This is a genomic window from Streptomyces sp. NPDC048516, assembly GCF_043199875.1.
Classification (GTDB): Bacteria; Actinomycetota; Actinomycetes; order Streptomycetales; family Streptomycetaceae; genus Streptomyces.
Window position 1 is genome coordinate 1 of record NZ_JBICWS010000021.1, and the last position, 57,076, is coordinate 57,076.

The window sequence follows — 57,076 nt, forward strand, 5'->3', positions numbered from 1 at the left end:
AAGGTGTCCGCAAGCTCCTTGAGCTCGTCATCCGGACCCCCCAGCTCGATCCGCCGGTGCAGATCCGAACCCGCCACCCGCTGAGCCGTCCGCGTAATACGACCCAACGGCGACAACACCCGCCCCGCCATCGCATAACCGAAAGCGAAAGCCACCACCGTCAAACCCAGCAACGCCAGCACGGAGCTGTTGAGGAAGGTGTGCAGGGCCTGTTCGCGTTGGTTGCGGAGGCAGCGGCCGATCGCCGAGTTGATCTCGTCGAGCGAGGCGACCGACGGCAGGTCGGGACAGCTGATGTTGCCCAGCCTGACGTTGCTGCCGAACACCCTGAACTCCGGGGTGCCCTCCTTGAGGGTCCGGGCCGCCAGAAAGTAGATGATGACGAGCAGCACGACCCCCGCCATCAGGAACATGCCACCGTAGAGCAGGGCGAGCCGTATCCGGATGGTCGGCCGCAACCACGGTGCCGGACGGTGGTCCGGCGGCCGGGGAGCCCGGGTGGGCCGCGGAGGTACGGCCACCGGCGCGGACGGCGGGGACGACGAAGAGGACGGGGAGGACGAGGAGGACGGGGAGGACGAGGACGGCGGGGTGGAGACGGTCACGGTCATCAGCCCCGAAGACCCGGTGACGCGGGCACGGCGATCGAAACCGGGACGGGGGTTAGGCGCACTGCTGGTCCTTCCTCAGATCCCGTGAGGCACACGACAGTTGCCCCACAGCACCCATCCTGCCCAAAGGACCCATAAACCGGCAGTAAGCAACGGATCGCTTCCCGGGGGCGGCGCTTCCCGGGCCGGCGCTCCCGGCGCAGCCCTCCCCCTGCCCGCCCCTGCCTGGCCGCCCCCGTCGGGCGGCCCCCGCCTGGCGGCCCGCCCCCACCTGGCCGTCCGGCCATCCGGAGCCGGGCCTCAGCCCCGCGCCGGCTCGGGCGCCGGCACGTGTCTCAGCCCTGCGCCGCCTCGGGGGCCAGCACGTCCAGCTCGGCCCGGGTGGGATAGGACGGCTGGGCGCCCGGCTTGGTGACGGCCGCGGCACCCACCCGAACGGCGAAGCGCGCCGCCTCGGGCAGCGATTCGCCACGGGCCAGGCGGGTGGCGAGGGCACCCGTGAAGGCGTCGCCGGCCCCGGTGGTGTCCACGGCCTTGACCCGTACGCCCGGGACCTCCGTGGCCCCCGAGGCGTCCAGGACCAGCGCGCCGTCGCCGCCGAGGGTGACCACCACGGAGCGGGCGCCCCGCTCGCGCAGCGCCTGCGCCCACGCGGCGGGCGTGCCGTCGGCGAGCCCGGAGAGCTGCCGCGCCTCGTGCTCGTTGACCACCAACGGGTCGGCCGTCGCGAGGAGTTCGGGGTCCAGCGCGGCCGCCTCGGGTGCCGGGGAGGGGTTGAGGACGACACGGGTGCCGGTCTGCTCGGCGGCCGCGGCGGCGGCGCGTACGGACTCCATGGGGATCTCCAGTTGGAGGGAGACCACCGTGGCGGCGGCGATGGTGTCCTTCGCCGCCGCCACGTCCTGCGGGGTGAGGGCGGCGTTGGCGCCGGGCGAGACCACGATGCTGTTGTCGCCGTCCGGGTCGACGAGGATCATGGCGGTGCCGGTGCGGGCCGCGTCGTCCACGATCACCGGGCTGACGTCGGTGCCCGCTTCACGCTGGGCGCCGAGCAGCAGTTCGCCGTAGGCATCGCCGCCGACCCGCGCCAGCAGCGCGGTGCGTCCCCCGATCCGGGCCGCCGCGGCCGCCTGGTTGGCGCCCTTGCCGCCGGCCGACTCGACCAGATCCGTGCCGGTCACGGTCTCGCCCGCGCCGGGCCGGCGCTCGACCCGTACCGTCAGATCCGCGTTGGCCGAGCCGACCACGAGGACGTCATACATGCGCCGCTCTCCCATTTTTCTCCTCCGTCGTGGCCCGGCGACCCGCCGGGCCGCACTCTCAGCCGTCGAACTTCGCGGCGTTCTTCGCCGTCACCAGCACCACCGGCACTCTGACCGACTGCGGCAGCTTCTCACCACGGGAGGCCTTGAGCGCCCAGTCCACGGCCTGCTTGCCGAGGAGTTCCGGCTGCTGGGCGACGGTGGCGGTCAGCGTGCCCTTGCGGACCGCCGTGACGCCGTCCGGTGTGCCGTCGAACGCCACCACCTTCACGTCCTTGCCCGAGCGGCCGCCCAGCGCCTTGGACGCGCCCAGCGCCATCTCGTCATTGGCGGCGAACACCCCGCCGATGTCGCGGTGCGCCTGCAGCATGTTGGTCATCACGTCCATGCCCTTGGTGCGGTCGAAGTCCGCGGGCTGACGGGCGACGACCTGGATGCCGGGGTATTTCTTGATGCCTTCCTCGAAGCCCTTGCCGCGCTCGCGGGCGGCGGAGGTGCCGGCCTGGCCCTCCAGGAAGGCCACCTTGCCCTTGCCGCCGAGCGATTCGGCCAGCGTCTTCGCGGCGAGCCGGCCGCCCGCGACATTGTCGGAGGCGATGGTCGAGCCGACCTTGCCGCCGTTGACACCGCGGTCGATGGAGATCACCGGCACCTTCGCCCGGTTGGCGACGCCGACGGCCGGGACGGCGGCGTCGGAGTCGACCGGGTTGATGATGGCCGCCTTGACGTTCTGGCTGGTGAACGTCTCCATCTGGTTGATCTGCTGGGTCGGGTCGTTCTGCGCGTCGGTGATGTTGAGGTGCAGATGGCGGGCGTCCGCCTCGGCCTGGGCGCCCTTCTTGATGCCGACGAAGAACGGGTTGTTCATCGTGGACAGCGCCAGCCCCAGGTCGGTGTTGCCGCCGCGGTCGCAGCCGGCCAGCCCCAGGGCGACGGTCGCGGCCAGCCCGGCCACCAGCGGCGTCCTGAGCCGGGCGCTCGCGCGTACGGTCGCGCGTGCTGTCGCGCGTGCGGCCTCGGGTGCGGCCTCGGGTGCGGTCTTCCGGCCGGTCCCCCGGGCGTTCCGCCGGCCGGTCCCCGGGGCGCTCCTCGGGGCGTTCATCGGGGCCTTCATCGCGCGCTCCGGCGGCGCAGCGTGTCCAGGAGCACCGCCAGCGCGATGACCAGACCGGTGGCCACCTGCTGCCAGAACGCCGAAACGCTCAGCAGGTTCAGGCCGTTGCGCAGGACGGCGAGGATCAGTGCGCCGATGAGGGTGCCGGAGGCCTTGCCTGAGCCGCCGGAAAGGCTGGCCCCGCCGATGACGACGGCGGCGATGGCGTCCAGCTCGTAGCCGGTGGCGGCCTGCGGCTGGGCGGAGGTGAGCCGGGCGGCGAGCACGATGCCGGCGACCGCGGCGAACAGCCCGGACAGCGCATAGATGACGAGCTTGCGGCGCTTGACGTGGATGCCGGAGAGCCGGGCCGCCTCCTCGTTGCCGCCGATCGCGAACATCGCCCGGCCGGTGTACGTACGGGCCAGGACCAGCGCGGCGATCAGCCCCATGGCGATCATGACGAGGACGGGCACCGGCAGCCAGCCGCCGAGGGTGTCGCCGAGCGCGCCGACCGAGCCCGGGAAGGGGATCGGCGAGCCGCCGGAGATGACCAGGGCCAGACCGCGGCCGATCGAGAGCATCGCCAGCGTGGCGATGAAGGCGGGCAGTCTGCCGTAGGCGACCAGCGCGCCGGAGACCAGACCGGCCCCCGCGCCGACCGCCAGACCGAGCGGTACGGCCATCCAGACGGGCAGGCCCTCGCCCGTGGCCGCCCAGGCGACGACGGTGGCGGAGAGCCCGGCGACCGAGCCGACGGACAGATCGATACCGGCCGAGACGATCACGAAGGTGACGCCGAAGGCGAGGATCGCGGTGACCGACGCCTGGACGCCGACATTGAGGAGGTTCTGGCCGTTGAGGAAGTCCCTGGACAGCACCGCCATCACCACGACCAGGGCGATCAGCCCGCCGAGCGGGCCGTTCCTGAGGACCGCCCGGGAGAACCACGCTCCCGCGCCGTCCCGGTCCGGTGCCCGGCCCACCGCCTCGGCGGCGGCTCCCTTCTTCAGCTCAGTGGACATCGGAGCCCTCCATCGCGCTCTCGTCGTGGTGCTTCGTGCTCGTGTTCGTGCTCGTGCCGTGCGGGGACTGGAGCGCCAGCTCCATCACGGCGTCCTGGGTGGCCTCTTCGGCCGACAGCTCTCCGGCCAGCCGGCCCTGCGACATCACCAGCACCCGGTCGCTCATGCCGAGCACCTCGGGCAGATCGCTGGAGATCATCAGCACCGCGCGGCCGGACGCCGTCAGTTCGTTGATGAGCTGGTAGATCTCGACCTTGGCCCCGACGTCGATACCGCGCGTCGGCTCGTCGAGGATCAGCAGCCTGGTGTCCGCCAGCAGCCACTTGCCGATGACGATCTTCTGCTGGTTGCCGCCCGAGAGGGTGCGGGCGCTCTGCCCCAGCCCGCTCATCCGGACCTTCAACTGCCCGGCGACGGTGGCCGCTTCGCGCCGCTGCGCGCCCCGGTCCACCAGCCCGCCGCGGGTGTCGCGGTCGAGGCGGGCGAGGGTGAGGTTGTCCTGGAGGGAGGCGTCCATGACCAGGCCCTGGCCCTTGCGGTCCTCCGGCACGAGGCCGAGCCCGGCGCGCATGGCGGCGCGGACATCGCCGCGGGCCAGCTCCTTGCCGTCGACCTCGACCGTCCCTGCGTCATAGCGGTCCACGCCGAAGACCGCCCGGGCCACCTCGGTGCGGCCCGCGCCGACCAGCCCGGCGAGGCCCACGACCTCACCGGCCCGCACCTCGAAGTCGATGCCCTCGAAGACCGGCCCGGCCACGGTGCCGTTGCGGGTCAGACCGCGGACGCGCAGCAGGGGCGCGCCCGGCTCCTCGGGACGCTGCCGCGGATACTGCTCGGCGATGTCCCGGCCCACCATGAGGCGGATCAGCTCGTCCTCGTCCGTCGAGGCCGGCACCTCCTCGACGGAGCGGCCGTCGCGCAGGACGGTGACCCGGTCGCCGAGTGCGCCGATCTCGTCCAGGTGGTGGGTGATGAAGATGATGCCGACGCCACAGTCGCGCAGCTCGCGGACGATCGCGAAGAGGGTTTCGACCTCCTCGGAGGTCAGGACCGCGGTCGGCTCGTCCATGATCAGGACGCGCGCTTCCAGGCTCAGCGCCTTGGCGATCTCGACCATCTGGAGACGGGCGATGCCCAGTTCGGCGACCGGGGTGTCCGGGGAGACGTCGAGCCGTACGCGCCGCAGCAGCTCGGCGGCCCGTGCCCGCATCGTCTTCCGGTCGACCAGGCCGAGCGCGGTGCGCGGCTGGCGGCCCAGGAAGATGTTCTCGGCGACGGTCAGCCCGGGAACGAGGTTGAACTCCTGGTAGATGGTGGCGATGCCGTGCCGTTCGGCGTCCTGCGCCGAGCGGATGGTGACCTCGTCGCCGTCCACGAGAATGCGGCCCTCGTCGGGGCGGTGGGCGCCGGAGAGCATCTTGATGAGGGTGCTCTTGCCCGCGCCGTTCTCGCCGAGCAGGACATGCACCTCACCGGTGCGCAGGGTCAGGTCCACGCCGTCCAGCGCGCGGACGCCCGGGAACGACTTCGTCACCCCCTGCACGCGCAGCAGTTCGCGGCCGCCCGGTTCGTCGTCGTTGACGCCGGTCATGCGCTGCCCCTCTCTTCCTCGGATGGTTCTGGTGACTGACGGGGTGGCCCGCCCGGACGGGGGTGCCGGGCCCGGAGCGGCGGGCCGGCCCGGGCGGGCCCGCTCAGGGGGCGGGCACTTCGCCGCAGGAGCGGCGGGTGACCAGCCGGGCGGGCAGCAGCACGGAGTCGGCGGGCCGCCCTTCGATGCGCTCCAGCAGGGTGTGGACGGCGGCCCGCCCGAGTCCGCGGGTGGGCTGGGCGATGGCGGTCAGCGGCGGATCGGTGTGGGTGAACCACGGCACATCGTCATAGACCACCAGCGCCACGTCGTCGGGGACCCGCAGCCCGCGGGCACGGAGTTCGTCCATCGCGCCCAGCGCCATCAGGTTGTCGGTGGCCAGCACCGCGTCCGGCGGTTCGGGGAGGTCGAGGAAGGCGCTCATCACCTGCCGGCCCCCGGTGTGCTGGAGGTCGGGGGTGGCGCCGACCCGCTCGTCGGGCAGTGCGATGCCGTGCCCGGCCAGCGCCGTACGGAAGAGGTCCAGGCGCTCATCGCCGGTGGGGGTGCCGGCCGGGGCGACGATGATCGCCGGCCGGCGGCGGCCGAGGGCGGCGAGGTGGGCGGCGAGCTCGGTGAGCGCGTCACGGCCGTCGGCGCGTACGCAGGGGGCGTCGATGCCGGGCACGGCGCGGTCCAGCAGCACCAGAGGGGTGCCGGAGGCGACGACCTCGCGGAGCATCGCCGAGCCGGTGCCGGCCGAGCTGACCAGCAGGCCGTCGATCCGCCGGTCGAGCAGGGTGCGGATGTAGTCGTCCTGCTGCGCGGGGCGCTCGCCGGCGTTGCCGATGACCAGGCTGTAGCCGAGGCTGCGGGCCTCGTCCTCGACGGCGTCGGCCAGCTCGGTGAAGAACGGGTTGGTGAGGTCGCTGATGATCAGACCGAGCGCGCCGGTTCGTGCGGTGCGCAGCGCGCGGGCGACGTTGTTGGGGCGGTAGCCCAGCTCCTGTACGGCGGCGAGCACCCGCTCGCGGGTCTCCGCGACCGGGCTGTGGCCGTTGAGGACCCGGGAGACCGTGGCGACGGAGACCCCTGCCCGTTCTGCCACATCCTTGATGTTCGCCATGGCGCCGTTGCCGTTCTGTCCGTGCGAGCACTTCCCGTGCGGGGAGCGGCTTCGCATGATCGATGTGTAATCGATTTCGCGAGGGATTCGCGGGGGCTACGAAATCGATTACACGGGGCGTGCGTCAAGATGGCGTGAATGTTGGCTGCGTCACATCACGGCGCGGAAGGGGGGCCTGTCGAGCCCGGGCACTCCCCCGTTGGCCGCCCCGCCTCGACGACGGGCACCGGCCGTGTCCGGACCCACGGGGCCCTCCGGCAACTACCGGGCGAACTGCCCCACACACGCGACGATCGCCACCAGCAGGCCCAGCACCCCGATGACCACCTGCCATCTGTCAGACGGCGCCCACCGGTCGCTCTCCTGCTCCGTGTCCTGATCGTCCATCGCTCCTCCTCGCTCCTCCGGACAGGCCCCGGAGACCAGGGCCCCCACCGGCCGGCCGCCGGCGGAGCTGTGGGGAGGAACGTGGTGAAGCCCCGCCAGAATAGCGCGAGTTGACGCCGCATCGGCGGAAAACGGCAGACGCACCAGGGGCCGCACCCCGTTCACGGGATACGGCCCCTGGCCTCACATCTCCTGCCGCACGTTTCCGGCGCCCACGGCCCCCGGTGCCCACGGCCCCCGGTGCTCGCGGGCCCCAGCGCTCACGGCGCCCGGCGTCGGGCGTCAGTCGACGGGCGCCGGGCGCCGGGCGCCGGGCACCCGGCGTCGGGGGCGCCGGGGGCGTCGGGGGCGTCGGGGGCGTCGGGGGCGTCGGGGGCGTCGGGCGTCAGACGACGGTGAGCCTGACTTCGATGTTGCCGCGGGTGGCGTGGGAGTACGGGCACACCTGGTGCGCCTTCTCCACGAGGTCGCGGGCGGTGGCCGCGTCGACGTTCGGGATCGCGGCGGAGATCTCGACCGTGAGACCGAAACCGCCGTCCGGGGTCTTGCCGATGCCGACCTTGGCGGTCACCCGGGAGTCGGAGACATCGGCGTTCTCCCGGCGGGCGACGACGCTGAGCGCGCCCTGGAAGCAGGCGCTGTAGCCGGCCGCGAACAGCTGCTCGGGGTTGGTGCCGGCGCCGCTGCCGCCCTGCTCCTTGGGCGGGTTGACGATCACGTCGAGCTTGCCGTCATCGCTGGCGACGCGGCCGTCACGGCCGTTCTCAGCGGTGGCGACGGCGGTGTAGACGACATCGACGGACTGGATGGACATACCAAATCCTCCTGTGGTTCGCCGCGACTCGTGCCCACGGATCGCGACGGCGTGCCGCCGAGCCTAACGGGCGGGGCAAGGGGTCGGAGGGAGGCGGGCGAGGTGGTGAGATGGATGCCCCTCGGGCTTTCCCCGCCCCCCTGCTCCCCCACCCCTCCTCCGGCGCCAGGGCGTCGTCGAACTGTCGTCAGCTGTCGCCAGCCGTCGTCTGTCGACGTCTGTCGTCAGCTGTCGAGGCTCACGATCATCTTTCCGGTGTTCTCGCCGCGCATCAGGCCCAGGAACGCCTCGACGCCGTTCTCGATGCCGGCCACCTTGGTCTCGCTGAACTTGAGCTCGCCGGAACGGATCCAGGCGGAGACCTCCTCGACGAACTGCGGCTGCAGCGCGGCGTGGTCGCTGACCAGCAGGCCCTGCAGGCGCAGCCGCTTGCCGATCACCATCGCGAGGTTGCGCGGGGCGGGGCTCGGCTCCGTGGCGTTGTACATCGAGATCATGCCGCAGATGGCGGCGCGCCCGTGAACGTTGAAGGAGCTGATCGCCGCCTCGAGGTGGTCACCGCCGACGTTGTCGAAGTAGACGTCGATGCCGTCCGGCGCGGCCTCCTTGAGCTGCTTGGCGACATCGCCGTTCTTGTAGTTGAAGGCGGCGTCGAAGCCGTACTCCTCGACCAGGAGCTTGACCTTGTCGTCCGACCCGGCCGAGCCGATGACCCGGGAGGCGCCCTTGAGCTTGGCGATCTGGCCGACCTCGCTGCCCACCGCACCGGCCGCGCCGGACACGAAGACGGCGTCGCCCTCCTTGAAGGACGCGACCTCCAGCAGGCCCGCGTAGGCGGTCAGGCCCGGCATGCCCAGCACGCCGAGGTAGGCGGTGAGCGGAGCCAGCGACGGGTCCACCTTGGCGGCGCGCTTGGCGTCCAGCACCGCGTACTCACGCCAGCCGAGACCGTGCAGCACATGGTCGCCGACGGCGAGGGAGTCATCGCGCGAGGCGATGACCTCGCCGACCGCGCCGCCGTCCATCGGCTGGTCGAGCTGGAAGGGCGGGACGTAGGACTTCACATCGTTCATCCGGCCGCGCATGTACGGGTCGACGGAGAAGTGCTGCGTACGGACGAGGATCTGACCCTCGCCGAGCTCGGGCACCGCGGCCTCGCGCAGCGCGAAGTCCTCCGGCGTGGGCCAGCCGTGGGGGCGGGCGACGAGATGCCATTCGCGGCCGGTCGTGGGCAGTGCGGACATAAGCGCGATCCTCCAAAAGCTTCAGGTACTGAAACAACCATGCTCCTCGATATTTCATGTTGTCAAGTAAATGGGTATCCTCGTGTGTATGACCCCCCGCGCAGACCCCCTGACCGTCGAGGTCGTCGACCTCATCGGCACCGTCGTCGCCCGCTACTACGAGGAGTACGAGCTCGCCGCGGCCGAGCACTCCCTCACCGGCGCCCAGGCCAGGGTGCTCAGCCTGCTCAGCCTCGAACCGCTGCCCATGCGCAAGGTCGCCGAGCGCCTGAAGTGCGAGCCGTCGAACGTCACCGGCATCGTGGACCGCCTGGAGTCCCGCGGCCTGGTCGAACGCCGCCCCGATCCGTCCGACCGCCGCGTCAAGCTCGCCGCCCCCACCGACGAGGGCGCGCGCACGAGCGAGGCGCTGCGCACCTCGCTCCACTTCGCCCGCGAACCCCTCGGCCGTCTGACGGTCGCCGAGCGGACGCTGCTGAAGGAACTGCTCCAGCGGATGCTGGGCGTCGCGCCCGAGTGAGCCGGCCGACGGCCGGGCGCCGAATCGGGGCGCCTGATCCGGGTGCCGAATCGGGGTGCCGATAGGGGCGCCGAATCGGGGTGCCTCCGCAAGAGAGACAAGGGCGCTCCGGCCGCCGCAAGAGAGCGAGAGCGCCCGGCCGGTACCTCCTTGGAGGGGTGCGGCCCCACGGGGTGTTCCGCGAGCCCCCCAGGACGCAGGCGACGGACCGGCTAGGACGCCGGCGACCCACCGGCCGCGTCCGCTCCCACCTCTGCCCCAACCACTGCACCCTGCCGCCCACCAGCCGCCCCCGAAGCGTCCGGCTCCCCCGCGGCTCCCGCCGTCCGCAGCCCCCGCAGCAGCGCCAGCGCCAGCACCGCGGCAACGGCCATGACGCCCGCGGCGCCCAGCACCGCCGTCCGCAGCCCGTCGGTGAACGCCGCCCGAGCCGCGGTCAGCAACATCTCCCCGGCCCTCCCGGGGAGTTGACCAGCCACCGCCACGGCGCCCGCCAGCGTCTCCCGTGCCGCGCCCGCCGCGTCCACAGGAAGGCCCGGGGGCAGCGCGCCGCCGATGTCACCGCGGTAGATCGCGCTCCCGACGCTGCCCAGGACCGCCATGCCCAGCGCGCCGCCCAGTTCGGTGCCGGACTCCAGTACGGCCGAGGCGGAGCCCGCCCGCTCGGGCGGCGCGAGGCCGATGGCCAGTTCGTTGCCGAGTGACATCACCACCACCAGGCCCGAGGCGTAGACCGCCGATCCGGTCAGGAGGCACCACAGGGCCGAGCCCGGCTCCAGCCAGGACAGCCAGACGAAGCCGCCGGCCGCGATGCCGCACCCCATGGCGATGACATAGGCCCGGTCCATCCGCTGGGCGAGCGCGGTGGCGGCCGGCGCCATCCCGCCCACCGCGAGGGTCGGCAGCAGATTCCACAGCGCTGCCTCCATGGGGCTCATGCCCCGTACGGACTGCAGGTACTGGGTGAAGAACACCGCGCAGCCGACGATCGCGAACATCGCCAGCAGGTTCATCAGCACCGAGACGCTGAACCCGCGGTGCCGGAAGAGCTCCAGATCGAGCATCGGATGACGGGCGGTGCGCTGGCGGTACACGAAGGCCGCGGCCGCCGCCAGGCCGGCCACGAGGGCGAGGACGGGCAGCACCGCCAGGCCGTCGCGGGCGATCTCCTTGACGCCGTAGACCACCGGCAGCATGGCGAGCAGGGAGAGCAGCGAGCCGGGCAAGTCGAAGCGTCCGGCCGCCGGGTTCTTGAACTCCGGCAGCAGCAGCGGCCCGCAGACCAGCAGCAGCACCATCGCCGGGGCATTGACCAGGAAGACCGAGCCCCACCAGAAGTGCTCCAGCAGCGCCCCGCTGAGCACCGGACCGACCGCGATGCCGCCGGTCACCGCGGCCGACCAGATCGCGACCGCCTTGCCGCGCTGCTTGGCGTCGTGGAAGAGGTTGCGGATCAGCGCGAGGGTGGACGGCATCAGGGTCGCACCGCCGATGCCGAGCAACGCCCGTGCGGCGATGAGCATTTCGGCGCTCCGCGCATAGGCGGCCACCCCGGAGGCGAGTCCGAAGAGGAGGGCGCCGGACAGCAGCAGCTTGCGGCGGCCGATGCGGTCGCCCAGCGCCCCCATGGTGATCAGCAGGCCGGCCAGGACGAACCCGTAGACGTCGAGGATCCACAGTTGCTGGACGCTGCTGGGCTTCAGCTCCGCCGTCAGGAACGGCACCGCGAAGTAGAGCACCGAGACGTCCATCGAGACGAGCAGGCAGGGCAGCAGGAGGACGCCCAGGGCGGTCCACTCCCGGCGGCCGGCCAGCGGCTTGGATGTGTACGGAGTAAACGACATGGATGACACCGTAAGCAGGTTGCGCTTACGGTGCAAACATTAGTCCTGACAAGGGAATTGGTGATGCATCACACTAGTGCACCGGCCCTAGTGCAACGCCCGGATGGAGTGCGGACTACTCCCCTCACACCCCGCAGGATTACCCTGGCTTCCCCTGGCGCACTAGTACGGAGGCCCCCCGTGGAGCAGCCACCCCCACCGCCCTACCGCAAGATCGCCGACGCGATCCGGCACCGTGTCGCCACGGGCGAGCTGACGCCGGGCGACCGCGTGCCCTCGACCCGGCGGATCACCCAGGAGTGGGGGGTGGCGATGGCGACCGCCACCAAGGTGCTGACGACGCTGCGTCAGGAAGGGCTGGTACGGGTCGTACCGGGGGTGGGCACGGTCGTGGCCGAGCCGCAGCGGACCGCCCGCCGCGGCGGGCCGGTACGGGAGCGGCGGGCGCGGGAGACGGACAGCGGGCTGAGCCGCGAGAGCGTCGTGCGGGCCGGGATCAAGGTCGCCGATGCCGAGGGGCTGCGGGCGCTGTCGATGCGCCGGGTCGCCGCCGAGTTCGGGGTGTCCTCGATGGCGCTCTACCGTCATGTGGCAGGCAAGGACGAGCTGGTGCTGTTGATGGCGGACGCCGCGTTCCTCGACGTCGAGCTGCCCCGGCCGGCGCCGGACGGCTGGCGCGCACGGATGGAGGCGGGCGCACGCCTGCAGTGGGAGCTCTACCGGCGGCACCCGTGGCTGGCGCAGCACCTGTCGATCACCCGGCCGCAGCCGATGCCTCGGGCGATGGCACTGATCGAGTGGACCATGGCGCGGGTCCGGGGGATGGACCCGGTGACGCTGATCCACATGGCGCTGACGCTGCTGGGCTTCGTGCTGTCCACCGCCGCCGGATTCGAGGACGACCTGGAGGCCGAGCAGGAGACCGGCATGGACCAGGAGCAGTGGATGGCCACGATGGAGCCGACGTTCGAGGGGATCCTCGCCTCGGGCTCGTACCCCATGTACGCGGGGGTCTCGGCGATCGGTGAGGACGTGGTGAATCAGGACTCGCTCTTCGAGTTCGGGCTGGCCCGTCTGCTGGACGGCATGGAAGCGCTCGTGGGGCGGCCGGGGGGCGGGGGTGAGGTTGGTGTTGGTGTTGATGGCAGTGACGCCGGTAATGGTGCGGATGACGGGGTTGGCAGGGATGGCGGGGATGGCGGGGATGGCGGGGATGGCGGCTGAGCGGCCTGCCCGACTCCCGACCGCGGGCCCTCCGGTCCCCCGGTCCCGGATCCCGCTCCGTCCACGACCATGTCCTCATGAACGGCACCGCTGACACCGACCCGCCCGCCGGCTCCGGAGCCTCGTCCGGCCCGCCGGGGCCGGTCGCCTTCCAGCTCGTCCTGCTGCGCCGGATGGCCGACCACCACCCCGGCCTGGTCGAGGATGCCCTGCGGACCCTGGGGACCTCCCGCGCCGATATGCGCGAGGCCAACCGCCGCTGGCAGGCACGCATGCATGCCCCGCGGGCGCGCGGCGGCGCCTGGCCGTATCGTGCGCTGCTCGGCACCCCCGAGACCGTCACCACCCGCCGTATCGGCGACCTGACCTGCGAGGCCCTGGCCTGGACCGTTCCGCTCTGGCCCGATCTGCGCTTCGAAGTCCTCACCGGCGCCCGGGGCGCCGTCTGGAACGCCTGGCTCGTCCGGGCACCCGGCGCCAGGGCCCCTGACCTGCGGACGACCGAGGATCTGAGGCCCTGGTCGTGCACGGTCGACGAGGTCGCCCGCGCCTTCGCACCGGCCCGTCCGAGGGAGGGCAGCGCCCCCACCCGCTGGCAGCTGGCCTGCACCGCCCCCGGTCCCGACGGCACCCCCCGGGACATCGTCGCGGAATTCACCTGGGGGCTGTACCAGCGGCTGACCGGTTCGGCCCCCGCCACACCGGCCAACGGCCGCGACCTCACTCCTTCGCCCTAACCGCCCCCGGTCCGTCCCCGGCCCGTCCCCCGAGCGGACCTTTCCAGCGGGCGGGCGGCCGCGCGCGACCGGAGGATGGCGCACGAGCGGTCCCTGCGAACAGGCCGCACGAGCGCTTTCGTCCATACCGGCCCGTCGGGGAGGAATCATCCATGACCATCAGCCTCGCCCAATTGCGGCGGTGCTCGGCCGCCGTCGACCTCGGAGCGGCCCGGACCAGGGTGTATGTGAAGAACCAGGGGCTGGTCGTCGATGAACCGACCGTCGCCGCCATCAACACCCGTACCGGGGCACTGCTGGCTGTGGGCGCCCAGGCCGAGGTGATGGACGGGCGCACCCCCGACTACATCCGGGTGGTACGCCCGGTCTCCAACGGCACCATCGTCGACATCGACATGGCCCAGCGGCTGCTGCGCACCCTGGTCGGCGACAAGCTGCGCAAAACCTGGCGGCGCCGCCCCACGACCCGGGCCGCGGTCTGCCTCCCGTACGGCAGCGAGCCGCTGGCCCAGCGGGCTGCCGTGGAGACGCTGACGGGGCTGGGGGCACGGCGGGTGGAGCTGGTCGACACCCTGGTCGCCGCCGCGGTGGGTTCCGGGCTGCCGGTGGAGCAGCCCGAGGCCACCATGATCGTGGTGTGTGGTGCGGGAACCACGCAGGTCGCGGTGCTCTCGCTCGGTTCGATCGTGGCGGCGGAGACCGTTCCGGTGGGCGGCAACGCCATCGACCACGCGGTGATCCAGCATCTGCGGCTGCACCACGAGCTGATGCTGGCGGGCCAGGCGGTGCGTCCGCTGCAGTTGATCCTCTCCGGCGGCGACGGCCTGACCCCCGGCTCCACCGAGGTGCACGGCCGGGATGTGGTCAGCGGGATGGCGCGCTCCGTGCATGTCGACACCGAGCGGGTCCGGGACGCCATCACCACCCCGCTGACCGCGATCCTCGACGCCATCGGGTCCGTGCTGCGCCGCTGCCCGCCGGATCTGGTGGCCGATCTCGGGGAGCGCGGCATCGTGCTCGCGGGCGGCAGCGCGCTGATCCCCGGGCTGGAGCCGATGATTCATCAGGCCACGACCATGCCGGTGCACACCGCGGACCGCCCCGACACCTGTGCCGTGATGGGGCTCGGCGCCATGATCGAGGGCAAGGTGCAACCCCTGCACCTCGATCCGATGGACCCGTAAGGACGCGCACGCGCCGGGCCCGGGCAGGCGGGCAGGCGGGCAGGCGGGCAGGCGGGCAGGCAGGTCAGCCTGCCGGTTCCGGGCACCACTGGCTCCGGACGCTGCAGGCTTCAGGCCCTGCACGTCCAAAGGCCTCGCAGGCTCCAGCACCGCAGGTCCAGGCACTACAGGTCCATGCCTCGCAGGCTCCAGCCGCTCCGCTACAGACTCCGGGCGTTCCAGGCGACCACGGCAGGGCGGTCGTGCTCCGTGCCCAGGACGCCCACCGCCCCGGTCTCGAACGTGAACAGCCCGCCGGCGCCGGGCGGCAGCCCGAGCCTGCGGGCGGCGAGCACCCGCAGGAAGTGGGCGTGCGCCACCAGCGCCACATCCCCCTCACCGGCTGCCAGCTGCGGCACGATCCGCGCCAGCACCTGGTCGGCACGCGCCCCGACCTGCTCCGGTGACTCCCCGGGGTGCCCGTCGGGCCCCTCGGGGACACCGTCGGAGAACAGATACCAGCCGGGCCGACTGCGGTGGATCTCGGCGGTGGCGATGCCCTCGTAGCCGCCGTAGTCCCATTCCCGCAGGTCGGCATCGGTCTGCGGGCGGGCGAGGCCCGCCAGCTCAGCAGTGCGCAGCGCCCGCTCCATCGGGCTGGCGTACACCTGCCCGATCTTCCGGTCCGACAGCAGCGGCCGCAGTGCGCGGGCCTGCTCCTCACCGACCACGGTCAGCGGCAGATCGGTCCAGCTGGTGTGCCTGCCGTCCCGACTCCACTCGGTCTCGCCGTGCCGGACCAGAAGGAGGTCGCTCACGAGCCCTGCGCCTGCTGCCCCTGCTCGGCGGCCTCGGCCTGCTCGTTCTGCTGGTCCTCGGTGACCGAGGCGCGGACCTCGTCCATGTCCAGCGCGCGGGCCTGGCCGATGACGTCCTCCAGGGCCTCGGCGGGCAGCGCGCCCGGCTGGGCGAAGACCGCGATGTTCTCGCGGACGATCATCACGGTCGGGATGGACTGGATCTGGAGGGCCTGGGCCAGCTCGGGCTGCGCCTCCGTGTCGACCTTGGCGAAGACCAGGTCGTCATGCGTCTCGGACGACTTCTCGAAGACCGGGCCGAACTGCTTGCACGGCCCGCACCACTCGGCCCAGAAGTCGATGAGGACGAAATCGTTGCCGGAGACGATTTCGTCGAAGTTTTCCTTGGTGAGCTCGATGGTGCTCATGCGTGTTTCCCTGCTTCCGGTCTGTCGACGATTGCCAGTCGGTCTCCGGCTGCGGTAACGGGCATAACCCGTGACGTATTCCGCACGCCGGACCGTCCCGCACCCCTGCCCACCGATCGCGTTCCTAGACATCGCGATTCACGTGGGAATCGCCACGCCCCCACACGGGCCCCACCACTGCGGGCCGCCGCCCCTCCCACCGGGCTCCACCACGGCACCCAGGGCACCCAGGGCACCCCCGCACCCCCTGAATCTCCCCTTCCGGCACGCCCTGGGGAACATCACCTCGCATCGCCTCGCATCGCCCCCCATCGCGTCACCCCGCACCGCATCACCTCGGCTCGCCTCGCCCCCGCGGCTCTCCCCAAGCCGCCCCACCCCTGGATCCCCTAGCTCTCGGGCTTGGCGTAGTCGGTCGCCATACCGCCCGCGAAGTCGTACAGGATCACCTGTTCATCCCCCACGACCCAGGCGTCGTGACCCGGCGGACAGACGAACACATCGCCGGGGCCCACCTCGGACTCCGCGCCGTCGTTCATCCGCAGACGCATCCGGCCCTGGACCATGTAGCAGTTGTGGTGTACCTCGCAGCTTTTGGTCCCGACGATCGGCCCCACCGACTCCGTCCAGTGCCAGCCGGGCTCGAAGGTGGCCACGGCAAAGTCCAGTCCGGTGAGGTGCAGGGCTTCGAGGTGGCCCCGGGGAAAGTCGCGCCGTTCATCCGGCTTGTCGACCGTCTTGACTTCCATCATGAGGGCTTCCTCCATCCACCCCCCTGGTCATCTGGTCGCCTGCCCATCTGGCCATCCAGGCAGATACCCCCCGGTGCTTCCATGGTGCGCCGCACCGAAGCGCCCGGCCACCGGGCCTGACGGACCCCACCGGACCTCGCGGACCCGGCGGACCCGGCGGACCTGGCGGACCCGGCGGGCCTGCCAGTCCACCGGAAAGAGCCCCACTACGGCCATCCGACGGGATGTCGCCGGGGAGGTGCCGTAGCACGCAGTCGCCTCCCCCGACGGCTAGCATCGCGAAAGGACCGCCAAGAACGGAGCATTCTTCTGTGCGTCATCTGCGCGTAGGCGTCGCCATCTTGACCATGGGAAACCGTCCCGCCGAGCTGCAGGCGCTGCTGGATTCGGTCGCCAAGCAGGACCTCCCGCCGGCTCACATCGTGGTCATCGGGAACGGCTCGCCGCTCCCCCCGCTGCCGCACGGTGCCGTGGGCATCGAGCTGAGCGACAACCTGGGAGTCTCCGGCGGCCGGAACGTCGCCCTGGACGAGCTGCGCAAACTCGGGGACCTCGACATCGTGGTCGATCTGGACGACGACGGCCTGTTGATCAGCCCGGACGTGTTCAGCCGGCTGGCGGAACTGCACACCGGCGACCCGAAGTTGGGGGTCGTGAGCTTCCGCGTCGCCGACGAGCGGGGCCGTACCCAGCGTCGCCACGTCCCGCGCCTGCGCGTCGGCGACCCGGCACGCGGCGGGCTGGTCACCACGTTCCTCGGCGGCGGGCACTCGCTGTCCGTCCCGATGCTGGACAGAATCGGCGGCTGGCCGGACGAGTTCTTCTACGCGCACGAGGAAACCGACCTGGCCTGGCGGGCCCTGGACGACGGCTGGCACATCCGCTACGCACCGGAACTGGTGCTCCAGCACCCGTACACCTCGCCCACCCGGCACGCCGTCTACCACCGCATGGTCGCCAGAAACCGCGTCTGGCTGGCCAAGCGGCACCTCCCCGCGCTCCTGGTGCCGCTCTACCTAGGCGTATGGGCCGCACTGACTGCCGTCCGCAGCCGCTCGGCGGCGGGCCTGCGCGCCTGGGCCGCGGGCTTCGCCGAGGGGGTGCGGACCCCGTGCGGACGGCGGCGGCCGATGCGCTGGCGCACGGTCTGGCGCATGACGAGACTGGGCCGCCCCCCGGTCATCTAAGGGATCCCTCCTGGCTCCTTCGGGGATCTGGCTCCACCAAGGGATGTGCATCTTGCAACCCGGTTTGCCCCGGTCCACGGGGCTCGGCCCTGCGAGTTCGCCCCCTTTTTTGACCCTGACGTGGGCTGAGTCCAAAACCACGCGGGAGACGTCGATCAGGCCGGCGTCGTCGAAATCGGGGGCAAACATGCACGTCAACGATCTCCCCGTCAGTTGAGCAACAGCGCCGCGTCCCATGGGCAGGACGGCCTTCGTCCGGTGGCGTAGGTGTGGAGGGCGAGGGCGATGCCGGTGGCGCCTTCCAGGAAGCCGGGACTGTGCGGTGGTAGGGGCTGTCCGGACATCAGCGCGGGGCGGTCGTGGGAGAACCCGTAGGGCAGGCCGGGGTCATAGGCGTCGATCAGTCGGCCGGCCAGGCGGGGCAGGAGCCCGGCCAAGCGTGCGTCGGCACTGTCATCCGTCATCCGCCAGGCGATCTGCAGCAGTCCGGCCCATCCATGGCAGAGCGAATTGTTCCCGACCTGGTGGCGCGTCAGAGCGAGCAGTGTGCCGGTCAGCGACTGGGTCGCCGTGTCCCGCCATCCGGGTTCGTTGAGGGCACGACCGGCCAGGTAGAGAGCTCGGGCCACTCCGGGGGTGCCGTAACACCAACCGGCCGCGGTGGCCCCAGGTCCGGAAACGGCCCCTGGGGAGTCGGCGACGAAGTCGTCGAACCCGAGCACCCGCGGCCAGCGGCCTCCGTCGAGCCGGAAGGACAGTACGTGCTCGGCCAGACGGTGGATGGCCTCCGACTGGCCGGGCACGCGCACCCCCAGCTCGTGGGCGAGCGCGAGCAGAGCCAGGGGTCCGCATATGCCGTGCGCAGCCCCGAGGTTGAAGTGGCCGCGGGGGAAGCGGGCGTCGCGCAGGAGGGAGGGACCTGTGGGCACCCACCAGCCCGGCACCGCGACCCCGTGGGCGCGCACCGTACGGACCAGTCGGACCAGGTAGGACAGGCACTCGGCGAGCGGCTCGTGGTGACGGTCCCGGCACAACAACAGGTAACGGCCGATACCGGTGACACCACTGATGGTGTCGTACGTGCTCATGGCCACGCCGGCGCGCCCGGCGTCAAGGCGTGCCCGCTCCGTGCCGAGGATGGCGCGCAGGCCGGCGATGACCTTTTCATCGAGCTGGTCAAGGAGGGTGGCGTAGTCCTGCGGACCGTGCCGCGTCACGCGGGCCGCGAAGGCCAGGGACGTCACTCCGTCGTAAAGGCCCACGCCGGGTCGGGATCCCAACGTGGACAGGGCAGCGGCCAGGTGGGCATGGGCGGTCTGCCGAAAGGCAGGTGCCATGTGGGACAGCTCCGCGTAGAGCAGCGCGGCCCCGCTGTGCCCCGCCGCCAGGGTGGGGCCGGACACAGGTGACCGCGGCGTTCCCGAGCCCGGCGCACTCGCCGTGTCTCCGCGGGCGGCGGGCGTCCCAACGACTGGGTCCGGTCGGTGAAGCCGCTCGGCCAGTTCGGCAACGATCCGTCGGGCCCGGCCCCGCGTCGCGGCATCGTCGGGGACGGCCTCGCCGACCGGTGGGGTGTCGTTGACCGGTGGTGTGTTGTCGACGGTCGTGCCTCCGCCCGGGAGGGCTCCGCCCCGGATCTCGGCACCCCGGGCGACGGCGTCAGAGGTGTCACTGCCCGGTGTTCCGTTCGGTATCTGCTCTCCCGTCACGTCCGCCCCTTTGTCCGCCGGCCCCGGTGTGCCTGGACAACGCCTCGCGCGATCGCCAGCGACGCCAGCTCTCCCTCCCGGTCGACGCCGATCAGCCGGTTGTGATGCATGTGGAGCAGGCTCGACAGTGTCCGCCCTGGCGAGTACCACTCGCGGGCACCCGGCCCCTGCAGCGCGCGCCGGTAGTCAGCTACCGCTCGCGACCGCTTTTCCCACGCGGCCAGCACCGCCTCCCCGCCCGGGCGGGCGCACAGCCCGGCCCAGTCACCGTAGGGGTCGATGAGGGCGACGGCCTCGGCACGGCGTCGTTGGAACTCCTTGTGCCTCGCGTCCTTCGGGTACGCCCGCAGCAGCCACTCCGGCCCGCTCGGGTCACCGTCGGTGCCGTCCGATGATCCGGACGTGACCGACGTCCCCTGCCAGGCCCGGAGCAGGTGCACATAGCCGGCTGCGGCGAGGAGCACGGGCTCGACCTCCAGCATGGCGCGCTCACGCAGGTCGAGCGTTTTGACGACTGCAAGGCTGTCGGCGTGGAAGGCACGTTCCGCGGCCGCCAGAGCGGCCGGGCCGCCGTAGCGCTCGTACTCCGGCGCGTACGTGTCGAGAGAAAGCCGTTGGATCAGGCCGTGCGCTCGCAGGTCGGTGGCCCACCGGTGCACGGCGGGCAGCACGGTGCCGGCGAGCGCTTCGGGCGTTCCGTGGAGGCGCAGCCGCACATGGTCGTCGTGATCGCGGTAGCGGATGAAGAACCAGCGGTCCACCGCCTTCGGCAGCGCGTGGAGCAGGCGGGGAAGATGCCGGCCGAGCAGTTCCTGGTGGCGGTCCGGAGAACAGTGCACCAGGGCGTACAGCCACTCGCCTCCGGGCAGGTGCTCACCCCGCGCGACACGAGGCCGCAAGGGACGGCGGGCCTCCTGCCGTCCGGGGAGGGCGGCAAGGGTTGACTCCGTACGTGGTGCGCATCCGGGCGGCGTTTCTCTCGTCCCCACCGACACCGCGCTGGTCTGCGCGGGAGTCACAGCACGGGAGAGCAGGGGGAAGACCAACTCATTGCGATGCGCACCGCCCTCTCCCCTCAGCCACCCCGATGTGTCATCGGCGTCCAGCACCTCGCGGACCACCGCATCCGGGCGGCGGCGCAGTTCACGACGGAGGACCCGCAGGTGTGCCGGCTCGCTGAGGAGCAGTTCGAGCCGCTGGTCGGAGTGGGTCAGGCAGATACGCTCGGGCACCCGCCAGCGCTCCCGCCACGTGTGCACCCGTTCCACCCACTGGTCGAACGGTGTGTCCTGGTCGCGCACTGCCTCGGACGGCCGCCAGCGAGCCAGAGCGAGCACCGTGCGTCCGTACCGCACCCGGGGGGTGTACGGCAGGTCCTCGCCGGCCCCCCAATTCCAAGGCCGGCACGGCCGCGCGCCACTGCGCGGGATGTCACCGAGCAGGCGTGCCACATCCGGTACGCGGTCGGGGCGGAGCAGATGGTAGACGGCCGGGACCACCTCCCGGCCGTCACTGAGCCGCACCACGAACAGCCGGTGGGCGTCAGCTCGCACGGCGAGGTCGTCGAGGTCCAGGTCCCCCTCCCCCAGGGCGAACGCGCCGACCGGGACATGGGGCTCCAACAGCCGGGGCATCCGGGTCACATTGCCGGACCGGCTGCGTGGCCGGAACACCACCTGTGCGCGGACCGCGTCCGCTGCCGCGCCGCCGCCCCGGCTCGCGGCAGCCATCTCCGCCAGTGCCGTCCGGTCCTCGTCCGGGAACAGGTGGGCGAACCGGCCGAAGCTGGCTCCGGCCTCGTCGACGGTGGATTCCACCACCAACCGGAACTGCCCGTCGCGCAGCGCGGCGGACGAGGTGGCCACCAGCTGGGTGAACAACTCCAGCCCCGCGGGCGGTGTACCGGTGTCGCGGGCGAGGCGGACCACGAGCGGATGGTCGTCGGTGAGCACCACTTCGGCGGCACCGGTCACCGTGGCTTCCTGGGCGAGGTGGAGCAGGTGCCGGTCGCGTTCAGGATTCCGGCCGTCCTGGCCCGGCGGTGTCCGGCGGCTCGGCGGTTGCCGGTAGTCGGCAGGCACCCCGAGGCCCACATCCGGGTCGAGCAGCTCTTTGACGGGTACGGCGCGGTCCTCGCCGTAACGCTCCAGGAAGTCGCGGTGGTACTGGAGGGACGGGACGTCGTCGGACAGCCGCCACAACAGGTGCGCGGCCCGTTCCGCCTCGGCTCCGACCGCAGGCGGCAGGCGCACCTCCGCGTCCAGAGCCAGGTCCACCTGCACCAGGTGCTCCTGCTCGCGGAGCCCACCCATCCGGTGGAGGAGTGACTTCCAGGCCGACTGCCGACCCGTGCCACCCGCCCCGGTCGCGGTCCGCACCGATTGTTCTGTCAACTGTGCGGCGATGGCGCGGAGTTCGGCGGGCTCCGGCGCGTCCGGCGCCGCCAGGGTGGCCAGCACATGACCCGCGGGGTCCGCGTGGTGGGCAGACGGGTGCAGCTCGGTCAGCAGAACCTCGCGCTCCACCAGTCCCACCAACATCTGGACGATGGTCTCGCGGGACGCTTGCGGGAACTGCTCGACCAGCCGTTCCTCCAAGTCCACGAAGGGTACGGGGGCACGAGCCGACTCCACCGCGGCGCGAACGGCCGCGGTGTACCGCACGCTCACCTCGCGCACCACCCGTCCGTCCGGCCGTTCGTCCGCCGGGTCGCCGGGGCCGGTGGCGACCACGAGCCGGTCTCCCCGGACGACACACAGGTTGTTGGCCTGTATGCGCAGGTGGCGCACCACCTCGGGTCGGCGCTCCCAGTCCGTGGCCAGCGCGGTGAGCCAACCGTGGTCCGGCCGGACCACGCGCCGGTGGGCAGCGCCCAGACGCGCCCCCGCCTCCTGCGGCCGGGGGGCGATCCGTGCCACGGCCACGCCGGCCATCAGACCGAACGGAGTGGCGCGGGTGGCCATGCGCGACCGGTAGGAGGTCAGTGCCCGGACTGCCCGCCGCAGGTCCGTGACCTTCTGCTCCGTTCCGCCCAGGGCCGCGTCCCAACGGTGTGCCAGCGACACACTGGATACTGCGACTGCCTCCCGGAATTCCACGTCGGAGGCGAGGTCGCGTAAGTGGTCGGTCAGCCTGACGGCTTCGTCGGCCACGCCTTCCGGTACGTCGACGATGGCCTCACGGGCGCGGTGCGCCGGGTGCACGGGGGCGCGCAGCAGGGCAAATCCCACACATGAGAACAACGAATTCCCCACTGCAACCTTCCCTGCTATCCGTTTCAGCGCCCTCGTCGATGCAGTGGGCACCTTTCCCGAACCGAGAAAGGTGCCCACCGATGCCGACTCAGCAGAATATGACCGTGGTTTCGCATCGGACGCCGAGCGTGAATGCCGCATTCTGAGAAACTGGCGCGGCGACGTCGGTCACCTCACGAACGTCCAGGTCGAATACGCCCTCGTGCTCCTCCAGAGCCAACTCCACGTTCATTGTTACCACCTTCCTCCATCCATGCGGACGGATTTGAGAAATAATCACGGGGCTCCTTCCATCATGCCTTGGAACCCCGTTCCAAACGAAGCCTATTGGCTCCTCAATACCTGTCAAGCCTTTATTGGATGGGCAGTTGGACCGTTCCTCAGGGCGATGTCGGCACCGAGGACAGCGACGAAGGCGACGGCGGCGGTACGCAGGCCGGTGGCGAGGGCTGCGGATCCGTTGGCCATTGCCTTACTGTCGAGATACTAGGCGTCCAGAACATTGGGTCCGCGCCAAATGAGCCAGGGCAGCCCGGCTACCAACGCCAGGGCGCCGACCACGATGAGCGCGATCAGGCCCCGGCGTCGTCGGCGGTCCGCCCGTCGTGCGCGGATCCGGCGCTGCGCCAACTGGGCCAGAGCCTGCCAGTCTTGCTGCCGCCCTTGGTGCCGGACGCGGATCCTGCGGTCATGCGGCCTCGCTCACCTGAACTGTGCGTCCCGGCCCTGACGGTGGCCGTCGGGCGGACTTCCCCTGTGGCACCCTGCCCCAGGCTGACGCGCGGGAGAGTGGGGAACTTCGGCGAGCGGGACTGTCCCGGCTCCGAACACGGGGTGGGGAGATCCAGATAGCCCCAGCAACATGGCAATCCTTTGCTTCTTGGACGTGTGACAGCACGCAGCGCATGGATGAACGGACCTTCGCCCGGCCGGGAGTTAGCCGCGCAAATCCCCAGGTCAGGTCCGGTGGCGGCCCCGGACGCGGGGGAGACTGCATCGGGCGCAGCTTCGCCTTTCCGTGAGATGGACAGACGGTAAGCGCAAAACACCGGAGGTACCCGAACTCCCAGTTCCGGTTGCCTCTCGGTCCGGGGCACGTCGGCAAAGCCACGCCAAATTCCCGGCCTTCTCGGCTTCCTGGCCCATACGACGAGGGTCGGACGAACCATCAGGCCCTCGGGTGTGCGCTTGCAGTGCGCCGGGGGTCTCTACAGCTTCCCGGCCTCTTTCAGAGCGAGGGCGGCGTAGTCGCGGGCGCCGCTGGTTTGCCAGCTCACCGCCGGGGCCGGAGTGCCGCAGTCTCACTGGTCGTGCTCTCCCTTTCGGAGCACTTCAGTGCCGGTTTTGGTGGCAGCCTGTGTGGCATCCGCCAAAACCGGCTCCCCTCCGCCGCGGGTTCAAGCGGAACGGCTGACTCAAACGCAACGGGCCGAGCCTCGCACAATCCGTTGGCTGTACTGAGGCGGCGTCCCTACGGTGGACCCATGATTGGCCTTGGCCTTCCCTCTCCTGTGCGTGGCGTGAGCGTCTGCGTGGTGATGAACCGCGGCGGCTGTGGGCCGTTTGCGCGCTTCGTCGCGGACTTCGAACCTCCGGGCGGCGAAGGCGGACTGGAACTGCTCAGCGTCGTGTCCGAGCAGCGGCTGCCTGCCGAATTCCTCCCGGCGATCCGGGAGGGCCTGACGCAGGGGCTCGGCGAGGTGTCGGCGGCGGTACTGCTCACGGACGGCTACTTCCACGAGACGGACTCCTGGGCGAGCGCCTACCGGATCGGTGCGGAGCAGGCCGGTCGGGCTGCGCTCATCGGCGCGGGGCTGCTGCCGCCGGAAGAGGTCGAGACGCTGCGCTGGGTGCGCTTGCCTGGCTGCCCGAGGCCCCGGCGCCCCAAGCGTGCACGTTGACCGCCGCGTGGCGCAAAGGAATCAGCGCGTCCCTCGCCGGGCGGCAGATTCCTATGCCGGCGGACATGATCGACATACCGCTCTCCGCACCCGAAGTCACGATGGTGCAGACTGGCACCCGGGCTGTGGACACCCTGCGGGACACCGCGGCCTTTGCGCACAGGGCTACCGGCGTTCCGGCCGTAGCGCCGGACGCGGAGTACGTGTCGAACAGCCGGCGAGCGGGGCATCCTGCGCGGCATGGACTTCCAGCCAGTCGAGCGCGCCTCGGAGGCGTTCCAGCAGTCACTGACCGCGGACGAGATCGGGAAGGTCTGCGCGAGGGCCCTCGGGGGCGCCGCCACGCCGGTGTCCGTTGTCGAGATGGGTACGGGGAAGTACAACAGCGTCTATCGCGTCACCCTGGCCGGGCGTGCGGAGCCGGTGATCCTGCGCGTCGCGCCGCCGGAGTCGCGCCAGTTCCGCGGCGAGCGCCGCCTGATGAGGAACGAGCATGCGAACCAGCCCTGGCTGGCCGTGATCGCGCCGCTGATGCCGCAGGTGATCGCCGCGGGCGGGTCGCACCAGGTGAGCGACCGGGACCGGATGATCCAGTGGCGATGGCTGCCTCCACCTCCCGGTACACGGCTGCCTCCACGGCCGGGGCAGGTGAACGGGGAGGCTGTGCCCCGTTTCGGCTTTCTTCGGACCGCTCGCTGGCGGCGGGGCCGGCCGCGCTTGCCCCGCACGGGCGGCACGGCTTGGAGGAGTGGGATCAACTGGGTGACGTCGTTACGGTTGCCGCCGGTCAAGGTGGCGGCGAGCGGGATGCCGGTGGCGCCGGTGATCAAGTGATGCTTACTGCCGTCAGGTCATGCCCGACCGGAGCAATCCAACCACCTCGAAGATCATTTCGTTAAGGGCGTGTCCTCACTGGGCCGTCCCTGACAGGGGCGTCCCTCACAGGGCTGGCCCTCACAGGGCTGGCCCTCACAGGGCAGACCCTCCGGAGGCCGCCCCTCCCGTCTCCCCCCGCCGCAGATACGGGTCCGTCACCCCGCCCGGGCAGGCGAGCCGTTCTCGGTCCCATCCGGCACGCCGGGCCCCGGCCCGATACGCGCTCTCGTAGAAACCGAGCACCGCAGCACGGGGATCGGCCGCGGCACGGGCCTCGTCGTACGGCAGCACCGCCAAGTGGCTGCCACCGCGGTCGGCCCACTGTGCCGCCGCCGGCTCCAGCGGCTCCTCGGCCAGTCCCGCGGGCTCCGGAGCGGTGTAGGAGTAGAACGCGGGCGCCGCGAAGGAGTCGTCGCCGAACCAGAAGCCGAAGCTGATGACCTCCCGGGAGTACGCCTCCCGGGTCACCGGATCGACCTGCCCGGGCTGGTCGATATGCCGGTCGGAGAACCGGGTGTGGGCGATGTCGAAGGTGTGCCAGAAGTGATGCACCGGGCTGACCTTCCCCGAATAGCCCGCGGCGAACTCCTCCAGTACCGCGGCCACCTGGCTGAGGACCTGCCAGTAGCGGGTGGCATGCCCGGCGTCGTAGGTCGCGTGCTCGGTGTCCTCGGCGAACGGCCGGCCGGCATCGGGCAGGTCGAACGGCCGGGGGATGTCGAGCTCCACCCGGACGCCCAGCGCGGCCAGCGCCTCCATGACCGCGCCGTAGAAGGACGCCACGGACTGACCGACGAGCGGAAAGGAGAGCGACCGGCCGTCCAGCGCCGCGACGACCAGCCGATGACCGACGAAGTCAAAATCGACCGTGAAGACCGGGTTACCGTCGACCTGTCCCATGGGCCGGCTGGTGATGCCGCGTCCGGTGAGGTGGAACGGCACGTTCCACCAGTGGTTGCGCCGCGGAGCGGAGGCCAGCCGGACCTTCCCCACGATCTGCGCGAAGCGATGCAGCGTCTCTTTGGTGTCCCGCCACTCGGCGAACGGGATCGGCGGGAACAACTCCACCGTCATCACCTTCCCTTCCCGCCCCGCACTCCTGACGGCCGGGCGGACCGGTTGCCCATGATGGCCACGGGGAGGCACGGCGGCGTGCCGCCTCCCCGCAACACCCCTACCTGGACGCACCACAACCACCCGGCCAACCCAAGACCGCGCTGTACCGGCAGCTGTCGGCTTCAGGCGCGCATGCCGCCGTCGACGCGTAGGACCGTACCGGTCACGTAGGAGGCGCGGTCGCTGAGGAGCCAGGCGGCGGCCTGGGCGATCTCGTCCGGGTCGGCGGCGCGGCCCAGCGGGGTTTGGGCATTGAGCTGCGCGATGGTGCCCGGGGACTCCCCCTCCCAGTCCTCCAGCATCTCGGTGAGCGTGGTGCCGGGCGCGATGGCGTTGACGCGGATCCCCTCCGGGCCGTAGGTGACGGATGCCGACGCGGTGAGGCTGTTGACCGCCCGCTTCGCCGCGCCGTACGCGGGCAGCTCGGGGTTGCCCATCAGACTGCCGACGCTGGAGGTGTTGACGATGGCGCCGCGCTTCGCGGTGGCGCGCATCGCGGCGATTTCGGCGGTCATGGCCAGCCACGGGCCCTTGAGGTTGACGGCGCAGACCCGGTCGAAGTCGGCCTCCGACAACTGGTCCATCGGGCCGGGCGGCTGCCCCGTCGCACCGTTGTTGAAGGCCACGTCGAGCCGCCCGTACAGCTCCACGGCCCGGTCGGCGGCGGCACGGATGCTCGCCCCGTCGGCCAGGTCGCACACCACATGGTCCGCGGTGCCGCCGGCCGCCCTGATCTCCTCGGTCACCACCTTGAGCTGGGCCTCCGTGCGGGCCGCGAGGAGCACTCTGGCCCCTTCCCGGGCGAACAGCCGTGCTGCAGCCGCGCCGATGCCGCGACCGGCACCGGTGATGAAGGCGACCTTGCCGTCGAGCAAGCCCGAGGACGTGCTTGACGCGATCGGCGTGGTCGACGTGACCGGCGTCGTCGGCGTCGTCGGTGCCGTCGGTGCCGTCGGTGCCGTCGGCGAGATCGGGGTGATCCGTGTGTTGTCCATGCAGACGAGCCTGTGTCCGGCCGCCCCGCTCATCCAGGCCCCGGGAGTACCTGGCTGGGCCTCTGTCCTCCGCGCACACTGGGCAGGTGAATCGACGAGTACGACGAGAGCTGGGCGACTTCCTGCGCAGCCGGCGCGAGCGCATCGTCCCCGCGGACGTGGGGCTGCCCGCCGGACCGCGCCGCCGCACCCCGGGACTGCGTCGCGAGGAGGTGGCACAGCTGGCCTTCATCTCGACCGAGTACTACACGCGACTGGAGCAGGCCCGCGCCTCCCACCCCTCCCGCGAGGTGCTGGCCCAGCTTGCCCGCGCGCTGCGTCTGTCGGACACCGAGCGCGACCACCTCCACCAGCTCGCCGGCGCCCCGCCCCTGCCCCCGCCGGGACCTTCGCGTGAGGTACGGCAGAGCATCGTCGATCTGCTGCACCGGCTGCCGGGGGCCGCGGCGATCGTGATCTCGGCGACGTACGAGGTCATCGCCTGGAACGACCTGGCCGCGGCCCTGATGGAGGACTTCTCCGCCCTGTCGCGCCAGGACCGGAATTTCCTCCGCCGCGCCTTCCTCGGCCCGTACCGGCACGGCCGGCGTCTGTACGGCGTCTCGGACGCGGACTCATTCGCCCGGACCTCGGCCCAGCACCTGCGCGCCGCCGCGGCGCGCTACCCCACCGACCCGGAGGTGACCGGACTGGTCAAGGAACTCCTGGCCGGCAGCGAGGAGTTCGCCCGCATCTGGGCAGCCCATGACGTCACCGCCCGCCCCACCCCCTGCAAGACCTTCGCACACCCCGTCGTCGGCCCCATCAGCGTCAACTGCGACGTCCTCGACCTCACCGACCGCGACCAGCAACTCCTCATCTACACCGCACCCCCCGGCTCCTCCTCGGAAGAGGCCCTACGACTCCTGTCCGTCGTCGGCACACAGCGGATGGGGGTACCCGGCTGACGGTGCCTCCCTTGCGCACCACCGGGGGGCCGCCACGGTCATCGGTCCGCCCGGGCCGGCCCGGGTCCGCCCGAGCCGGCCGAACCGCCGGACGGCCGGACGTACCAAGCGGATGCGGATGCGCTCTGCCCGGAGGGGGCTCTTGCGCCCCTCGGATGGCAGTAAGCGCGGTGTAGAGAAGCCGACTTGGAACGTTTCGGCCGGAGGAGCGCCGAGCCGCCTCGTCGCCCGGAGAGGGAACGGGATCGTGACGGCAGGCACCCCGGGCCCGCAGAAAGGGCTGCCTCGGCAGCACGATCTCATGGACGCGGCGCCACTTGTGCTCGGGTGGTGCCAGTCGGAGTTCGGCCAGGACCTGATGGTCGGGCGTCAGGTCGAACGGCCGCCCGACGACGGCCTGGCCGGACCATCCGGGCCGGACTCACTCCGAGGGTTCGCGCAGGCGCACCGCGAGGGCGGCGATGTCGTCGTCCAGGCGTCCTCTGCTGTAGCGGAGGAGGTCGCGGTGGAGAGCCGCGAGCAGTTCGTGGGGTGGCGTCGGGGGCTGTCGGCGCATCCAGGCCGCCAGCGGGAAGAACCGGCCGTCGCGGGCGCGGGCCTCGGCGATCCCGTCGGTATAGAGAAGGAGCAGGTCGCCGGGGGCGAAGTCGAAGGTGTCGGTGTTGTAGTGATCGCCGATCAGCTCCGCGAGGTTGAGCAGCGGCGAGGGGGCGGTGGGCTCCAGGGACCGGAGCTCCCCGCGGTTCCGGAGCAGCGGCGGAGGGTGTCCGCAGTTCAGGATCTCGATACGCCCGCCCTCGTGCGGGATCTCGACAAGAAGCGCGGTGGCGAAGCGCTCCATCGGCCCCTCGGGGGGAAAGGCGGCGTTGTAACGGGTGCTGCTCGCGTCCAGCCGGCGCGCGACGCTGACCATGTCGGCCTCGCCGTAGGCCGCCTCCCGGAAGGAATTGACGATCGCCGCGGCCGCCCCCACAGCCGGCAGGCCCTTGCCCCGCACATCACCGATGAGCAGCCTGACCCCGTATCGCGTGTCGACCACCTCGTAGAAGTCTCCGCCGATACGGGCCTCCGCCGCGGCCGCGAGATACAGCGACTCGATCTCGACGCTCCCGAAGCGGCGGGGCATCGGACTCAGCACCACCTGCTGCGCCGCGTCGGCGACGAGCCGCACATGGAAGAGGGTCCGCTCCCGCTGGAGCCGGACATGGCTTCCGTACGCGGCCGCCACGGTGACCGCGATGATCCCCGCAGCCGTCCACCACGTCCCCAGGCCGGGGAACACGATGCTGAGGCCGATCATCAGAAAGAGGCAGACCGTCCCCAGCAGGACGGTGGGGAGCACCGGCCACATGGCGGCGGCGAGGGCCGGTGCCGCAGGCAGGAGGCGGCTGAAGGCCATTTCCGGGGGCGTGGCATATGCCAGGCTTGCGATGACGACGGTCAGAATCACCGGCGACAGCCGCACCAGGCTCCCCCGGCCGTGGCGACGACGAAGCCGCGGCCGTTCAGGCTCGATCACACTTCACAGAATATCTACGTAAAGGGAACATAGCGCTCTGACGGAGCGGAGTCAGCCGCCCGCCCCGGGCCCCCTCGCCGGCTTCGGCGGTGTCGCACCTGCTCCGCGCGCCCCCGGCAAGGCCGGCGAAAACCTGTGACACCCGCGGCGGATCCGTGCAGCGGAAAGTCCGCCGCCCCGGTGTGTCGCACCGGGCGGCGGACTTTCCTGGCTCCGTGTCGGCGGGGACGCGCCCCCGCCGAGCCGAGAGCAGAGAGCGGGCAGCCGAGAGCAGACAGCGATCAGCGACCAGCGACCAGCGACGCTCACCGTCGACGGGGCCCAGCCGTCTCCGGGGGGCGGGGCGGCAGCGGCGGTGGTGGCGGTCAGGGGAATGGCGACCGCTGCGGCGGCGACCGCGAGACCGGCACCGATTCGAGTACGCCACGACATCATGCTTGTCCTGGCTTGTTCGCCTTTCGGGTTCTGAGCTGGTCGGGCCCGGAGGTGCTTCGGCTCGCGTCCAGGGCAGTGCCGGGGCGCGCCGGGGCAGCGCCGGCCGGGGCAGTGCTGAGGTGGTCAGCCGATGGGGTTGACGAAGGTGGCCGGGTGGGTGGCGCCGCGCTGGTCGACGAGCGTGCCCCAGGGCCACTTGATGGTGAGCGGCTTGGTCTCGTTGGGCGGGGTGACGTCCGCGAAGGCGGGCTGGTAGAAGCCCTTGTCCTCCTTGGTCATGGCGACGTTGATCGTGAAGTCGGTGCTGTCGCCGGGCTGCAGGGTGATCGACCCGTGCGTCTTCGACGAGCGGGCCAGCGACCAGCGCTCGCCGCCGTTCTCGGACTTGAGGTCCACGCCAGGGAAGCCGCCGATCTTGCAGGTGCGGCCGCTCTTGTTGGTCAGCACGACGCTGGTGGTCGTCGATCCCCCCGCGTTCGGGTCAGGGGCCGCGTCCTCGCCCGTGGCGAACACCGCCTTCAGGCCCGAGGTGTGGCACCGCTCGCCACCCGAGGCCGCCCCGCCACCACCCGGGGCGTGCGCGCCGCCCGACTGCTTGCCCGACTGCCGGCCCGCGGCGCCCGCCTTGGGATCGGCCTTGCCACCGGAGCCCGCCGGGGCGTCGGAGTCCTGTGCCCCGGTGGAAGAGCCCGCGCCGCTGGAGTCGGCGGCGGCCGCGCCCGTGTCCGCCTGGCCCGCGGGCTTCACAGCGGTGGCGCCCGAGCCGGAGCAGGCGGTCAGGGTGAGGCCGGCGGCCGCGGTCAGGGTCACGGCGGCGATACGCAGGGTGCGGCGACGAGCGGTGCGGACAGAGGCACTGGAGCGCATTTCGGGGTCCCCCGGGGCAGTCGGTGTCGTTGTTTCCTCGGTACGGCAACCACTCTGCCCGGCGCCACTATCGCGAAGCCGCCGCTCCGCTAACGTCCGGCTAACCTCGGCGTGAGCAGGGGAAAGGACGCCGAGAACCCGGGGAACCCCGAGAACCCCGAGACCCCCCAGAACCCCCAGAACCCCCAGAACCCGGAGAACCAGGCGCGGCCGACTCGGGGCCCCGCCCCTCCGGCCCTGACCGGGAGACAGAACCGAGTGGCACGAGGCCATGACGCCGGCAAGGTTGCTCACCGGGCAGTGGCGAGGCCGTTGAGCAGGTGGCCGAGCTCTGCCGGCGCCTGGATGTGGGCCAGATGGCCTTGCCCGGGAAGCACATGGACTTCGGCACGGGTGACGCGCCGCCGGACGTCGCCGAAAGACGTTCCGTACGGGGCCGTTCCGTGATTGCACTGCCCGATGATCAGATCGACACGGTCCGCCCGCCGCGCCAACTCCTCCGGTAGCGACGCCGAGTTGAGCGCGGCGAGCTCGGGGTGCGCCGGCCTGCTCAAGTGCCGCAATTCAGCCCACCCTTGACGGTCGGCCCGCAGGGCCTCGACCTGCGCCGTGTCGAGGCCGCCGAGCTGCCGGTTCACGATCTCGACGGTGGCGTCCCAGTCCGCCGCCTCTTCAGCGGTCCGCAGATCCGGCAGTATGTGACGGCCGAACGGTCGCATCACCGGCTCGTAGGCGATCAGCTGGCGCAGTGGACGATCATTGGCGGCCAGCAGCGCGATCAAGCCGCCGTAGCTCCAGCCGAAGAGCGCCTGCGCGCCCTTGCACTCGTCGAGGATCACGCCGAGGTCGTCGACCTCCGTTTGCAGCGAGTACGTGCTGGTCAACGGCCCCGAAGGGGCACGGCCCCGGCGGTTGACGACCGTCACCGACGGCCAGGCATCGACGGCGGCCGCGACATGACGCCACCCGCGAGCGTCGCTCATCGCGCCCGGGACGACGACGAGACCGGGAGCATCAGGCTCCCCGTACACCTCGACCGTGACCCAACTGCCTCCGCCGACCGGCAGACTCTTCTGAATCGTTTGCTCCATAAATCGATTATGGAGCAAACGCTCTACAATGCAAGGGTGCCCCAGCCAACCCGTGGACGACCACGAGCCTTCGACCGCGACCGCGCGATCCTCGACGCCGCCCGCCTCTTCTGGCGGCGCGGCTACTCCGGGACGTCGACCCGCGACCTCACCGCGGCCCTAGGACTCTCGACCTCCAGCCTCTACGCCGCCTTCGGCAGCAAAGCCGGACTGTTCGAGGAAGCGGTGCGGACCTACGCCGAGCGCTACCGGGAGATCTACCGGCAGGCGGTCGCCGAAAAGGACCTCCGGACCGTTATCGACCGGATCCTGATCGACTCGGTCCACGAGTTCACCCGGCCAAGTGACGTCCATCCAGGCTGTCTTCTCAGCAGCGCCGCGATGACCGACAGCACGAGCACGCTCGACACCAGCGCCCACTACGCCGAACTGCACGGCTGGAACGAGCGGGCCCTCCACGCACGCATCGAGCGAGCGGCCCGGGACGGGGAGCTCGTCGCCGAGGCCGACGCAACGGCCCTGACCGGAGTCATCCAATCCGTCGTGCACGGACTGTCCGTGCGAGCCAACCTCGGCACGCCCCCCGAGGACCTGCTGACGACGGCGCACCTCGCCCACGAGCTGATCTGCCGGCACCTCACGTCACCGACACCCTGACTCGTCATGCGGTGACTGCCGGGAGCAGTCACCGCATGCGCCGCCTTCTTTTGGTGAGGGTGGGGACCGGGCCGGGCCGGTGGGTTGAGCGGTCCGCCGGCGGAGGTCCTGGTCAGGCGGGACGGCAAGCGGGCCTTCCAGACCATGATCCAGGCTCGTTCACGACGGATGCGCCTTCCCGGGACGGCAACACCCGGATTCGTGCACGGAATCGCAGGACCCCCTCCGCGCTGCGACCACCGACGTTCCGTGAGGGCCCGGCTCGGGACGAGGACCTGTCGACCCGGTGCAGATCGCGAGCCCCGCACCGGTGAAGAGGAGCCCTCACCATCCCCGGCCACCTCCTCGGCAGAGAACACACCAGCCCCAGGTCACCGCGTCGCGACGGTGAGGACCAGCTTGCCGGTGGTGTGCCCGGATTCGATGCGGCGGTGTGCCTCGGCAGCCTGTTCCAGCGGTAGGCCCTCGACCTGTACCCGCAGAGTTCCCTGAGCCGCGGCCTGTACGGCGCGGCGCAGGGCCAGCCCGGTGTCCTGGGGGAAGGCCGCGGAGAAGGCGGCGAGGTTGAAGCCGGAGACGGTCTTGTTGGTGAACCACAGATGGTTGGCGGGAATGCCGACGTCTTCGGCGCCCGAGGCGTTACCCATCACCACCAGCCGCCCCATGGGGGCCAGCAGGTCCAGGCCGGCGGTGCGGGAGGGGCCGCCGACCATGTCGACGACGATGTCGAACTCGCCTGCCTCGGCGACCTGGTCGCGCAGGATCACCTCGTCGTAGCCGAATCTCTTGGCGGTCTCGATCTTCGCCTCGCTGCCGACCGTCCCGACCACACGGCCGGCGCCCAGCAGCCGGGCGGCCTGGCCGAGTTGGCTGCCCACACCGCCCGCCGCGGCGTGGACCAGGACACGGTCTCCGGGCTCGATGCGCGCCACCCGGTCCAGGACGAGGAAGGCGGTGGTGCTGTTGGAGGGGAGTGCCGCGGCGACGCCGAGTCCGATGCCGAGACCGTCCAGCGGGGCGACCAGGTCCGCGGAGGTGACCACCACCTCGGCGTAGCCGCCGCTGTCGACGATCGTCAGCGCAGCCACCGGCTGGCCGACGGTCAGGTCCGTGACGCCTTCGCCGAGGGCGCGGATCCGGCCGGAGACTTCGATGCCGGGCACGAATGGCAGCGGTACGGCCACCACGCCGCGCCGGTAGAGCACTTCGGCGAAGTTGGCGCCCGCGTAGGCCACGTCGATGGCCACCTGTCCGGGGCCGGGCTCGGGGACCGGCATCCGCTCGACGCGGAGCACCTCGGCCTCGCCGAACTCGGGAATGGTCACTGCCTTCATCTGCGTGTTGCTGCTGTTCATGGCAGTGATTCTGCTGGGCTGTCACGAGGCCCGGCAGTGTCCGCTCATCCTGGGTGTGACACCACCAGGCTGTGCGTGGCCATGAGCTGCTCCAGCCTTTCTCGGGTGTCGGTACTCGGGCGGGGGTTGTGCAGGATCAGGTGGTGTCCGGGCAGTTCGGGCAGCGGCAGCAGGGTGGCATCGAAGACCAGCGTTCCGGCTTCTGGGTGGTCGACCGCCTTGACCGCGCTGGTGTGCTCGGCCACGTCGTGGCGGTCCCACAGCTCGGCGAATTCCGGGCTGCTCTGGGCCAGTTCCCCGGCGATGCGGTCGAACTCCGGGTCTTCGGGATAGCGGGCGGCGTCGGCACGGAACCCGGCGACCACGTCTGGGGCGGTGTCGGCCCAGTGCCGTTGCAGGACCCGGTAGCGGACGTTGGTAAAGAACGAGACCAGGCAGTTGTGGTCGCTGTCGCCATAACCGAACACGATGCGGGCGGCTTCGTTGATGCCGGTGAAGTTCCAGTGGCGGTCGCGGATGTATCCGGGCCGCGGTGACCAGGCGTCCAGCAGCCTCTGCACCTGCGGCGGGGCGGGCACGGATGGCGCGGAGGCGAACTGCGGTGGGTTGAGCCCGGCCAGCAGGTACAGATGCACGTGCTCGGCGGGATCCAGCAGCAGCACCCGTGCGATCGCGTCAAGGACCTCCTCGGACACCTTGATGTCGCGCCCCTGCTCCAGCCACGTGTACCAGGACACCCCGACCCCGGCGAGCACCGCGACCTCCTCCCGCCGCAGTCCCGGCGTCCGCCGCCGCCCACCATCCGGCATACCGACATCAGCAGGCGAGACCCGAGCCCGGCGACTGCGCAGAAACTCACGAAGCTCGACGCGACGGCGGTCACGCGACACGGCAGATCGATCGCTGGTCATGACCTCTACCCTAAACAGCGCGCTCGCACGACTCCGGCCGACGGTCAGCGTCGCGGCTCTGAGGAAAGGAACCACGTTGGCCGCCGCCGACGGCCCTCACCCCACACCAGCCACCGGTACCTCTCATGTCGCCGTGCGCCGACCTCGCGTCGCCTGCTGGACAGAGGTGAGCCTGGGGTAGGTCGCCGAAGCTGCAAGGTCAGGCTGACCCATCGCGAGGCCAACCGCCCAGATTCAACCTTCACCTCGCAGTTCACGACCACCGAGCCGTGCAGCCTCCAACGGGATCAGACAAGAGCCGGCGGGAGACGGCTTCGGTTTTCGCTGTTACCTGGCGGCGAGCGCTCGGTTTGTCAGTAGCGGATGCTTTCCTCGACGGCAGTGGCGTCGGGAAAAGCAGGCGCCAACCGAAGCAAGGAGGCCGCCCGTGCTACCCGAGCCCGTATCCCCCTGGAGCGGAGCCCGCCCAGCCCCCTGGCGGCTGTGGGCGGGGGCGACCGGCATCGGTGCGGTCGTCGTCCTCTCGGTTGTGGCGCTCAGCGGTACCTCGCCAACGCTGTTCAGCTGCTCAGCCGTCCTCTCGGCCCTCCTGCTGCTCGGTTCGTACTGGGTCGTGAAGCCGTGGTGCGTGGCACGCTCCGAAACCTGGCATCGGGTGATCACGTTCGTGCCAATGACCGCGTATGTGGTGACTCTCGGCTCGGTCGTGGTAGCGGCGGTCAGCTTCCTGCCGGACCAGCCCGTTGTCACCGGCCTGGCCCTGGTCATGATCTGGGTCTTCCATGTCGGCGGAGGCGTGCGGGAGCCGACCTCATTCGCCTACGAGCGCCTGCGGGGACGCCTCACGTGGACCGCGGCCCTTCAGGTGGCCGCAATGTGCTGCGGCACCGTGGGCCTCGTCTGCTTGATCCGCGATCTGCCGATCCCCGGGCGCTACGCGCCCGCGGTCTTCGCCACATGTCTCAGCGTGGTGGTCGGTCTCGTAGTCGCGTCGTCGAAGGTGTTCGCGCGCGTGCGGAAGCTCGCCACGGAATTGGATGACCGTGCGCAGACGATGGAGCGGTGCTTGGACAGGCTGTCGCGCGGCGCGGTAGTCGATCGAAGGCGGCTTCGGGACGCCGCCGAGGATGCCTGGGACGCGCTGAACCGGACGCTCCGCAACAAGGTGGAGACCGGGTTCCACCAGTACGGGACCTTCGTCATCCCCTCCGATACCCGGAAGGTGTTGGAGAGGTTGGTGACGGAGGCGATCAACAACCCCGGCGCACCCTCGTACCGGGACGCGGTCGCGCAGATGCACATGCTGCGCACTGCGTGCCGGACCAAGATCGATACCTTGGCGTGAGAGTCACGAAGGCGTCTTGTTCAGGGCGGCCCCCCAGCGCTGAACGTCAAAGTGACGACCGTGCCGGGGCCAACGAACTGGCGGGCCGGATGCGGGAAGCCCGGTCCCCCTCTGCCCAGTGCGCGAACGCGGCATCCGGACGGTGATCCCGCTCCCGGCCGACCAGCGCGGGCACCGACTGCGGCGGGCCGGCGGCCCCCACCTCCTGCCCGCCGCGCGCCCTCCCCGCTCAGAGCGCGAGAGGCGGATCCGGTGCGGCTGCCGCCGGCGGTCCGAGGAAGGCGGCGATCGCCGGACCGAAGTGCGACCGCGCCACCGCCGGCCGCGGATTGACGGCGGTGGCGGTGCGCTGCGGCCCCAGCACGGCGCCGACCGCCAGCTTGGCGGCGCGGATCGCCGCCGGCGGCTGCTCGGCGATGGCAGCGGTGAGCCGGTCGGTGCGGTCGGTGAGTTGCGCCGCGGGCACCTGGTGATCGGCCAGTCCGAGCGCCACCGCCGTGCGGGCGTCGACCAGCCGGCCGGTGTAGAGCAGCTCCCGTGCCACGGACGGTCCGGCCACGGCGACCATACGGGCGGCGAAGGCGGGGCTGGCGAGGATGCCGAGCCGGGCGATCGGCATCCCGATCCGGGCGGAATCCGCCATCAGCCGCAGGTCACAGGCGAGGGCGAGCTGACACCCCGCTCCGGCGGCGACCCCGCGGATCTCGGCGATCACCGGGACGGGACAGTCCTCGATCGCGGAGAACGCCTCTTCCATGTGCGCGAAGGAGTCCTCGACGTAGCCGGGCTCCGCGTCCACCCAGTCGGTCATGTCGGAGCCGGCGCAGAACGTGTCCCCGTGCCCGCGGATCACCAGCACCCGCAACGACCGGGAGGCGCCGAGTTCCGCGACCTGCCGGGCCAGCCGGACCCAGGCCGCGCCGGGGAGGGCGTTGCGCCGGCTGCCGTCACCGATCCGGATCTCCGCGACCGCCCCGGACCGGACCGTCGCGATGCGGACGTCGCGAGCGGGTACGGCGGTCACTTCGCGGCCTTTCGCGCGCACAGGTCGGACCATTTCCGCGGGCCGACCCCCATGGCGGTCAGCACCTGCGCGGTGTGCTCCCCGTGCCGGGGCGGTGGGGTGCGCACGGCCGCCGGGTTGTCGGACAGCTTGATGGGTGAGGCGAGCGTGCGCAGGGTGCCGGCGTCGGGGTGGTCGAGTTCGGTGACCATGCCGCGCGCGACGACCTGGGGGTGCCGCAGTGCCTCGTCGACGGTGTTGATCGGCCCGACCGGTATCTGCGCCTCGGTCAGCAGCGCGGCCCATTCCTTGGCGCCACGGGCGCCCAGCGCGCGCTCGATGAGCGGGAGAAGCTGCGCACGATGGCGGACCCGGTCCGAGTTGGTCGCGAAGCGTGGATCGTCGACGAGTGCGGCGAGCCCGATCGCGGTGGCGAGGCGGCGCCACTGCCCGTCGTTTCCGACGGCGACCATCAGGTGACCGTCGGCGGTGGGAAATGCCTGGTAGGGCACGATCGTGGGATGGGCCGAACCGTAGCGCCGCGGAACGCTGCCGGAGGCGAAGTACCCACCGGCGACGTAGCTCAGCCAGGCCACCTGGCCGTCCAGCAGCGACACATCGACCCAGTCACCGGTGCCGGTGTGCTCACGGTTGCGGAGGGCGGCGAGAACGCCGATGGCGGCCCACATCCCGGCGGCCAGGTCGGCCGGCGACACCCCGAACCGCACGGGCGGCCCGGTGGGTTCGCCGGTCACGCTCATGACGCCGCTGACCGCCTGCGCGATCGCGTCGTAGCCGGGCTCGTTCCGGTACGGGCCGGTCTGCCCGTACCCGCTGACCGAGGCGTACACCACGGCGGGATTGCGTTCGCGGACCTCCTGGTAGCCCAGGCCGAGGCGGGCCGCCGTACCGGGCCGGAAGTTCTCCACGACGACATCGGCGGTCGTCGCCAACTCCTGTATCAGGCGCAGGCAGTCGGGGTCCTTGAGGTCGACGGCGATACCGCGCTTGTTGCGGTTGACGCTGTGGAAGTACGCCGCGTCCTCGCCCTGGAAGGGCGGCCCCCAGGCGCGGGTGTCATCTCCGGAGACGGGATCCTCGACCTTGATCACATCAGCGCCCAGGTCGGCCAGCACCATGGTGCAGAACGGCCCGGACAGGATGCGGGACAGATCGAGGACCTTCAGACCGGTGAGGGCTCCGTCGTGGACGAGCCAGGGCTTGGGCTGTGGTGTGGTGCGCATGTGCGGTGTCACGCCCCTGTTCCAGTGGGTTTCGCCGGGCGGCCGGACATTCAGGAACCCAGTTCGAGCAGGAGTTCCATGCAGATCGCGGTGGCATCGAGGAAGTAGTCGACGCGGAGGTTCTCGTTGGGCGCGTGGTTGGCCTGGTCGGCGTTGGCCAGCGGCAGGCCGATGCTGGGCACCCCGAGGATCCCGGTGAAGGTCCAGTCGGGAAGCGTGCCGCCGTACGCGGGGACCAGCAGCGGGTCACGCCCGGTCACCCGCGAGATGGCCCGCGCCACCCTGGGCGTATGGGGGTTGTCGATCGGGGTCCTGGACGCCGGTACGCCAGAGACCATGGTGACCGTCACCCCGGGGGCATGGACCCGCAGATGTGCGGCCACCCGCTCGAAGACCGTCTGCGGGTCCTGACCCGGCGTCAGCCGTATGTCGACTCCCGCCTCCGCGGTGTCGGGGATGATGGTCCGGTTTACGTCCCCCGTGGTGATCCCGTTGATCGTGAGCGTGGGGCGGTCGGCCAGCCGCTCATAGAAGGACAGTCCGTTGAACGCGGGGTCCATCTCGGTGAGGCCGATGCCCCCGAGGACTTCTTGCAGGTCGAGCGGGAGGGCGGCGAACGCGGCGCGATCGGCGTCGGACAGCGGTTCCCTGCCGTCGTCGAAACCCTCGACGAGGACCCGGCCGCCGGGGTCCTTGAGACTCGCCAGCGCCTGGACCAGCCGCCATGCCGGGTTGGGCGCGACATTGCCGAAATTCCCGGAATGCAGCGGGTGACTGGGACCGGTGGCGCCGATCCGGAGACGGATCATGCCGCGGACCCCGTGCGAGACACACCATTCACCGGACTCATGCACCGAACGGTCGCTCCAGACCACGAGATCGCAGTCGAACAACTCCTGGTGCGCGCGCAGGGTGTCCGCCAGCGTGGGGCTGCCGATCTCCTCCTCGCCATCGAGGAGCACGGTGACCGTGCAGGGGAGCGCGCCGATGTGCTCGTCGAAGAGGCGCAGCGCCTGTAGGTGCGCGTAGTGCTGCCCCTTGTTGTCCCCGGTGCCGCGGCCCCAGATCCGCCCGTCCCGCAGGACGGGGGTGAAGGGATCGGAGTCCCACCTCTCGCGCGGCCCGGCCGGCTGGACGTCGTAGTGGCCGTAGAGCAGGACGTGCGGCGCGCCCTCCGGGCCCGCGCGGTGGCCGACCACCAGCGGCCGGCCCTTACCGACGAGCACCGACGGGGTCAGGCCGGCTCGCTTGACCTCTTCGACGGCGACATCGGTCGCGGCGGGGAAGCCCTCGCCGGTCGCGCTCACACTGGGATGGCTGACGTACGCCATCAGTCCGGCGACGAGTTCGTCCTGGCACCCCTGCACGAGTTCGCGCGGCGTGGCGGGGAGTTGGGCGCGGATCTGGGAAGCGTCGGTCATTCTTGGCCTCGTTCTTTCTGGGCACAGTGGGGCGCGGCGCCGGTCAGGCGGGGTACGGCCGGGCATGCGCAGGGCCGCGCGGAGGGCGTCCGGGGGGTCAGCGCAAGGCGAGGAAGCGGCGGGCGGCCAGCAGGGAGGCGATGCTCAGGGCGCCGGCCGCCATGATGTAGAGGCTGGGCGAGAGGTGGCTGCCGGTGGCAGCGATCATCCAGGTGATGACCACCGGCGCGAAGCCGCCGAAGGACATGACGCCGATGTTGTAACTGAGGGACAGGCCGGTGCTGCGGGTCGCGGTCGGGAATGCCTGGGACATCAAGGCGGGCAGCGCACCGAAGTAGCAGGCCTTCAAGACACCCAGGATGAACATCACCACGCCCATGACCAGCAGCGACGGACTGCCCGACAGCAGCAGGAACAGGGGGTAGATGCTGAGGATCATGGCGATCCCGGCGATGAGCATCATCTTGGTGCGGCCGATCCGGTCCGAGAGATGGCCGACCAGGGGTGTGAGGGTCGTCAGTGCCACGCCGGACACCGCCGCCCCGATGAAGCCGGCGGAGGACGGCAGTCCGAGGACCTCGTGTGCGTAGGTCGGCATATAGATGATCACGTAGGCCACCGCGGTGGACATCGCCAGTGCTCCGATCATGAGGAGCACCGGCAGTTTCTCGTTCCGGAGCACCTGGCGGACCGGGGCCGCCGCGACCTCTCCCGCCGACGCGACGTCGGTGAATTCGGTGGTCTCCGGGACATGCCGGCGGATCAGGTATCCCACCGGCCCGATCAGCAGGCCGACGATGAACGGGATCCGCCAGCCCCAGGAATCCAACTGCGCTCCGGTAAGGCTCAGACTGAGTACGGTGCCGAAGGTCGCGGCCAGCAGTGTCGCCGCGCCCTGCGAGGCGAACTGCCAACTCGCCATGAATCCCCTTCGGCCGGGGTCCTGTTCGGCCAGGAATGCGGTCGCGCTGCCGAACTCCCCACCCGCTGAGAATCCTTGCAGCAGACGGGCCAGCAGAATCAGTACCGGTGCGGCCATTCCGATGGATTCATAGGTGGGCATCACGGCGATCAGCAATGTGCCGATCAGCATGAGCTGAATGGTGAGCAGCAGCGCGGCCTTCCGCCCGACGCGGTCCGCATACGTTCCCAGGACCAGCGCGCCCAAGGGCCGGACCAGATACGAGACCCCGAATGTGCCGAAGGCGATCATCAGGGACACCGTCGGATCACCGGCCGGGAAGAATGCCTTGGAGATCGAGGCCGCGAAGAATCCGTACGAGGTCAGGTCGTACCACTCCAGCATGTTCCCGGCGGTGGCCGCGAGCACGGCACGCCGTGTACGACTCTTGCTGACAGGCTTCTCGGCATCCATCTGATCTGTCTCTCTCAGGGTCGTCACGAGTGTCACTCCCTCGAATCGAGCAGGCGAATTGCCGCGAAGGGCAGCACCGCCGATGGGCGAGTCCGAAGCGGAAAATCGGATCCGGCAACTCGTTGAGCGATGACGTTAGAGCCACCCGACCGTTCGCACAATCGCAACTTCTAGAACACCTGATTGCCCAAAAGGCAACGCACAGCGGATTGCCTCACACCGCGGGAAGGTCCGCCCATCGCGTGATCCCGCCGGGGGCGACACGGGTGCCGTGCCGGGCGGCCAGGGCGGAGACGATGCCGTTCCCCCGCCCGTGTTCCACCGGGGTCCGGCCGTCGGCAGGCCGGGGCACGGACCCGGCGGGACCCGCGTCGGTGACCTCGATACGCAGCGCACGGGACCCCTCGGCCACCGTCCGCGACAGCTGGAGCACGGCCGGCGGGAGAGCATGGGTGACCGCGTTGGTGACCAGTTCCGAGATCACCAGGACCGCGTCCTCAATGGTGGCGGAAGGCAGATTCCAGCCGGTCAGCACGGCCTGCGCCCGTCGGCGCACCAGGCCGACGGACTCCGGGATGTGCGGCAGCGGACAGCGGAATTCGGGCTCCCGCCGCGACATCGCAGACGAGCCGGAGCATTCAGTGGGAACTGTCGCATTCATCGTTTTCCCCTGCCGCAACTGCCTGCGGGGAGGATGCACACCCGAGCGGTTCAAAGGACCTTGGGCGACCGCTGACTGATCGACGAGTCAGCCGTACGAGAGAGGCTTTTCGTCTTACGGTCCGCTCGACCGGGTGAGCCCGCAGGTCATAGGACGAAGGTAGACACCACCCCAGTATTCGCACAATCGCAATTTATAGAACAAATCATTGCCCAGAAGGCAATGCCCTCCTATGCTGGCGGCATGCTGAACAGTCCGGCTCTTGAATACTTCCTCGAAGTGGTCCGCACCGGCTCGGTCAATGAGGCATCCAGGCGGCTACTGGTCGCCGGCTCGGCCATCAGCCGGCAGATCGGAAAACTGGAGCAGGAAATCGGGGTGCCGCTGTTCGAGCGCCGCCCGCGCGGAATGGTACCGAGTGAGGCCGGCGCCCTCTTGGCCGCTTATGCGCGCCGCGCCGCACTGGAAACCGATCAGGTGCTCGCGGACATCCGCGGCCGCGGCCGGCTGGGGACCATTGTCCGGGTGGCCACTTCACAGGGCATCGCGCAGGAATTCCTCCCGCACGCCATGGCCTCCTTCCGCAAGGACCACCCGGGCACCACCTTCCAGCTTCCCGTGGTGCCTCCCTCGCAGGCCACTCGAATGGTTCAGGACGGCACGGCCGACCTCGCCATGACGTTCAGTCTCGCACCCATTCCGGACGTCCGCGTGATTCACGCCCAGCGCGCCCCGATCCAGGCCCTGGTCCGCTCCGACCACCCCCTCGCCGACCGCAACGAAATCCATCTGCGCGACCTCCTCCCGTATCCGGTCGTACTCACGGAGGAAGGCGCCACGAACCGGAGTCTTTTCGACCTCTGCTGCGCGATCGAGGGAATCAGCTTCGAACCCCTGCTGGTCAGTTCCAGCTCCAGCGCCCTGTCGGCCTTCGTGAAAGAGGCCAACGCCGTGTCCATGGTCGGCCACATCAGCGTCCACGGACGCCTGCGCGGCGACGGACTGAAGGCCATCGCCATCCTCAATCCGGAAATGCACCTCCGGACCATCCAGATCCAGGCCATGGTCGGCCGCCAACTCACCGCGGTGGTACAGGAATTCGCCGACCACCTCATCGACCGGCTGGGAGAGACGAGGGTATGACGCCGACGCCCGGGACCGTTGCCCCGCTACTGACCGGTCGGCTTGGCGGGCCCTTTCAGCCCGGGTAGAGGGGGTGCACCGCCGCTTCGCGAGCCTGCGCGAGGCAGCACCCGGCATCCGCGCCTTCACGACTGGCTCGCACCAGGGCTCCACGGCCTGAGCGTCCTGCTCCGGGGAGCCCGCCGGGACGGCCGCAGTGCCACGATCCTGGTGTGGCCGGTGTGATCACGGCGTCGGAGTCGTTTTGATCCATTGCGGGAGCTGGTCACCCTGTAGCTGGATGAGCGTCTTCCCGAACGCGCGGACGTGCCGGGCTTGTTCTTGGGCCGCACTCAGCTCTGTCGTGCGCGGGGGAGCTGCCAGTCGCCGCCGCGGTCCTCCTTCGACCATCGCGCGACGAGGCCGGGGATGCGCAAGAGGCAAGCCAGTGCGGTGACCGCCTGGAAGGCGTCGACAGCGCGCCGGGTCATCGGCATGCCCAGGCGCAGGAGTCGCGGATTGACCTCGGCCTGGATGTGGTTGACGAAGGGCCGCAGCACGGTGTCGTAGGTCACCAGTGCGGTCGGCAGATCGTCCGGGTGCCGATTGATCTCGTCGGCCAGGACGTAGGCGCCGACCAAGCCGCCGGAGATTCCCATGCCGCTGTAGGGGGAAGCACAGTGCGCGGCGTCCCCGGCCAGGACCACGCGGCCCTTGGACCAGGTGTCGGTGCGCACCTGGGCGATCTCCTGGGAGTAGAAGAAGGGGCTGGTCTTCATACCCCCGATGAAGCGCTCGGTCTGCCATCCGGCGTCGCGGAACCTGCTCGCCCAGAACTCCTGCTGACGCTCGACGGGTTCCCGGTGGATCGCCGAGGCTTCCTCGGATTCTTCGCGCATCACGAAGTAGACCTGGGTCTCGGTCGGATTGTGGCTGCGGCGCATGATCTGACGGCCGCCCGGGACCATATAGGTGTCCCGGATGTTGCTGTCGGAATCGATGCGCGGGACGAACCAGTACGCCATGTGGATGCCGACCCGCCAATACGGGTCGAAGCCCTCGGGGAGGACCGCCCGGCGGATGCGTGATCCTTGTCCGTCCGCGCCGACCAGGAGGTCGAACTCGCCGGACGACCCGTCTGAGAAGTGCGCGACGACCTTGTGCTCGTCCTGCTCGAAACCGTCCACGCTCGTGCCGAAGACGTACTCGGCGTCGCGCTTGGTCGCATCGTGGAGGATGCGTACCAGGTCGCCGCGCATGATCTCGTACTCGGACGTCAGTGTCTGGCGGCCCTGCCCGGAGGTGTTGGCCATGATCGTCGCTTTGGCCTTGCCGCGGGCGTCGACGAAGGCGACGCCCTTCTCGTCCACGAGCTTGCCCCGGACGTCGTCGAGGAGTCCCATGCGGCGGACGACCTCGATGCCCTGACCCCGGAGGTCGACCTGGGCACCGGTGGCCCGCAGCGCGGGGAAGCGTTCGGCGACGGTCACCCGGTGGCCGCCCCGCGTCAGCCAGAAGGCCAGCGCCTGCCCCGCGACTCCGCCGCCGGCGATGAGGACTCGTAAGGATCGCGTTCCCGAACCCTGTGTCATGTCCACCACTTCAAAATCTATCAGTGAATGATTCCTTTTCAGAGTTATCTATCAGCGATAGATTGTCAACGTGACGAAGATGAACCGTGAGACCGTGGTCGCCGAGGCGCTCGACCTGCTCGACGAGGTCGGCCTGGACGCCGTCAGCACGCGGCAACTGGCGAAGCGACTGGGCGTCGAGCAGCCCTCGCTGTACTGGCACTTCCGCACCAAGAAGGACCTCCTGGCCGCCATGGCGCAGGCCGCGATGGCGCCCCATGCGAACGCACCGCTGCCGACGCCCGAGGACGACTGGCGCGAATGGTTCCTGGAGAACACCCGCAGCTTCAGGCGCACCCTGCTGATGCGCCGCGATGGCGCACGCCTCCATGCCGGCTCCACGCCCACCGCAGACCTCGACCGGATCCGCCACAAGATGTCTTTCCTCGTCGACTCCGGCGTGCCCGAGCACGACGCGCAGATGGCGATGCTGACGGCCGGCCGCTTCACGGTCGGCACCGTCCTGGAAGAACAGGCGGACTCCGGCCTCGGCGACGGCCCGGACCTACCGGCCGACACGCCACTGATCGATCCCGAATCGGCGTTCGAGGCGGGACTTTCCCTCATTGTGGACGGCTTGACCCCGCGCATCACGGCATAGAAGCCGGACCTGCCTGTCTGCCGCGTCCTGCCCGCGCGAGCCCGCCGTACCTCCGCGGGCCAGCGCGAGGACCATCACCACAAACCATCACCACACACGGGTCACCGCGGAAACCGCTCCGAGGCCCCAGCCCCGCAGGAGACCAGAGCCCCTTGGCGGGAATGCCAACAACGCTCGTGGTCAATACGGAGGAACCGCCCTGCAACCACGTGTACAGGGCCACCAACCGCTTTTGTGCCGTCACCGAATGCGGGCTGCCACCTGCAAAGAGCCCGACTGCGGCGCGGAGTTCACGTCAGCCGGCAGCAGGTACTGCTCACGGCATCGTTACCCGGAGCGTGCGTGCGCCGCCGATGGATGCACTCACCGCTGCCGCGCAGGGAACCGCAGCTGCTCCACCTGCCGAGCAACGTGGCGCGAGTGCACCCTCGGTCTCGCTCCCCCACCAACCACCGGCCATCCCTACCGACCACCGGCCACCCCCACCGACCGCCGGCCATCCCCTCGACACGTTCCACGACGACACCGCCGCCGTCTTCGCCCACGGCACCCGCTACAGCGGCAGCCATTGGGCCATCGGCGTCCAGACCCGGCACGGCGGGGACCTCCTCGGCGAGATCAGGACGACTGCTCGCGGCCCGGAGCACGCAACCCGCGCCGCGACGCAGTGGATCCGGAACCACTGCGAGAGCGCCGGCGACATGGAACCGTCGCCCGCATCAGAGTTACAGACAGGGCGACTGCGCCAGTCACTCGCGGACGCACCGGTGTGGCGCCGGCTATACGTCGGCGCGTTACCGTGCGACTTCTTGCCGATACCCTAAATCTCGGTCGCGATATTGTCATCATTCGCGATGATTCAGTTTCATTTTCTTGACGCCGCCGACCATTTTCTCGTCAAGATGTGTCGCTGTTCTCTTGATGCCGTCTTCGAGTTTGTCGATGACCTTGTCGATCATCGGCGCGGCGGCGTGGGCGATGCCATCCAGGGCGGCCTCGCGGCCGGGCAAGACCCGACGCGGGACGGTACCGGGTCACCTGTACGGGTATCAGCTCGCGCACGGCGTCATCCCTCGCCTCGGGTGGGGGGCGACACTCCAACGGTCTGTCACACCTGCGGACGGCTGCAACTACTCCGGCGTCCGAAGACTCCAAGAGGAGCCCCGTACCGGTCGACGGTGGTGGTGATCGACTCGTGCCCGAGTCGGGCTTGGATCACCGGCAGCGGGACCTTGCCGGTGATGAGCGAAGCATGGGTGTGGCGAAGGTCGTGAATACGCGGGCGCTCAGTGAGGCCAGCGAGGCCGGCAGCGTTCAAGGCGGGCTTCCAGCGGTGGGCGTGGAACACCCCGGAGTGCCAGGCGCCCCCTTCAGGGGCCGTGAAGATGAGGTCGGACGGCTTCTTGCCCAAGCAACGCCGTGGGAACATCTGCACCTGCTCAGGCGTGAGCACCAGGGTCCGCCGTGACTTCATCGCCTTCGGGGCACCGAGGAACGTCCCACCCTCACCCCGCCGCTTCCACGCTCGCTGCACGCGGAGGTCGGCCTCTTGGACACAAACGTGAAGTCCCGGGGCTGCAAAGCCGTGACCTCGCCCCACCGGAGACAGGTGCTCACCGGAGCATCAACATGTCCACGGCATCAGCACGAAGGTGTGCCCGCGGAAGGGCGTACTCCCCGGGTTCGAGGAACACCTCGTCGTCCTCGGTGCCGGTCCCCTTTGGCAGGCGGGTGAGCTTGACCCCGCGGTCGAGACCGACAGTTCCCCGAACCACGGAGCCATGTGGTTATCAATGAACTTCGTGTAGTTCGTTCGGGTGTGGTCGGATATATCCGTCCACAGCCGCACGTAGGCAGGGGCGTATACCAGGAACTTCCCCGAGTCCGGCGCAGGAGACTCGTCCGGGTCAACGAACCCTTCTCCCTTGACCCACCCGGGCGGCCACCGCTGTCCGTGACCGTTGACCAAGTCGCGGCTGCGCTCAGCCGGGTTCGGATCGTCGAAGAGTTCGCTCTGCCAGTCGGGAGCCCCCGGCGCGCCACACCACGGCGTAGGAGCGGTCTCCGGACTTCGCCTCGTCGGTCTTGATGGACGCCATAAGGGTGAGCCTACGGGGCCTCGGTGTGGCGACGGTGTGGCGACGGCCTCGCCGGCGCTAGCGTGATGGCGACCTTTCCGCAGGTCATGGCGATTCAGTTGTAGTGGGGCGGGTGGGACTCGAACCCACGGCCGACGGATTATGAGTCCGCTGCTCTAACCGGCTGAGCTACCGCCCCCCACGGCGCGTCGCGCACATTTGTGCGCGCCGTCTGCCGCAGCATAGCCGCTCATACGATCTGTTGCCCGTGAGGGTTGCCGTCGCGCGACCACGCACGCCCAAGAGGACTTCGATCACGGGTCGTTCGGTTCCATGGCACAAGAAAAAGGGCCCCTTCCGGGGCCCTCTTCTCTCTGCTCCCCCGACTGGACTCGAACCAGTAACCCTCCGGTTAACAGCCGAATGCTCTGCCAATTGAGCTACAGGGGACCGAGCTCCCCCGACTGGACTCGAACCAGTAACCTGCCGGTTAACAGCCGGCTGCTCTGCCAATTGAGCTACAGGGGATTGCTCTGTGTGCCTCGAATGCACCGCAGTCCGGGGCTCCGGACGGCGCGCGTTCGCTGCGACACATACATTAGCGCAAGCAGGGGGGTGCTCCGCCAATCGGTATCGCCTCAGGTCACCTCGGGTGATCTCCGGCCCCGGAGGGTAGGCGCGCGTCACAGCCAGACGCTCGGGTGCGTACCGGCACCGGAGGGGTCCGACGAGAGGAAGGGTGGAGCAATGCGCTACCGGCTCACGTTCATCGCGGGACTGGCCACGGGGTATGTGCTCGGCGCACGGGCCGGCCGGGAACGGTACGAGCAGCTCCGCAAGGCCGCCCAGCGGGTCACGCGGAATCCGGCGGTCCGGAACACCGCGGAGTCCGCCGCGCTGACCGGGCGCGACGCGGCGTCGAAGGCGTTCGGGACGGTGTCGGCCAAGGTCGGCGACCGGCTGCCGGGCTCGGTCAGCGCGCGGGTCCGCTCGCTGCGCGAGCAGCGTTCCCCCGACGAGGACGACTGGGGTACGAGCAATACCTGAGCCGGGGCGCCCGGCGGCCAGCCCTGACGCTGCTCCTATGCGTCGTATGGGGCATCATCTGGGTGCATGGGGATAGTCGCCGGATTGGACAGTTCGTCCGAGAGCACACGGATCGTCGTCTGCGATGCGGACACAGGTGCCGTCATCAGGCAGGGGTATGCGCCGCACCCCGTCGAGAAGGGGCCCGAGGCCGATCCGCAGGCGTGGCTGATCTCACTCGGCGAGGCGGCGGGCCGGGGGCTGCTCGAAGGGGTGCAGGCGATCGGTGTCTCGGCGCAGCCGCACGGTCTGGTCCCGCTGGACGTCGAGGGCAACCTCGTACGCCCCGCGCTGGTGGGCAATGACAAGCGGGCGCAGAGCGCGGCCGCGGAGCTGATCGACTCGCTGGGCGGGCGCAGCGCGTGGGCGCAGGCCGTCGGGGCGGTGCCGCAGGCGACGCATGCGGTGACGAAGATGCGCTGGCTGGCGCGTACGGAGCCGGCGCATGCGGCCCGGATCGCGGAGATCATGCAGCCGCACGACTGGCTGGCGTGGCAGCTGCTGGGGCGTCCCGCGCGGCGTACGACGGACCGCGGCGGGGCCTCGGCGACGGGCTTCTGGTCGGCGGCGACCGAGACCTACCGGCCGGACCTGGTGGAGCTGGCGCTGGGTCATCAGGTGCGGCTGCCGGAAGTGCTGAGCCCGTCGGGGACGGCCGGGTTCACCCCGGAGGGGCTGCTGATCTCGGCGGGTACGGGCGAGACGATGGCGGCGGCCTTCGGGCTCGGTGTCGGGGAGGGTGACGCCGTGGTGTCGCTGGGCGCCTCGGGGTCGGTGTTCGGGATCCATCACGAGGCGCTGGCCGACCCGACCGGGACGATCAGCTCGTTCGCGGACGCGACCGGCCGGCATCTGCCCGTCGTGCACACCAGCAACGCCGTGCGGGTGCTGCGCGGTGCGGCGGAGATGCTGGGGACGGACCTGGAGGGCCTGTCCGAGCTGGCGCTGAAGTCCTCGCCCGGTGCGTACGGCATGGTGCTGCTGCCGTATCTGGAGGGCGAGCGGACGCCGCATCTGCCGCACACCGCCGGGTCGTTGCACGGGATGCGCCGGGAGAGCATGAAGCCGGAGCACATGGCGCGGGCGGCCGTGGAAGGCATGCTCTGCGGGCTGGCGGACGCGCTGGATGTGCTGCGCGGGCGGGGCGTGGCGGTGCGCCGGGTGTTCCTGCTGGGTGCGGCCGCCGAGCTGGGTGCCGTGCAGGCGGTGGCCCCGGGGCTGTTCGGGGTGCCGGTCGTGGTGCCGCAGCCGGCCGACTACGCGGCGCTGGGCGCGGCGCGGCAGGCGGCCTGGGCGTGGGGGGTGGCACACGGCACGCTCACCCCGGCTCCCGGGGCGGAGGCGGGCGCGGGCGGCGGGGCCGCACGGGTCGATCCGCCGCAGTGGCCGGCCGCCGCGAGCCAGGTCTTCGAGCCCGGTGAGGAGCTGCCGGTCGGGCAGGCCGTGCGCCAGCAGTACACGACGGTGCGCGACGAGATCCATCCCGGGGCGTTCCAGCGGTCGGCGTGAGTCCGGCAGCGGCCCGGTAGCCCAGTGGCCCGGTGTTCCGGCGGCAGCAGTCCGGTGTTTCCGCGGCCGGGCAGTCCGGCGCTGCTCCCGCGGGCCGGCGGTCCGGTGTTCCCGCGGCCCGGCCTCCGGCGCTCCCGCGGCCCGGCAGCCCGGTGTTCCCGTGGTCCCGCGGCGCCGTGGCCCGGGTTGTCTCAGTCGAGGTAGCCGCGGAGCTGGTCGGCGAAGGCGTGGTCGCGGAGCTTGCCCAGGGTCTTGGACTCGATCTGCCGTATGCGTTCGCGGGTGACGCCGAAGATCCGGCCGATCTCCTCCAGGGTGCGGGGGCGGCCGTCGGCGAGGCCGTAGCGGAGCTGGACGACCTTGCGTTCACGTTCGCCGAGGGTGGACAGGACCGCGTCGAGGTGTTCGCGGAGCAGCAGGAAAGCGGCGGATTCGACGGGTGAGGCGGCGTCGCCGTCCTCGATGAGGTCGCCGAGCGCGACGTCCTCCTCCTCGCCGACGGGGGCGTGCAGCGAGACCGGCTCCTGGGCCAGCCGCAGTACCTCGCTGACGCGTTCCCCGGTCAGGTCGAGGTGGGCGGCGACCTCCTCGGGGGTGGGTTCGTAGCCGCGTTCCTGGAGCATCCGGCGCTGGACCCGCACCACGCGGTTGATCAGCTCGACGACATGGACCGGGACGCGGATGGTCCGGGCCTGGTCGGCCAGCGCGCGGGACATCGCCTGGCGGATCCACCAGGTGGCGTAGGTGGAGAACTTGTAGCCGCGGGCGTAGTCGAATTTCTCGACGGCACGGATCAGTCCGAGGTTTCCCTCCTGGACGAGGTCGAGCATGGTCAGCCCGCGGCCGATGTAGCGCTTGGCGACGGAGACCACCAGACGCAGGTTGGCCTCGATCAGGCGGCGCTTGGCCATCCGGCCCAGCACCACCAACCGGTCGAGATCGTGGGAGAGTTGGGAGGAGAGGTCGGGGGTGGTGGTGAGCTTCTCCTCGGCGAAGAGGCCGGCCTCGACGCGGCGGGCCAGCTCGACCTCCTCGGCGGCCGTGAGCAGCGGGATCCGGCCGATCTCGCGGAGGTACTGGCGGAAGAGGTCGGCGGACGGACTGCCGGCCTCGGGGCGCGGTGCCGGCTCCGGGACGATCTCCGCGATGATCATTTCGGCGGCTGGCGGTTCGGCCTGCTGGGGCACGGCGAGCGGGTCCGGGACCTGTTCCGCGAACGGCTCCGGGAACGATTCCGCTTCGGGCTCCGCGTCGGATTCCGCTTCGGGTTCCGCATCCCGTTGCGCGTCCGGTTCCGTGACCGGCTGTGCGGCGGGCGGCGCGTCGGCGAGGGTCTGGGTCTGCACGGGGGCGACCTCCAGGGTGATCGCTGCTGAGGCGGCAGAAAGGTCGGGCACGGTTGCGGCATGGCCGCTGTCCGCCCCGAACGTCACAAGTGGTTGTGCGGGGGATTCCGGCGCGGTGCGACCGGGCCCGCCGCGCTCCGAGGACTCAGGCACCGCTTCTCAGTGTGGAGTACGACACACTCCCGCCACGAGGGGCGTGCGACCACTTTTTGAGTCCGGTCCGTGACCGGACGGCTACCGCGGGGAGTGTCCGGGGGTGTTAGGAGGCCCCGCAGGGCGCTCCAGGGGATCGTTCCGGACGCCCCCCCCCGCCAGGACGTCCTACAGGGCGGCGTAGCCGCGTTCGCGCAGGGACTGGCCGTACTGCTGGAGGACCCAGAGTTCGTTCTGTACGGCGGCGAGGTGTTCGGGGTCTGCGCGGGGGCCGAGGCGCTGGAGGGTGCCGCGGATTTCGGTGACGCGGCGGTTGACGGCGGCGAGGCGGACGGCGACCAACTGGACCCCGGCGTAGGCCTCGTCGGGGTCGCGGCGGGTGTGCAGCGGTTCGACGGCGAGCTCGGTGACCATGGCGCGGACGGTGTCGTCGGGGGCGGCCTCCCGCACCCGGGGGACGTACGCGCTGTCGGCGGCGCCCGCCGAGGCGCCGCCGGCGGCCTCGATGCACTGGCGGACCACGGCGTAGGGCGGGGCGGTGAACTCGTCGGCACCGTAGGCGTCGAAGGCCGGGGAGACCAGGTCGGGGCGCTGCAGCGCGAGCTTCAGCAGCTCTCGCTCGACGCGGTGGGCGGGGCTGCGGAGGTTGAGCGCCGGGCCGCGCGGACCGGGCGCGGGGCGGGCCTGCTCGGCGGCCGGGGGCTGGCCCCGGCGCTGCTGACGGCCCTGTTCGGGGCCGCCGTCACGGCCGCGCTCACGGGCCCAGCGGGCGAGCTGGCTGACGCGGCGGACGACGAACTGGGTGTCCAGGATGCCGAGCATGCCGGCGAGCTGGACGGCGGATTCGTGCTGGATGGAGCTGTTCTTGATGTTCGCGACGATGGGGGCGGCCTCGTCGAGGGCGGCGGCGCGGCCGACGGTGGTGTCGAGGTTGTGCCGGGAGACGACATGGCGCAGCGCGAACTCGAAGAGCGGGGTGCGGGCCTCGACGAGGTCGGCGACGGCCGCGTCGCCCTTGGCGAGCCGCAGGTCGCAGGGGTCCATCCCGCCGGGGGTGATGGCGATGGAGGTCTCGGCGGCGAACTTCTGGTCGTCCTCGAAGGCGCGCAGGGCGGCCTTCTGGCCCGCGGCGTCGCCGTCGAAGGTGAAGACGACCTCGGAGCCGGCGTTGTCCATCAGGAGGCGGCGGAGGATCTTGATGTGGCCTTCGCCGAAGGCCGTGCCGCTGGTGGCGATGGCGGTGGTGACACCGGCCAGATGGCAGGCCATGACGTCCGTGTAGCCCTCGACGACGACCGCACGGTTGGTCTTGGCGATCTCCTTCTTGGCGAGGTCGATGCCGTAGAGGACGTGGGACTTGCGGTAGATGGGGGTCTCGGGGGTGTTGAGGTACTTGGGGCCGTTGTCGTCGTCGCGGAGCTTGCGGGCGCCGAAGCCGACGACCTCGCCGGCGATATCGCGGATCGGCCACATCAGGCGGCCGCGGAAGCGGTCGATGGGGCCGCGGCGGCCCTCCTGGGCGAGGCCGGCGAGGACCAGCTCCTGGTCGCTGAAGCGGCGCCCGCGCAGGAAGCGGGTGAGGTGGTCCCAGCCGGCCGGGCTGTAGCCGACGCCGAAGTGCTGGGCGGCGGCCTGGTCGAAGCCGCGCTCGGCGAGGAACGTGCGGGCGATCTCGGCCTCGGGGCTGTCCAGCTGCTCGACGTAGAACTGGGCGGCGGCCTTGTGGGCCTCCACCAGGCGGGTGCGCTCGCCCTGCTGGCGGCCGGGGGTGTAGCCGCCTTCCTCGTAGCGCAGGGTGATGCCGGCCTGGGAGGCCAGCCGCTCGATGGTCTCGGCGAAGGAGAGGTGGTCGAGCTTCATGATGAAGTCGACGGTGTCGCCGCCCTCCTGGCAGCCGAAGCAGTGGTAGAGCCCCTTGGCCGGGCTGACGTGGAAGGACGGGGACTTCTCGTCGTGGAAGGGGCACAGGCCCTTGAGGTTGCCGCCGCCGGCGTTGCGGAGCTGGAGGTATTCGGACACGACGGCGTCGATCGGGACCGCGTCCCGTACCGCCTTCACATCGTCATCGTTGATCCTGCCTGCCACGCGTGAATTCTACGGCCGGGGTCGGACACTCCTGGCCGGGAGGCGCTGCCGGGTGTCCGGTGAGGCGTCAGCGGGTGGCCGGGAGGCGTCCGCCGGTGGCCGGGAGGCGTCCGCCGGTGGCCGGGAGGCGTCCGCGAGCGCCGATGGCTTGCCCCCCACCCCCGAACCCACCCCCGCCCCCTCCCCCGAAGGGGGAGGAGGGGGGAGGGGGCGGGGGAGCAGCCGGAGGGGCGCAGACCAGGAGGGCCGGAAACCAGGGAGCCTCCCCGGAGATGTGCCGCCCGGCGGCCTCCCGCCCGGAGGCCTCCCGCCCGGCGGGAGCCCGCCCGGAGACGTCCCGCCCGGCGGCCTCGCCGCTCGCTCACCCCAGGAGTTCCCGAAACCGTTCCACTCCCACGTTGCCACCCGAGATGATGACGCCGACGCGGGGCGGGCGGGGGGATCGGCCAGGTCGTTCAGGGCGTTCAGGCACCGGGGGAAGGTCGATGTGCCCGGCGAGGAGGGCGGCCAGGGCGGTGGCGCCGCTGGGCTCGATGACGATCTTTAGGCGTTCGAAGGCCAGCTTCATGGCCGCGCGGATCTCGTCGTCGCTGACCAGGACGACCGAGTCGAGCAGCCACCGGTTGATGGAGAAGGTCAGCTCGCCGGGGATTTCGGCGGCCTGGCCGTCGGCGATGGTGCGCGGGACGGGCACGGTGACGCGGTGGCCGGCGGCCAGTGAGCGCCGGGTGTCGTCGCCGGCCTCCGGCTCCACGCCGATCATCCGGATGCCGGGGACCAGGGCGGTCGCGGCGGTGGCGGCGCCGGCCATCAGCCCGCCCCCGCCGACCGGGGCGAGCAGGGCGTCGAGCGGGCCGGTCTCCTCGATCAGCTCCAGGGCGGCGGTGCCCTGGCCCGCGATGATGTGCGGATGCTCGTACGGCGGGATCAGGACGAGGCCGCGCTCCTCGGCGATCTTGCGGCCGAGGGCGACGCGGTCCTCGGTGTACCGGTCGTAGGTGATGATCTCGGCGCCGTATCCGGCGGTGGCGTCCTTCTTGGATGCCGGGACGTCCTCGGGCATCACGATGACCGCGTGGCTGCCCAGCTCCCGGGCGGCGAGGGCGACGGCCTGGGCGTGGTTGCCGGAGGAGTAGGCGGCGACCCCGCGGGCCAGTTGCTGCGCGGAGAGCCGGGAGAGGGCGTTGTAGGCGCCGCGGAACTTGAAGGCCCCCACCCGCTGGAAGTTCTCGCACTTGAGGTGGACCTCGGCGCCGGTCAGCGCGTCGAGGGTGCGGGAACGCAGGACCGGTGTGCGGTGGGCCACGCCTGCCAGCCGCCGGGCGGCGTCCCGGACGTCGTCGAAGGTGACGGCCGGGACGCCGGCGGTGCTGCCGGAACCGGAGCTGGAGCCAGAACCGGAACCGGAGCTGGAGCCAGAACCGGAACCGGAGCCGGTGGAACCAAGGGGGTTCTGCGTCATATGCGCACGCTACGGGAGCAGCGAGGCCAGCGGAACCTCCGGATCGGCCAGTGCCTCGGGCTGCAACCGCGCCCCGCCGCGGATCAGTTGCTGGATGGATTCGGCGACGTCCCAGACGTTGACGTTCATCCCCGCGAGCAGCCGGCCGTCCGCGCCGAGCCAGAAGGCGATGAACTCCCGCTTGGCGACGTCGCCGCGGCAGACGACCTGCTCGTAGGAGCCGGGCGGGGCGTAGCCGGAGTACTCCATGCCGATGTCGTACTGGTCGGAGAAGAAGTACGGGACGCGGTCGTAGCTGATGTCCTGGCCGAGCATGGCGCGCGCGGCGGCCGGGCCGCCGTTGAGGGCGTGGGCCCAGTGTTCGACCCGCAACCGGGTGTCCAGCAGGGGGTGGTCGGCGGCGGCGACGTCCCCGGCGGCGTAGATGAACGGGTCGGAGGTGCGCAGCGCCGCGTCGACGGCCACCCCGCCGCCGGCCTCCGGGTCGGCGAGGTCCAGCCCGGCCTGTTCGGCGAGCGCGGTGCGCGGGGCGGCGCCGATCGCGGCGAGCACGTCGTGGGCGGGATGCTCCTCGCCGTCGTCGGTGCGCACCGCGAGCACCACACCGTCCTGTCCGACGATCTCGGTGAAGCGGGCCCCGAAGTGGAAACGGACGCCGTGTTCGCGGTGCAGATCGGTGAACAGGCCGCCGAGTTCGGGGCCCAGGATGCCGTGCAGCGGGGTCGGCGCGGACTCGACGATGGTCACCTCGGCGCCGTAGGAGCGGGCCGCCGCGGCAACCTCCAGGCCGACCCAGCCGGCGCCGGCGATGACCAGATGGCCGTTGTCCCGGCCGAGGGAGGCCAGTACGCCGCGCAGCCGTTCGGCGTGGGCGAGGCGGCGCAGGTGGTGCACGCCGGCCAGGCCGGTGCCGGGGATGTCCAGACGGCGGGGTTCGGCGCCGGTGGCCAGCAGCAGCTTGTCGTAGGCGATCAGGGTGCCGTCGCCGAGGCGGACGGTCTTGGCCTCGGGGTCGAGGCGGACGGCGGGCTGGCCCAGATGCAGTTCGATGTGCGCCCGGGCGTACCAGGCGGGCTCATGGACGAAAACGCTGTCGCGCTCTTCCTTCCCGAGCAGGAACCCCTTGGAGAGCGGGGGGCGCTCGTACGGGTGGTCGCGCTCGTCGCAGATGAGGATCACCCGGCCGGTGAATCCCTCCGCGCGGAGAGTCTCCGCGGCCTTTGCGCCGGCCAGGCCACCCCCGACGATGACGAACGTCTGGTGTGCGTCGACCACTTGTTTTCCTCCTCGTTGCGGTGCCGTACGTCCGCGTCCGCGTCCGTAATCGCCCCCCTGTGTGCCCCGGTCTGCTCCCCCTCGTTGATGCCCGCGGCGCCGCCGGCGTTCCCGTTCGCCGGTGATCGGGGGTGTCGGTGCGGGATCCTGGTGCGCCGGTGAACCGGGGTGTCCCGTGCACTGCGGCCGGGGCTCTCGGCCCACCGTGGTCAGGGTTCTCTGTTCACTGTTGTCAGGGTGCTCCGTTCGAAAGCGGCCGGGT

Annotated in this window: 48 protein-coding genes, 3 tRNA genes and 3 pseudogenes; 14 read left to right on the top strand and 40 right to left on the bottom strand. The window is 70.9% G+C overall.

Translation table 11 applies throughout. The annotated features are described in order from the left end of the window. Positions 1-413: HAMP domain-containing protein (locus tag ACGFR7_RS31075; RefSeq protein WP_393325614.1), on the bottom strand; the 413-nt coding region annotated here is incomplete at its 3' end. Positions 414-498: 85 nt separating this feature from the next. On the opposite strand from ACGFR7_RS31075, the gene ACGFR7_RS31080 reads away from it, so the two are divergent. Next, entirely contained in the window at positions 499-699 is a 201-nt protein-coding gene (locus ACGFR7_RS31080; RefSeq protein ID WP_393325615.1) for a hypothetical protein, read from the top strand. A 247-nt stretch (positions 700-946) separates the two neighbouring features. On the opposite strand, the gene ACGFR7_RS31085 is transcribed toward ACGFR7_RS31080, so the two are convergent. From ACGFR7_RS31085 to ACGFR7_RS31115, 7 genes and pseudogenes are all read right to left on the bottom strand, one after another. Continuing rightward, positions 947-1,873, bottom strand: a complete 927-nt coding sequence (locus tag ACGFR7_RS31085) for a ribokinase (protein ID WP_393325769.1) — start codon at positions 1,871-1,873, stop codon at positions 947-949. Positions 1,874-1,931: 58 nt separating this feature from the next. Continuing rightward, positions 1,932-3,991, bottom strand: a pseudogene (locus ACGFR7_RS31090) (substrate-binding domain-containing protein). Then, entirely contained in the window at positions 3,981-5,582 is a 1,602-nt protein-coding gene (locus tag ACGFR7_RS31095; protein ID WP_393325616.1) for a sugar ABC transporter ATP-binding protein, read from the bottom strand. Before ACGFR7_RS31095 ends, ACGFR7_RS31090 begins: the two are co-directional and overlap by 11 nt. Before the next feature lie 103 nt (positions 5,583-5,685). After that, positions 5,686-6,687 carry a LacI family DNA-binding transcriptional regulator gene (locus ACGFR7_RS31100; protein WP_393325771.1) on the bottom strand — a complete coding sequence of 334 codons (1,002 nt, stop codon included), beginning with the start codon at positions 6,685-6,687 and terminating at the stop codon, positions 5,686-5,688. A 261-nt stretch (positions 6,688-6,948) separates the two neighbouring features. After that, entirely contained in the window at positions 6,949-7,074 is a 126-nt protein-coding gene (locus ACGFR7_RS31105) for a hypothetical protein (protein WP_018088072.1), read from the bottom strand. Positions 7,075-7,459: 385 nt separating this feature from the next. After that, positions 7,460-7,888 carry an organic hydroperoxide resistance protein gene (locus tag ACGFR7_RS31110; protein ID WP_393325618.1) on the bottom strand — a complete coding sequence of 143 codons (429 nt, stop codon included), beginning with the start codon at positions 7,886-7,888 and terminating at the stop codon, positions 7,460-7,462. 224 nt (positions 7,889-8,112) lie between these two features. Continuing rightward, positions 8,113-9,132, bottom strand: coding sequence for an NADP-dependent oxidoreductase (locus ACGFR7_RS31115; protein ID WP_393325620.1), 1,020 nt, complete (start codon positions 9,130-9,132; stop codon positions 8,113-8,115). An 88-nt stretch (positions 9,133-9,220) separates the two neighbouring features. On the opposite strand from ACGFR7_RS31115, the gene ACGFR7_RS31120 reads away from it, so the two are divergent. Continuing rightward, complete coding sequence (locus ACGFR7_RS31120) at positions 9,221-9,652, top strand: MarR family winged helix-turn-helix transcriptional regulator (RefSeq protein ID WP_393325622.1); 432 nt, start codon at positions 9,221-9,223, stop codon at positions 9,650-9,652. A gap of 212 nt (positions 9,653-9,864) precedes the next feature. Here the strand turns inward: ACGFR7_RS31120 and ACGFR7_RS31125 are convergent, their stop codons facing one another. Further along, a complete protein-coding gene (locus tag ACGFR7_RS31125) occupies positions 9,865-11,496 on the bottom strand; it encodes an MFS transporter (protein ID WP_393325624.1) in 1,632 nt (543 codons plus the stop codon). Positions 11,497-11,676: 180 nt separating this feature from the next. On the opposite strand from ACGFR7_RS31125, the gene ACGFR7_RS31130 reads away from it, so the two are divergent. From ACGFR7_RS31130 to ACGFR7_RS31140, 3 genes are all read left to right on the top strand, one after another. Beyond that, a complete protein-coding gene (locus ACGFR7_RS31130) occupies positions 11,677-12,720 on the top strand; it encodes a TetR/AcrR family transcriptional regulator C-terminal domain-containing protein (protein ID WP_393325626.1) in 1,044 nt (347 codons plus the stop codon). A gap of 77 nt (positions 12,721-12,797) precedes the next feature. Then, positions 12,798-13,457 (top strand): hypothetical protein, encoded by a 660-nt coding sequence (locus ACGFR7_RS31135; protein WP_393325628.1) that lies wholly within the window; start codon positions 12,798-12,800, stop codon positions 13,455-13,457. 152 nt (positions 13,458-13,609) lie between these two features. After that, on the top strand, positions 13,610-14,641 hold the full coding sequence (locus ACGFR7_RS31140; RefSeq protein WP_393325630.1) for a rod shape-determining protein: 1,032 nt from the start codon (positions 13,610-13,612) through the stop codon (positions 14,639-14,641). A gap of 200 nt (positions 14,642-14,841) precedes the next feature. Here ACGFR7_RS31140 and ACGFR7_RS31145 read toward each other — a convergent pair whose 3' ends face one another. The 3 genes from ACGFR7_RS31145 to ACGFR7_RS31155 form a co-directional block, all read right to left on the bottom strand. Beyond that, on the bottom strand, positions 14,842-15,438 hold the full coding sequence (locus tag ACGFR7_RS31145; protein WP_393325632.1) for a histidine phosphatase family protein: 597 nt from the start codon (positions 15,436-15,438) through the stop codon (positions 14,842-14,844). Then, positions 15,435-15,845: a thioredoxin gene (gene trxA / locus ACGFR7_RS31150; protein ID WP_393325634.1), complete on the bottom strand. Its 411-nt coding sequence runs from the start codon at positions 15,843-15,845 to the stop codon at positions 15,435-15,437. The genes ACGFR7_RS31145 and trxA overlap by 4 nt, the downstream gene beginning before the upstream one ends. 389 nt (positions 15,846-16,234) lie before the next feature. Next, positions 16,235-16,597 (bottom strand): cupin domain-containing protein, encoded by a 363-nt coding sequence (locus ACGFR7_RS31155; protein ID WP_393325636.1) that lies wholly within the window; start codon positions 16,595-16,597, stop codon positions 16,235-16,237. Between the two features lie 311 nt (positions 16,598-16,908). On the opposite strand from ACGFR7_RS31155, the gene ACGFR7_RS31160 reads away from it, so the two are divergent. Beyond that, positions 16,909-17,784, top strand: coding sequence for a glycosyltransferase family 2 protein (locus ACGFR7_RS31160; RefSeq protein ID WP_393325637.1), 876 nt, complete (start codon positions 16,909-16,911; stop codon positions 17,782-17,784). 42 nt (positions 17,785-17,826) lie between these two features. Here the strand turns inward: ACGFR7_RS31160 and ACGFR7_RS31165 are convergent. The 5 genes and pseudogenes from ACGFR7_RS31165 to ACGFR7_RS31185 all read right to left on the bottom strand — a co-directional run. Continuing rightward, a pseudogene (locus ACGFR7_RS31165) lies at positions 17,827-17,955 on the bottom strand (IS5/IS1182 family transposase); the annotation flags it as partial. Positions 17,956-17,993: 38 nt separating this feature from the next. After that, a complete protein-coding gene (locus tag ACGFR7_RS31170) occupies positions 17,994-19,493 on the bottom strand; it encodes a lanthionine synthetase C family protein (RefSeq protein ID WP_393325639.1) in 1,500 nt (499 codons plus the stop codon). Then, the gene (locus tag ACGFR7_RS31175; RefSeq protein WP_393325641.1) at positions 19,490-22,723 is read right to left on the bottom strand and encodes a lantibiotic dehydratase; all 3,234 of its coding nucleotides are present in this window, start codon (positions 22,721-22,723) and stop codon (positions 19,490-19,492) included. Before ACGFR7_RS31175 ends, ACGFR7_RS31170 begins: the two co-directional genes overlap by 4 nt. A 112-nt stretch (positions 22,724-22,835) precedes the next feature. After that, positions 22,836-22,979, bottom strand: a complete 144-nt coding sequence (locus ACGFR7_RS31180) for a hypothetical protein (RefSeq protein WP_393325643.1) — start codon at positions 22,977-22,979, stop codon at positions 22,836-22,838. A gap of 113 nt (positions 22,980-23,092) precedes the next feature. Beyond that, a complete protein-coding gene (locus tag ACGFR7_RS31185; RefSeq protein WP_393325645.1) occupies positions 23,093-23,215 on the bottom strand; it encodes a hypothetical protein in 123 nt (40 codons plus the stop codon). A 1,016-nt stretch (positions 23,216-24,231) separates the two neighbouring features. On the opposite strand from ACGFR7_RS31185, the gene ACGFR7_RS31190 reads away from it, so the two are divergent. After that, positions 24,232-24,648, top strand: a complete 417-nt coding sequence (locus tag ACGFR7_RS31190) for a hypothetical protein (RefSeq protein ID WP_393325646.1) — start codon at positions 24,232-24,234, stop codon at positions 24,646-24,648. 701 nt (positions 24,649-25,349) lie between these two features. On the opposite strand, the pseudogene ACGFR7_RS31195 reads toward ACGFR7_RS31190, so the two are convergent. The 3 genes and pseudogenes from ACGFR7_RS31195 to ACGFR7_RS31205 form a co-directional block, all read right to left on the bottom strand. Then, a pseudogene (locus ACGFR7_RS31195) lies at positions 25,350-25,493 on the bottom strand (IS5/IS1182 family transposase); the annotation flags it as partial. A 124-nt stretch (positions 25,494-25,617) separates the two neighbouring features. Then, on the bottom strand, positions 25,618-26,592 hold the full coding sequence (locus ACGFR7_RS31200) for a DUF5996 family protein (protein WP_393325648.1): 975 nt from the start codon (positions 26,590-26,592) through the stop codon (positions 25,618-25,620). A 170-nt stretch (positions 26,593-26,762) separates the two neighbouring features. After that, positions 26,763-27,635, bottom strand: coding sequence for an SDR family NAD(P)-dependent oxidoreductase (locus ACGFR7_RS31205; protein ID WP_393325650.1), 873 nt, complete (start codon positions 27,633-27,635; stop codon positions 26,763-26,765). An 86-nt stretch (positions 27,636-27,721) separates the two neighbouring features. On the opposite strand from ACGFR7_RS31205, the gene ACGFR7_RS31210 reads away from it, so the two are divergent. After that, on the top strand, positions 27,722-28,582 hold the full coding sequence (locus tag ACGFR7_RS31210; protein WP_393325652.1) for a helix-turn-helix transcriptional regulator: 861 nt from the start codon (positions 27,722-27,724) through the stop codon (positions 28,580-28,582). A 421-nt stretch (positions 28,583-29,003) separates the two neighbouring features. Here the strand turns inward: ACGFR7_RS31210 and ACGFR7_RS31215 are convergent, their stop codons facing one another. The 3 genes from ACGFR7_RS31215 to ACGFR7_RS31225 all read right to left on the bottom strand — a co-directional run bounded on the left by ACGFR7_RS31215 (position 29,004) and on the right by ACGFR7_RS31225 (position 32,494). Beyond that, the gene (locus ACGFR7_RS31215) at positions 29,004-30,101 is read right to left on the bottom strand and encodes a PP2C family protein-serine/threonine phosphatase (RefSeq protein WP_393325654.1); all 1,098 of its coding nucleotides are present in this window, start codon (positions 30,099-30,101) and stop codon (positions 29,004-29,006) included. Positions 30,102-30,659: 558 nt separating this feature from the next. Beyond that, positions 30,660-31,403, bottom strand: a complete 744-nt coding sequence (locus tag ACGFR7_RS31220) for a DUF4232 domain-containing protein (RefSeq protein WP_393325656.1) — start codon at positions 31,401-31,403, stop codon at positions 30,660-30,662. A 290-nt stretch (positions 31,404-31,693) separates the two neighbouring features. Next, positions 31,694-32,494 carry an alpha/beta fold hydrolase gene (locus ACGFR7_RS31225; protein ID WP_393325658.1) on the bottom strand — a complete coding sequence of 267 codons (801 nt, stop codon included), beginning with the start codon at positions 32,492-32,494 and terminating at the stop codon, positions 31,694-31,696. 36 nt (positions 32,495-32,530) lie between these two features. Between ACGFR7_RS31225 and ACGFR7_RS31230 the strand changes: the two genes are divergently transcribed. After that, positions 32,531-33,151 carry a TetR/AcrR family transcriptional regulator gene (locus ACGFR7_RS31230; protein ID WP_393325660.1) on the top strand — a complete coding sequence of 207 codons (621 nt, stop codon included), beginning with the start codon at positions 32,531-32,533 and terminating at the stop codon, positions 33,149-33,151. Positions 33,152-33,522: 371 nt separating this feature from the next. Here the strand turns inward: ACGFR7_RS31230 and ACGFR7_RS31235 are convergent, their stop codons facing one another. Both ACGFR7_RS31235 and ACGFR7_RS31240 read right to left on the bottom strand, forming a co-directional pair. Beyond that, entirely contained in the window at positions 33,523-34,506 is a 984-nt protein-coding gene (locus ACGFR7_RS31235; RefSeq protein ID WP_393325662.1) for a zinc-binding alcohol dehydrogenase family protein, read from the bottom strand. A gap of 44 nt (positions 34,507-34,550) precedes the next feature. Continuing rightward, complete coding sequence (locus ACGFR7_RS31240) at positions 34,551-35,417, bottom strand: helix-turn-helix transcriptional regulator (protein WP_393325664.1); 867 nt, start codon at positions 35,415-35,417, stop codon at positions 34,551-34,553. A gap of 427 nt (positions 35,418-35,844) precedes the next feature. Between ACGFR7_RS31240 and ACGFR7_RS31245 the strand changes: the two genes are divergently transcribed. Beyond that, positions 35,845-36,762, top strand: coding sequence for a hypothetical protein (locus ACGFR7_RS31245; protein WP_393325666.1), 918 nt, complete (start codon positions 35,845-35,847; stop codon positions 36,760-36,762). 229 nt (positions 36,763-36,991) lie between these two features. Here ACGFR7_RS31245 and ACGFR7_RS31250 read toward each other — a convergent pair whose 3' ends face one another. The 5 genes from ACGFR7_RS31250 to ACGFR7_RS31270 form a co-directional block, all read right to left on the bottom strand. Further along, complete coding sequence (locus ACGFR7_RS31250) at positions 36,992-37,786, bottom strand: enoyl-CoA hydratase/isomerase family protein (protein WP_393325668.1); 795 nt, start codon at positions 37,784-37,786, stop codon at positions 36,992-36,994. Beyond that, positions 37,783-39,021, bottom strand: coding sequence for a CaiB/BaiF CoA transferase family protein (locus ACGFR7_RS31255; RefSeq protein WP_393325670.1), 1,239 nt, complete (start codon positions 39,019-39,021; stop codon positions 37,783-37,785). Before ACGFR7_RS31255 ends, ACGFR7_RS31250 begins: the two co-directional genes overlap by 4 nt. A 38-nt stretch (positions 39,022-39,059) precedes the next feature. Further along, positions 39,060-40,430, bottom strand: a complete 1,371-nt coding sequence (locus ACGFR7_RS31260) for a M20/M25/M40 family metallo-hydrolase (RefSeq protein ID WP_393325672.1) — start codon at positions 40,428-40,430, stop codon at positions 39,060-39,062. 97 nt (positions 40,431-40,527) lie between these two features. Further along, complete coding sequence (locus ACGFR7_RS31265) at positions 40,528-41,832, bottom strand: MFS transporter (RefSeq protein WP_393325673.1); 1,305 nt, start codon at positions 41,830-41,832, stop codon at positions 40,528-40,530. 187 nt (positions 41,833-42,019) lie between these two features. Then, positions 42,020-42,466, bottom strand: a complete 447-nt coding sequence (locus ACGFR7_RS31270; RefSeq protein WP_393325674.1) for an ATP-binding protein — start codon at positions 42,464-42,466, stop codon at positions 42,020-42,022. 243 nt (positions 42,467-42,709) lie between these two features. On the opposite strand from ACGFR7_RS31270, the gene ACGFR7_RS31275 reads away from it, so the two are divergent. Then, the gene (locus tag ACGFR7_RS31275) at positions 42,710-43,609 is read left to right on the top strand and encodes a LysR family transcriptional regulator (RefSeq protein WP_393325676.1); all 900 of its coding nucleotides are present in this window, start codon (positions 42,710-42,712) and stop codon (positions 43,607-43,609) included. Between the two features lie 332 nt (positions 43,610-43,941). Here ACGFR7_RS31275 and ACGFR7_RS31280 read toward each other — a convergent pair whose 3' ends face one another. Continuing rightward, positions 43,942-45,180, bottom strand: coding sequence for an FAD-dependent monooxygenase (locus ACGFR7_RS31280; protein WP_393325773.1), 1,239 nt, complete (start codon positions 45,178-45,180; stop codon positions 43,942-43,944). A 79-nt stretch (positions 45,181-45,259) separates the two neighbouring features. On the opposite strand from ACGFR7_RS31280, the gene ACGFR7_RS31285 reads away from it, so the two are divergent. Beyond that, positions 45,260-45,820: a TetR/AcrR family transcriptional regulator C-terminal domain-containing protein gene (locus ACGFR7_RS31285; RefSeq protein WP_393325775.1), complete on the top strand. Its 561-nt coding sequence runs from the start codon at positions 45,260-45,262 to the stop codon at positions 45,818-45,820. A gap of 845 nt (positions 45,821-46,665) precedes the next feature. Here the strand turns inward: ACGFR7_RS31285 and ACGFR7_RS31290 are convergent. The 5 genes from ACGFR7_RS31290 to ACGFR7_RS31310 all read right to left on the bottom strand — a co-directional run bounded on the left by ACGFR7_RS31290 (position 46,666) and on the right by ACGFR7_RS31310 (position 48,426). After that, positions 46,666-46,830: a hypothetical protein gene (locus ACGFR7_RS31290; RefSeq protein ID WP_393325678.1), complete on the bottom strand. Its 165-nt coding sequence runs from the start codon at positions 46,828-46,830 to the stop codon at positions 46,666-46,668. Between the two features lie 98 nt (positions 46,831-46,928). Further along, entirely contained in the window at positions 46,929-47,294 is a 366-nt protein-coding gene (locus tag ACGFR7_RS31295; protein WP_393325680.1) for a tyrosine-type recombinase/integrase, read from the bottom strand. Between the two features lie 729 nt (positions 47,295-48,023). Beyond that, positions 48,024-48,097 (bottom strand) — tRNA-Ile (locus ACGFR7_RS31300). A gap of 178 nt (positions 48,098-48,275) precedes the next feature. Continuing rightward, positions 48,276-48,348: transfer RNA gene (locus tag ACGFR7_RS31305), tRNA-Asn, on the bottom strand. 5 nt (positions 48,349-48,353) lie between these two features. Further along, positions 48,354-48,426, bottom strand: a tRNA-Asn gene (locus ACGFR7_RS31310). A 219-nt stretch (positions 48,427-48,645) separates the two neighbouring features. On the opposite strand from ACGFR7_RS31310, the gene ACGFR7_RS31315 reads away from it, so the two are divergent. Together ACGFR7_RS31315 and ACGFR7_RS31320 are read left to right on the top strand one after the other, a co-directional pair. Further along, positions 48,646-48,945 (top strand): YtxH domain-containing protein, encoded by a 300-nt coding sequence (locus tag ACGFR7_RS31315; RefSeq protein ID WP_393325681.1) that lies wholly within the window; start codon positions 48,646-48,648, stop codon positions 48,943-48,945. A gap of 66 nt (positions 48,946-49,011) precedes the next feature. Further along, on the top strand, positions 49,012-50,493 hold the full coding sequence (locus ACGFR7_RS31320) for an FGGY family carbohydrate kinase (RefSeq protein ID WP_393325683.1): 1,482 nt from the start codon (positions 49,012-49,014) through the stop codon (positions 50,491-50,493). 191 nt (positions 50,494-50,684) lie between these two features. Here the strand turns inward: ACGFR7_RS31320 and ACGFR7_RS31325 are convergent, their stop codons facing one another. The 4 genes from ACGFR7_RS31325 to ACGFR7_RS31340 form a co-directional block, all read right to left on the bottom strand. Next, positions 50,685-51,926, bottom strand: coding sequence for an RNA polymerase sigma factor (locus ACGFR7_RS31325; protein WP_393325777.1), 1,242 nt, complete (start codon positions 51,924-51,926; stop codon positions 50,685-50,687). Positions 51,927-52,160: 234 nt separating this feature from the next. Beyond that, positions 52,161-54,077: a DNA primase gene (dnaG, locus tag ACGFR7_RS31330; RefSeq protein ID WP_393325685.1), complete on the bottom strand. Its 1,917-nt coding sequence runs from the start codon at positions 54,075-54,077 to the stop codon at positions 52,161-52,163. Between the two features lie 361 nt (positions 54,078-54,438). Then, a complete protein-coding gene (locus tag ACGFR7_RS31335; RefSeq protein ID WP_393325687.1) occupies positions 54,439-55,539 on the bottom strand; it encodes a pyridoxal-phosphate dependent enzyme in 1,101 nt (366 codons plus the stop codon). Between the two features lie 9 nt (positions 55,540-55,548). Further along, positions 55,549-56,814: an NAD(P)/FAD-dependent oxidoreductase gene (locus ACGFR7_RS31340; protein ID WP_393325689.1), complete on the bottom strand. Its 1,266-nt coding sequence runs from the start codon at positions 56,812-56,814 to the stop codon at positions 55,549-55,551. Between the last annotated feature and the right edge of the window lie 262 nt (positions 56,815-57,076).

Bases quoted from the DNA above. Each gene is read 5' to 3' on its own strand.
- ACGFR7_RS31085 (WP_393325769.1), bottom strand. From the start codon at position 1,873: ATGTATGACGTCCTCGTGGTCGGCTCGGCCAACGCGGATCTGACGGTA.
- ACGFR7_RS31095 (WP_393325616.1), bottom strand. From the start codon at position 5,582: ATGACCGGCGTCAACGACGACGAACCGGGCGGCCGCGAACTGCTGCGC.
- ACGFR7_RS31100 (WP_393325771.1), bottom strand. From the start codon at position 6,687: ATGGCGAACATCAAGGATGTGGCAGAACGGGCAGGGGTCTCCGTCGCC.
- ACGFR7_RS31105 (WP_018088072.1), bottom strand. From the start codon at position 7,074: ATGGACGATCAGGACACGGAGCAGGAGAGCGACCGGTGGGCGCCGTCT.
- ACGFR7_RS31110 (WP_393325618.1), bottom strand. From the start codon at position 7,888: ATGTCCATCCAGTCCGTCGATGTCGTCTACACCGCCGTCGCCACCGCT.
- ACGFR7_RS31115 (WP_393325620.1), bottom strand. From the start codon at position 9,132: ATGTCCGCACTGCCCACGACCGGCCGCGAATGGCATCTCGTCGCCCGC.
- ACGFR7_RS31120 (WP_393325622.1), top strand. From the start codon at position 9,221: ATGACCCCCCGCGCAGACCCCCTGACCGTCGAGGTCGTCGACCTCATC.
- ACGFR7_RS31125 (WP_393325624.1), bottom strand. From the start codon at position 11,496: ATGTCGTTTACTCCGTACACATCCAAGCCGCTGGCCGGCCGCCGGGAG.
- ACGFR7_RS31135 (WP_393325628.1), top strand. From the start codon at position 12,798: ATGAACGGCACCGCTGACACCGACCCGCCCGCCGGCTCCGGAGCCTCG.
- ACGFR7_RS31140 (WP_393325630.1), top strand. From the start codon at position 13,610: ATGACCATCAGCCTCGCCCAATTGCGGCGGTGCTCGGCCGCCGTCGAC.
- trxA (WP_393325634.1), bottom strand. From the start codon at position 15,845: ATGAGCACCATCGAGCTCACCAAGGAAAACTTCGACGAAATCGTCTCC.
- ACGFR7_RS31155 (WP_393325636.1), bottom strand. From the start codon at position 16,597: ATGATGGAAGTCAAGACGGTCGACAAGCCGGATGAACGGCGCGACTTT.
- ACGFR7_RS31180 (WP_393325643.1), bottom strand. From the start codon at position 22,979: ATGAACGTGGAGTTGGCTCTGGAGGAGCACGAGGGCGTATTCGACCTG.
- ACGFR7_RS31185 (WP_393325645.1), bottom strand. From the start codon at position 23,215: ATGGCCAACGGATCCGCAGCCCTCGCCACCGGCCTGCGTACCGCCGCC.
- ACGFR7_RS31190 (WP_393325646.1), top strand. From the start codon at position 24,232: ATGATTGGCCTTGGCCTTCCCTCTCCTGTGCGTGGCGTGAGCGTCTGC.
- ACGFR7_RS31205 (WP_393325650.1), bottom strand. From the start codon at position 27,635: ATGGACAACACACGGATCACCCCGATCTCGCCGACGGCACCGACGGCA.
- ACGFR7_RS31220 (WP_393325656.1), bottom strand. From the start codon at position 31,403: ATGCGCTCCAGTGCCTCTGTCCGCACCGCTCGTCGCCGCACCCTGCGT.
- ACGFR7_RS31225 (WP_393325658.1), bottom strand. From the start codon at position 32,494: ATGGAGCAAACGATTCAGAAGAGTCTGCCGGTCGGCGGAGGCAGTTGG.
- ACGFR7_RS31235 (WP_393325662.1), bottom strand. From the start codon at position 34,506: ATGAACAGCAGCAACACGCAGATGAAGGCAGTGACCATTCCCGAGTTC.
- ACGFR7_RS31240 (WP_393325664.1), bottom strand. From the start codon at position 35,417: ATGACCAGCGATCGATCTGCCGTGTCGCGTGACCGCCGTCGCGTCGAG.
- ACGFR7_RS31260 (WP_393325672.1), bottom strand. From the start codon at position 40,430: ATGACCGACGCTTCCCAGATCCGCGCCCAACTCCCCGCCACGCCGCGC.
- ACGFR7_RS31270 (WP_393325674.1), bottom strand. From the start codon at position 42,466: ATGAATGCGACAGTTCCCACTGAATGCTCCGGCTCGTCTGCGATGTCG.
- ACGFR7_RS31275 (WP_393325676.1), top strand. From the start codon at position 42,710: ATGCTGAACAGTCCGGCTCTTGAATACTTCCTCGAAGTGGTCCGCACC.
- ACGFR7_RS31280 (WP_393325773.1), bottom strand. From the start codon at position 45,180: ATGACACAGGGTTCGGGAACGCGATCCTTACGAGTCCTCATCGCCGGC.
- ACGFR7_RS31285 (WP_393325775.1), top strand. From the start codon at position 45,260: ATGAACCGTGAGACCGTGGTCGCCGAGGCGCTCGACCTGCTCGACGAG.
- ACGFR7_RS31295 (WP_393325680.1), bottom strand. From the start codon at position 47,294: ATGAAGTCACGGCGGACCCTGGTGCTCACGCCTGAGCAGGTGCAGATG.
- ACGFR7_RS31315 (WP_393325681.1), top strand. From the start codon at position 48,646: ATGCGCTACCGGCTCACGTTCATCGCGGGACTGGCCACGGGGTATGTG.
- ACGFR7_RS31320 (WP_393325683.1), top strand. From the start codon at position 49,012: ATGGGGATAGTCGCCGGATTGGACAGTTCGTCCGAGAGCACACGGATC.
- ACGFR7_RS31335 (WP_393325687.1), bottom strand. From the start codon at position 55,539: ATGACGCAGAACCCCCTTGGTTCCACCGGCTCCGGTTCCGGTTCTGGC.